Raw genomic sequence first — 57,671 nt, forward strand, 5'->3', positions numbered from 1 at the left:
GCCGCCGGACATAACTCCCAGGACGGGGTCACAGCTACGGCTGTGGCCCCGTTCCTGCATTTCCGGGCCGGCATCGCGAGCGACGTTCAGCGGTGCACGAACCGGCCCCACCATGTCGTTCTCGGTGTCGGTGGAGCAGCGGGACTGCCGCACCAGGACCAGCCGAGCCCCGCACCCGTGTGCGGGTCGCCGAGCGCGGACGCCACGTCACGTGACGCTACTGGTCAACGACGACGATCGGCCGGTGTGCTGGTGGCCCCGACGTTCTCATCGAGCCACCGGTTCAGCGGCGAGAAGGCGCGCCACGCATCGCGGACCCGCTCGAGCGCCGCACGGGTGTGCAGCCAGTCCGCCGGCGTCCACTGCTGGGACCCGTGCAGGGACTTGTGCCGGAGCAACTCGACCCGCGGGTGGTCCGCCGGCCAGCCCCGTGGTGTGCGGATCAGTTGGTCCCCTTCGACCTCGTAGCCCGCGTCGCGCAGCCGGCGAACCACGTCCGCCAGCCGGGCTCCCTGCACGTCGTCGCCGACGGCCCGGCGGTACCGCTCCACCTGGTCCGGCTGGAGGCGCCAGCAGCCACCGGCGACGCGGAGCCCGTCTGCGGACACCTGCACGTAGACCGAGCCCAGGCCGGCGCCGTCCGGATGGAACACGGCCCCCTGGTGGGTCTTGTAGGGCGTCTTGTCCGTGCTGAAGCGCACGTCCCGGTACGGCCGGAAGAGCTTCGGTGTGCCGAACTCCGGCGAGAGCTCGTCGGCCAGCGCCTGGAGCGGCGCCCGGACGTGGTCGTCGTAGCTCGCCCGGTGCTGGGTCCAGTAGGTCTTGCTGTTGTCGGCCTCGAGGCCCTCGTAGAAGACGAGTGCTTCGTCGGGGAAGCCGGAGAACGTCACGGTGTTGCCCGCTCCTCGTCGTGGGCGTCGTCGTCCAGCAGCGCCGTCCAGCGGAGCTGGGACAGCGGGGCGGCGCCGGTGTCCAGCGTCCGTGTCCAGCCGTCCGTTGCCCAACCCGCCGACCCCAGGAACCGTCCGGTCACCACGTCGTCCTCGGGGACCCACGTCTGCAGGGAGTGGACCCCGCGCTCGGTGGCCAGGTCGGCGACCGCGGCGAGCAGTCGGCTCCCGTGGCCACGCCGTCCCCAGCGGGGCTCGACGAGCAGGGTGGCGAGCTCGGCGGCGCCGGGGTCGTCCGTCGGGCCGTAGGCGGCGAACCCGACCGCGGTGCCCGACTCCACGGCGACCAGCACGCCGTGCCCGGACGTCGGGGGCGCGGCCACTGCCGTCCGCCAGCTCGTCGCGGCGGCATCGTCGTCCCACTCGTCGAGCACCTGTGCCGGGAGGAGCGAGCGGTAGGCGGTCCGCCAGGTGACCACCTGGACGCGGGCGATCGCCTCCGCGTCCGCGATCGTCGCCGGTCGTACGGACACGTCGGCGCGGCCGGTCAGGCCGCGTCCCCTCGGCAGCTCCACCGGGGCAGCGTAGGCGGTGGGGTCGCTGTCGTCGGCGTCCCGTTCGGGCACGCCCGGCCGCAGTGGGTGGCCCCGCCCAGCGTGGACGGGGGGGGCACGCGTGGCACCCCTGAGTCGGTCGGGTGGCAGTGTCGGACCGGCAGGGCAGGATCGACCGGGTGACGTCCTCCGTCGAGCGGCTGCCCGCCGGGCTGGCCCGCCGCATCGCCCTGGCCGCCCAGGGGTTCGCCGAGCCGCGGCCCACCGGCGGCGTCGGCACCCGGCAGCTGCGCCGGACCGCCGAGCGGCTGGCCGTGGTGCAGATCGACTCGGTCAACGTGCTCTCCCGGTCGCACTACCTCCCCTTCTTCAGCCGGCTCGGGCCCTACCCGCGCAGCGACCTCGACGCCGTCTCGAACCGGCGGCACGACGTCTTCGAGTACTGGGCGCACGAGGCGTCGTTCCTGCCCGTCCGGCTGCACCCGCACCTGCGCTGGCGGATGGCCGCCGCCGACCGAGAGGCCTGGGGCTCGATGACCCGGGTGCAGCAGGAGCGTCCGGAGTACGTGGCGTCGCTGCTGGCGCGGGTGCGCACCGACGGGCCGATCCGGGCCAGCCAGCTGCAGGAGGAACGGCCCAACCGGCCGGGCAGCATGTGGAACTGGCACGCCGGCAAGGCCGCGCTGGAGTACCTGTTCTTCACCGGTGCGCTCACCGCGCGGGGGCGCACGGCCGGCTTCGAGCGGGTCTACGACCTCCCGGAGCGGGTGCTGTCGCACGCCGTCTTCCAGGCGCCGACCCCGGAGCGGCCGGATGCCATCCGGGAGCTGGTCCGGACGGCGGCCCGGGCTCTGGGGGTGGCCACCGAGACCGACCTGCGCGACTACTTCCGGCTCGCCCCGGTCGACGCCCGGACGGCGATCGCCGAGCTGGCCGACGCCGGCGAGCTGCAACCGGTCGAGGTGGTGGGCTGGAACCGGCCGGCCTGGCTGGACCCGCAGGCGCGACGGCCACGGTGGATCCGGGCCCGCGCGCTGCTGTCCCCGTTCGACTCCCTGGTGTGGGAGCGGCCGCGGGTCGAGCGCATCTTCGGGTTCCGGTACCGGCTGGAGATCTACACGCCGGCCGCGAAGCGGGTGCACGGCTACTACGTGCTGCCGTTCCTGCTCGGCGACCGGCTCGTCGCCCGCGTCGACCTGAAGGCCGACCGGAAGGCCGGAGTGCTGCGGGTCCAGGGCGCCTTCGCCGAGCCGGGTGTCGATGCCGTAGAGGTCGCCGCGGCACTGGCCGACGAGCTCCGGCTGATGGCCGGCTGGCTGGCCCTGGACCAGGTCGTCGTCAACGGGCGCGGTGACCTGGCCGACGCCCTGGGTCTCGCCGTCGCCGGAGGGGACGACCGGGGCTGACGGACCGCCCCGGTCAGTGTGCCGGGGAGGACGGCGCAGCGCGGCGCAGGCGCAGGTCGCCGGAGACCGAGGTGAGCAGGAGCGAGAGGGGCGCCCCCGGGTCGCCGGTCGCGCCGGGCACCTCGTCGTCCAGGTCCGACGTCAGTCGGCCGGAGACGCTCTGCACGTCGAGCCACACCCGCAGGCCCGGCTCCACGGCGACGGTCGTGTCGCCGGAGACCGTGGCGACCCGGACCGTCCCGGCGACCGCCCGCTCGATCCGGACGTCGCCCGACGCGGTCTTGGCGGACACGTCGGTGGCGGCCCGGCCCAGCACCACGTCGCCCGAGGCGGTGCGCACGTCGACCGGGCCACGGGTGTCGTCCAGCTGCAGGTCGCCGGAGGCGGTGGCTGCCGTCGACGGACCGTCGACCCGGCTGCTCCGCACGTTGCCGCTGGCCGACCGCACCTGGAGCGCGGCGGCGTGCTCGACCGAGACGTCCCCGCTGGCCGTGGTGACGGTGACGTGGCCGAGCCGGCCGCGCACCGTGGCGTCGGCCGAGGCGACCGCGATGGTGACGGGCACGTCGGGCGGGGTGGTCACCTCGATCCCGTACCGCGGGGTGCGGCCGATGCGCCGCTCGGGCACGCCGATCCGCAGCGCGGTGTCGGTGGTCGAGACCTCGACCCGGTCCAGCAACTGCTCGGCGGTGCCGTCCAGGGCCTCGATGGCGACCACGATCTCGGTGGCGCCGTCCACCGCCTGGACCAGGACGGAGCCGGCAGGGTCGCGCACCTCGAGGGTGCGGGGGGAGCTCCCGAGTGGGAAGCGGTGGAGGCGGACGGTCATGGGTGCTCCAGGGGGTCAGCTCCGGGCGAAGCCGGAGTAGCGGCGCGGGCCGCGCGCAGAGCGCGGTGGGTCGGTCGGTTCCCGCAGGCCGTCGGCGACGGCGCGGACCAGCCAGGCGTTGAGCGAGAGGCCGGCCGCGGCGGCGGCCGTCTCGGCGCGGGACTTCAGTGCCTCGGGGAGCCGGAGGCTGATCCGGGCGACCGCTCCGTCGTCCTCGGGGTCGGCCTCCTCCACGGGTGGACCGGGGGCCGGGTCGAACTCGGGGCCGGACTCGGGCGCATGGACGACGACGACCTCGGGGTCGCGGCCGCGGACCCGGATGTCGACCAGCCCGCCGTCCCAGGCGGCGGTGACCTCGGCGGCCATCGCCGAGAGGGCCTCGGTGACGGTGAGCCGGACGGCGGGTTCCAGCGCCTCGGCGAGCAGCCGGGCGGTCTCCTGCGCCTGCTCGGTGCCGGCTGCCGCGGTCGCGGTCAGTGAGCGGCGGAGGGCGTCGACGTAGTCGGTCAGGTCCATGGCCGCCATCGTGACGTCAGCTGCAGCCGGGCGGTCGCCGGGGTCGGCGGCGCCGGCGGTGGCCCGGGGGAGGGGTGGCTCACTGCGACCCGCCACCGAGCCAGCGTGGACGGCGACCGTGGCGGTGCCGGGTACGCGGCTGTGCGTCCGGCGGCCTCTTCGGCAGGCGTGGCGCCACGGCCTTCTGCAGGTCCTCGAGGTGTGTCCAGTTCTCCATGACGCCAGGATGACACCATAATGACGTCACAGCAAGGGCACGGCGACGTCACGCGTGAGATCGCAGCCGGGTGAGGCGGGTGGTGCTGCGGTCGCCCTCCGGGTCCAGGAGATCCCCGCTGGTGCAGGGACGGCGGCCTCTCCCCGTACCCTCGACGGGTGCCCGCCATCGCCCCCCTGAAGGTGCAGGTCGTCGCGCAGACGCAGTTCACCCCGCCGGCGGACGTGCCCTGGGAGACCGACGCCGACGGCGGGCAGGCGCTGGCGGAGTTCGCCGGGCGGGCCTGCTACCAGTCCTGGACCAAGCCGAACCCGACCACGGCGACCAACGAGGGCTACCTGCGGCACATCCTCGAGGTCGGTCACCTGTCGGTGCTCGAGCACGGCACCGTGACCATGTACCTCTCCGGCGTCTCGCGGTCGCTGACCCACGAGCTGATCCGGCACCGGCACTTCTCCTACAGTCAGCTGTCCCAGCGCTACGTGCCCGAGCGGGACGCCGCGGTCGTCGAGCCGGCGGTGATCGCCGAGGACCCCGAGCTGCACGAGAAGTTCCTCGCCGCCACCGATGCCGCACTGGCCGCCTACGCCGAGCTGCTCGAGGGGCTGGAGAAGCGCTTCGCCGACGTCCCGAACGCGACGCTGCGCCGCAAGCAGGCCCGGCAGGCAGCCCGTTCGGTGCTGCCGAACGCCACCGAGACCCGCATCGTCGTCACCGGCAACTACCGGGCCTGGCGGCACTTCGTGGCCATGCGGGCCAGCGAGCACGCCGACGTCGAGATCCGCGAGCTGGCCATCGCCTGCCTGCGCGAGCTGCAGGACGCCGCCCCGCACGTCTTCGGTGACTTCCGGATCAGCGAGCTCTCCGACGGAACCGCCGTCGCCGCGAGCCCGCTGGTCGCCGAGGGCTGACCCGCCACCGTCCCATCCCCACCCACGATCGCGACGAGGAGTCGACATGGCCGAGGTGGCCGTCCAGCAGCAGGTCGACACGCAGTACGAGGACCTGCTCCGTCGGGTCCTGGAGACCGGGACGCCGAAGGACGACCGCACCGGCACCGGCACGCTGAGCCTGTTCGGGGAGCGGCTGCGCTACGACCTGTCCAGCTCCTTCCCGCTGGTGACGACGAAGTCGGTGCACTTCAAGTCGATCGCCTACGAGCTGCTGTGGTTCCTGCGCGGCGAGGGCAACGTCGGCTGGCTGAAGGAGCACGGCGTCTCGATCTGGGACGAGTGGGCGGCCGAGGACGGCAGCCTGGGCCCGGTCTACGGCGTCCAGTGGCGGTCCTGGCCCACGCCGGACGGCGGGTCGATCGACCAGCTCTCCGCCGTCCTGGACACGCTGCGCACCGACCCGGACTCCCGGCGGATGGTGGTCTCGGCGTGGAACGTGGCCGCCCTGCCGGAGATGGCGCTGGCTCCCTGCCACGCGCTGTTCCAGTTCCACGTCGCCGACGGCAAGCTCTCCTGCCAGCTCTACCAGCGCAGCGCCGACCTGTTCCTCGGCGTCCCCTTCAACATCGCCAGCTACGCGCTGCTGACCCGGATGGTCGCCCAGCAGGTCGGCCTCGAGCCGGGCGACTTCATCTGGGTCGGCGGGGACTGCCACATCTACCGCAACCACCTGCCCCAGGTGCGCGAGCAGCTCTCCCGGGAGGTGCTGCCCTTCCCGCAGCTGGAGATCGATCCGGCGCCGTCGCTGTTCGACCACCGCTACGAGGACTTCCACGTCGTCGACTACCGGCACCACCCGGCCATCCGGGGTGCGGTGGCGGTGTGACCGAGCCGACGACCCCGCGACGCACGGTGCGGATGGTCTGGGCCCAGACCACCGACGGCGGCGTCATCGGCGCGGACGGCGCGCTGCCCTGGCAGCTGCCCGAGGACCTCCGGCTGTTCAAGGCGCTGACCGTGGGCGGCACCGTGGTCATGGGCCGCCGCACCTGGGAGTCGCTGCCGGCGAGGTACCGGCCGCTGCCGGGCCGCCGCAACGTGGTGCTCAGCTCGACGCTGGACGCGGCCGAGCCGGGGGCCGAGGTGGTCCGGTCGGTGACCGAGGCGCTTGCGCTGGACGGCGACCTGTGGGTGATCGGCGGCGGGGCGGTCTACGGCACGTTCCTCCCGTACGCCGACGAGCTGGTGGTGACCGAGGTCGACGTGCAGCTGCCGGGTGACACGTGGGCGCCCCGCCCGGGCCCGGACTGGGCGCCGGGTACGCGGGTGCCCGACCCCGGTTGGTCGGAGTCGACGACCGGGCTCCGATTCCGGGTCACCCAGTGGGGACGGGGGACGGCCGCTCCGGACCCCGTGGCCCGCGTCCTCGCCGAGCACGAGCAGACCTGGGCCGCCGCAGGGCGGTCCGGCGGTGTCGGGGCGGGCCGGTAGATTCCAGGCCATGACCCCGGCCACGACCACGGACCCCGCCCGACCGTTCGGGCGCGTGCTCACGGCGATGGTCACCCCGCTCGCCGAGGACGGCACGATCGACCTCTCCGGCGCCCAGGAGCTCGCCGCGCACCTCGTCGACCGGCAGTCGCACGACGGCCTGGTCGTCTTCGGGACCACGGGTGAGTCGCCGACCATCAGCGACGGCGAGCAGCACGCGGTGCTCGAGGCCGTGCTGGACGCCGTCGGTGACCGGGCCATGGTGGTCGCCGGCGTCGGCACGAACGACACCGCGCACTCCATCGAGAAGGCCCAGTCGGCGGCCCGGCTCGGCGTGCACGGCCTGCTCGTCGTCACCCCTTACTACAACAAGCCCCCGCAGGCCGGCCTGCTGCGGCACTTCACCGCGGTCGCCGACTCCACAGACCTGCCGGTGATGCTCTACGACATCCCGCCGCGCTCGGTGGTCCCCATCGAGGTGGAGACGCTGGTCCGCGCCGCGGAACACCCGAACATCGTCGCGGTCAAGGACGCCAAGGGCGACTTCGGCGCCCTCATGCAGACCCTGGCCCGCACCGACCTCGCCTACTACTCCGGCGAGGACATGCTGAACCTGCCGCTGCTCGCGGTCGGCGCCGTCGGTGTGGTGAGCGTCGTCGGGCACCTGGTCGGCACCCGGCTGGCCGAGCTGATCGCCGCCGTCGAGGCCGGCGACCTGGCCCGGGCGCGGGAGGTCAACGACGAGCTGCTGCCGGTGTACACCGGCATCTTCCGCACCCAGGGCACGATCATGGTCAAGGCGGCGCTGCGCGAGCTCGGGCTCCCGTCCGGCCCGGTGCGCCCGCCGCTCGTGGACGCCACCGAGGAGCAGGTGGCGCAGCTGCGCGTGGACCTCGCCGCCGGAGGTGTCGTGCTGTGACGACGTCGAACTCCCCGCAGCCCCACCTGGACCTGAAGGCCCCGCCGCCCCTCCCGGCCGGTGGCCTGCGGGTGATGGCGCTGGGCGGGCTGGGGGAGATCGGCCGGAACATGGCCGTGCTCGAGTTCGACGGCCAGCTGCTGGTCATCGACTGCGGGGTGCTCTTCCCCGAGGCGGAGCAGCCCGGCGTCGACCTGATCCTGCCCGACTTCGGGGTCATCGAGCACCGGCTGGAGGACATCGCCGCCGTCGTCCTCACCCACGGGCACGAGGACCACATCGGCGCCGTCCCCTACCTGCTCCGGCTGCGCGCCGACATCCCGCTGGTCGGCTCCCGGTTCACCCTCGCGCTGGTCAAGGCCAAGCTGCGCGAGCACCGGATCGACCCGGTGCTGGTCGAGGTGGCGGCCGGGGACGACCACCTGGCCGGGCCGTTCCACTGCGAGTTCATCAGCGTCAACCACTCCATCCCCGACGCGCTGGCCGTCGCGGTGCACACCCCGGCGGGCACCCTCGTGCACACCGGCGACTTCAAGATGGACCAGCTGCCCCTCGACGGCGTGCTGACCGACCTCGGTGCCTTCGCCCGGCTCGGGTTCGAGGGCATCGACCTGCTGCTGAGCGACTCCACCAACGCCGAGGTGCCCGGGTTCGTCACCTCCGAGCGCACCATCGGCCCGGTGCTGGACTCGGTCTTCGAGCGCGCCTCCCAGCGGCTGATCGTCTCCAGCTTCGCCAGTCACGTGCACCGGATCCAGCAGGTGCTCGACTGCGCGGCCGAGCACGGCCGCAAGGTGGCGCTGGTGGGCCGCTCGATGGTCCGCAACATGGGGGTCGCCCAGGACCTCGGCCTCCTGCGGGTCGCACCCGGCCTGATGGTCAAGCTCGACGAGGCCACCGCGATGCCCCCGGAGCAGGTGGTGCTGGTCAGCACCGGCTCGCAGGGTGAGCCGCTGTCCGCGCTGGGCCGGATGGCCCGCGGCGAGCACCACCAGGTCACCATCGAGGCCGGCGACACGATCATCCTGGCGTCCTCGCTGGTGCCCGGGAACGAGACCGCCGTCTACAAGGTGATCAACGGCCTCGCCCGGCTCGGCGCGACCGTGGTGCACAAGGAGACGGCCCGCGTGCACGTCTCCGGGCACGCCCCGGCCGGGGAGCTGCGCACCCTGCTCAACGTGGCCAAGCCGCGGTACCTGATGCCGGTGCACGGGGAGTGGCGGCACCTGCGGGCGCACGCCGCGCTGGCCCAGGAGACCGGGATGAGCCGAGACCGCATCCTGCTGGCCGAGGACGGCGTCGTCGTCGACCTGGTCGACGGCAAGGCGTCGATCGTGGGCAGCGTGCCGATCGGCAACGTCTATGTCGACGGGCTCAACGTCGGCGACGTCGGCGAGGAGTCGCTGCAGGCCCGACGCATCCTCGGTGACGAGGGCTTCGTCGCGCTGACCGTGGTCATCGAGCCCTCGACCCGCACCATCGTCCGGCCGGTGCACCTGTCGACCCGGGGTTTCTCCGACGACCCGGCCGCCTTCACCGAGGCGCTCGTCCTGGTGGAGGCCGAGCTGAAGCGGGCCCTGGCCGCCGACGACCAGATCGACGCCCACCGGCTGTCCCAGGTGATCCGCCGGACGGTCGGCAAGTGGGTGTCGGACACCTACCGCCGCCGCCCGATGATCATCCCCACCGTCCTCGAGGTCTGATCCGTTCGCTGAGCCGCTGTCCCCAGGGCGGACCCTGACGGGCTGTGGTGCACATCTCATCAAACCGTCAGGCCACGCCGGGGCGCGAGGCTGTCGGAGCCCGCGGCGACAGATCCTCAGCTCTCCGATCGAACGGGTGCCCGCGCCCTGCGTACCCACCGGTGTCCGGTGTTCGTCCGCCGGCCACACCGATCGACGAGGAGACGACAGATGCGCACCAGATCACTGGCGGGTGCTGCGGCGTCAGCGCTGGCAATCAGCCTGCTGGCCGGCAGTCCAGCTCTGGCCCACGACGCATGGGCCGCGGGCGAGGGGCAAGAGAGTGCCCGGGACCAGAGCGACCGGCACCAGGGCAACCGGGGGGACGACGACCGGTACCACGGCAAGCAGAAGGACCGGGACCGGCAGCAGGGCATCCGGGTCACCACCACGGCCGACACCGTCGACGCCGGCCCCGGGGACGGTCGCTGCGCCGACGTCCACGAGGAGTGCTCGCTCCGTGCCGCGGTACAGGAGGCCAACGCGTCGGGTGGTGGCACGATCGAGCTGAGCAAGGGCACCTACCTGCTCACCCTCAGGAACGGCGATGCGGCCGGCGAGGACGACTCGGCGACGGGTGACCTCGACATCAGGGCCGAGATCACCATCAAGGGCAACGGGGGCACGGTCGATGCCCAGGGCATCGACCGTGGCTTCGACGTGCTCGTCGGCGGTTGGCTGTCAGTGCGCGACCTCACGGTCACGGGTGGGGTGGCGGCGGGGACGGGGCTGCCCGCTTCCGGCGGCGGCCTGCGGAATGCCGGCACCCTGGAGGTCCAGCGCAGCGCGATCACCGGGAACAGCGCGGTGCGGGCCGGCGGGGGGATCGAGGCGAGCGACGGGTCGACGACGACCGTCTCCTGGTCGAGGCTGTCGGGGAACTCCACCGGCGACGGTCCCGGCAACGGCGGTGGCCTGCACCTCACCGGCGCCGGCACCGTGGACGTCGAGCGCAGCGCGGTGACCGGCAACACGGCTGCGTCCGAGGGCGGCGGGCTGTGGAACTCCGGTCTCGGCACCATGACCGTGGACCGCAGCATCGTCGTCGGGAACACCGCCAGCGGTGCCGAGGCCACCATGGGCGGCGGCGGCCTGTTCCAGGAGGCGGGGGAGTCCGGGACGCTGGTCGTCACCCGCTCCGCGATCAAGGACAACGTCGCCGATGGCGCGTCCGGCTCCGGTGGCGGCATCCTCAACGACCAGGGCACCCTCCTGGTCGACCGCTCCTTGATCAGCGGCAACTCCGCGACGCGTGCCGGTGGCGGCATCGAGGCCAACGTCGGCACGACGACGCTCGAGCGCAGTCTCCTCACCGGCAACTCCACCGGTGACAGTCCCGGCAACGGCGGCGGCCTGCACCTGACCGGCGCCGGAACGGTGGACATCGACCGGAGCCGGGTGACGAGCAACACCGCTGCAGCCGAGGGCGGAGGGCTCTGGAACTCCGCGACCGGGACGATGACCGTGACCCGCACGGCTGTCCGCGGCAACTCTGCACCGGTCGGCCCGAACGTCTTCCAGGACGGCCCCGGCTCGGGCCTCACCGTGGACGGGGAGACGGTGCCGGCGACTCCCTGACCGACCGACGGCCGACACGAGCGGCCGACAGCACGATCTCCGGCCGCGTCGGGGGCAGTCCCTGCCACCCGACGCGGCCGGAGCGCGTGGCCCGGACGTGCTCAGCGCCGGCCGGGACGATGCTCAGAAGGTCGAGCGCAGCACGACCGCGCCGCTGGCGTCGACCACCTGGAAGCCCTCGGCGTCGCCGCGCAGGACCGGGGAGTTGAGGTTGCAGAACAGCTCCGCCGGACCGGTGCCGAGGAAGGCCCCGGCGGGCGCCGCGTCCCCGTCGTCCTCGAGGACGGTGACCCGGTAGACCTCCCCGGAGGTGAAGCCGGCTCCGGCGAGCTTCACCTCCACCCCCCAGGTGTGCGGCACCACGTCGGCGGTCGCGGTGATGTCCGGGTCGGTGACCTCGACGGCCACGCTCTCCAGCGGCGGTGGGGGCGGGACCGGCCGGACCAGCCAGCCGACGGCGAAGGCCGCGGCAGCCGTGGCCAGCACCAGCGAACCGGCGGCGAGCCGGGTCCGTCGACGGCGCCCGGCCGGGTCGGCCCGGGGGAGTGCGCCCTCGGCGGCGATCCGGGCCAGGACGGCGTCGGCCAGCCCGGGCGGGGGCGCCGGGTCCTCGTCGAGCCGGTCGGGGTCGGCGTCGGCGAGCCGGGCGGCGATCGGGGCCAGCTCGGCCAGTTCGGCGCGGCAGGCGGCACACCCCTCCAGGTGCGCCCGCACCACGGCGCGCTCGTCGGGGCTGCCCGCCCCCAGGGCGTACACGCCGAGCTCCTCGCGCAGTGCGCGGTGCGCCTGATCCTCGTTCACGGTTCCACCCCCATCTCCTCCATCGCCAGCCGCAGTGCCTTCAGGCCGTAGAACACCCTGCTGCGCAGTGTGCCCACCGGTACGCCGAGCTCCGCCGCGACCTCGGCGTGCGGCCGGCCGCGCAGGTGGGTCTCCACGATCGCGGCCCGGTGTTCGGCCCCGATCCGACGCAGCGCCTCCTCGACCACCCAGGCGTCGACCAGGCGCTCGTCCAGGGCAGGTCCGGGCGGGCTGTGGTCGTCGTGCCGGGTGCCGTCGGTGAGCTGGCGCTGCCACGGGCGGGCCGCACCGCGTCGCGCCTCGTCGACCAGCAGGTTGCGGGCGATGGCGAACAGCCAGGTGCGCAGGCTGGCCAGTCCGGGGTCGAAGGACCCCGCGGACCGCCAGGCCCGCAGGAACACCTCCTGCACGACGTCCTGGGCGGCGCCCTGGTCACCGAGGTGGCGCAGGGCGAAGCGGTAGAGCTCCGGCCCGTGCGCGGCGTAGGCGGCCGGGACGTCGAGGTGGCCGGTCCCGGCCGGTCGCAGCTGCCGCACCATGTCCCACCTCCCGATCGCCGGATGCCCTACGGGTGTGTACGGCGCTGGGACCGGATCGGTTCACCGGGTCTCGTGCCGCCGTTACGGACCCACGACCTCGATCGGGGTGATCCCCTCCGCCTCGGGCAGGCCGAAGCCGAGCACCTGGGCGTAGAAGGACAGCTCGCCGTCCAGGGCGGTGCGGATGTTCTCCGCCTTGCGGAAGCCGTGCTGCTCTCCGGCGAAGAGGGCGTAGGCGTGCGACACGCCCTTGGCGCGGAGGGCCGCGACCATCAGCTCCGCCTGCTCGGGCGGCACCACCCGGTCCTCGTCGCCCTGGAACACCGCCAGCGGGGTGCCCAGTGCGTCGGTCGCGTTGATCGGCGAGCGCTCGGCGTAGACGTCGGCGCCGGCGGGCCACGGTGCGATCAGCCCGTCGAGGTAGCGGGACTCGAACTTGTGCGTGTCGGCGGCCAGCGCGGCCAGGTCGGCGACGCCGTAGTGGCTGGCCCCGGCAGCGAAGACGCCCGGGCGGAAGGTCAGCGCGGCCAGCGTGGTGTACCCGCCGGCCGAGCCGCCGCGGATCGCCAGCCGCGCCTGGTCGACGCGCAGCCCGGCGGGGCCGTCGCCGGAGGAGAGGTACCGGGCGCAGGCGACGACGTCGTCCAGGTCGGCGACGCCCCACTGCCCCTTCAGCGCCTCCCGGTAGCGCCGGCCGTAGCCGGTGGAGCCGCGGTAGTCGACGTCGGCGACGGCGAACCCGCGGGAGGTCCAGTACTGGACGCCGAGGTCCAGCACCGACCGGGCGGCGGCGGTGGGCCCGCCGTGCACGAGCACCAGGAGCGGCGGCAGCTCGTCGTCCGGGCCGGTGACCTGCGGGTTGGCCGGCGGGTACACCAGCGCGTGGGCCTCGGCGACCCCGCTGGGCCCGGGCTCGGTGGGGAAGGTGACGTGCTGGGGGCGGGAGAACCAGGCCGGGTCGAGGCCGAGGTCGCGGGCCGGGCGGAGCACCTCGGGGGCACCGTCGAGACCGACCCGGAGGACGACCGCCTCGGACGCCGGGCCGCCGGCCACGCACACCACGCCGTCCGTGGTGCCGCGCACCTGGCCGAAGGCGGAGTACGGCAGGTCGAACTCGCGCGCCGTGCCGTCGGTGTCGAGCACGGCGAGCCGGTCGGCGCCGTCCCGGCCGTAGGCGAGGGCGACCCGGCCGTCGTCCAGCAGGTCGAACCGGCTCTGCCCGAAGACCCACTGCGGCCCGGCGATGTCGCTGCCGGCGTCGAACACCAGCTCGACCTCGCCGTGCGGCCGGCGCCGGTACAGCGACCAGACGTCGGTGCGGTCGCAGAGCCACCACAGCGCGCCGTCCGCGCCCCACACCGGCTGGACGACCGACTCACCGTGCCCGCCGGCGATGACGTGCTCATCGCCCGCGCCGTCACGGACCACCAGCTGGGCAGCGTCCCACGGCATGTCCGGGTGGTTCCACCGCAGGAAGGCCAGCGCGGGGCCGTCGGGCTCCCGCCGCGGGTCGGAGACGAAGTCCGGCCCGCTGACCAGCACCTCCACGGTGCCGTCGGCGTCGACCCGGACCACCTCGTTGACGACCTCGGCGGCCAGGCCGGCGGCGGTGTGGGTCTCCCGGACCGCCAGGACGCCGTCGCCGTCGGCGTGCAGGTCGGCGAACCGGACGCCGGCGGGGACCTCCGGCTCAGGGGTCACCGCGACCGGTTCGCTGCTGCCCGGCGCCACCCGGTACAGCCGCTGGTCGGCGAAGTCGGTGAACCACACGGTGCCGGCGGCCACGGTCCAGGCGCCGCCGCCGTACTCGTGCACCCGGGTGCGGGCGTTCCAGGGGGAGGGGAGCAGGTCGGTCGTCGTCCCGTCCGGCGTGCGGCGGACCAGCACGGTGCGGCCGCCCTCGCTGGGCCGGCCCTCGGCCCACCAGACGTCAGCGTCGTCCCCGGAGCCGTCCACGACGACCTCGCCGAGCCTGGCCGCGGCGCGCACCACCAGCTCGGAGGTGATCGGCGTCGGCCAGCTGCCGTGGGGGAGGGTCTGCTCGGGGGCGGTCACCCCGGTCACGCTAGCCAGCCGGGCGGCTGGGTGTCAGCTGAGCCCGAGCCGGACACGCGGCGCTGAATGGACCCCGGCCACCGGCATCCCGATTACCGTCTGACGCATGCCTGCTCGCGCGTCGACGTCGAACCGGGCGCCTGCACGCGGCAGCGCCCCTGCTCGCCCGCGCTCGGGCAGCACCGCAGCCAAGAAGCGCCCCCCGGCCAAGCGCGGGTCCACCGCGGCCCGCCGGCCGCCGCCGAAGAAGAAGCAGGGCACGCTCGCCGGCAGTCTCTGGCGCTGCGCGTCCGGCGCCTGGGGCCTGCTGGCCCGCAGCGCCGGCGGTGTGGCGCGCTCGGTCGCCCGGCCGGAGGAGGCCGAGCCGCTGGGCCCCGAGCACCGCCGGGACGGCGTCGGCCTCGCGGTGCTGGGCCTGGCGATCGTGCTGGGCGCGGCGGTCTGGACCGACGGGATCGGCCCGGTCGGCGCCGGCCTCGCCACCGGCGTCGAGTGGACGATCGGCGCGCTCACCGTCGCCCTGCCGGTCGTTCTGCTGCTGGTCGCGCTTCGGCTGCTGCGGCACCCCCCGCACCCGGAGTCGCGCGGGCGGCTGATGATCGGCTGGCTCAGCGTGATCGCCGCCGTCGTCGGCGTCGCCCACGTCGTCGGACCGGACGCCGACCCGGCGGACCGGACCGGCGCCGGTGGCCTGCTCGGGTGGGCGGTCGGCATGCCGCTGACCGCCGGCGTCGGCCCGATCGTCACCGTGCTGCTGCTGGTCCTGCTCGCGTTCTTCGGCGTGCTCGTCGTCACGGCCACGCCGGTGCACCAGGTGCCCGAACGCCTGCGGGAGTGGGCCGACCGGCAGTTGGGCCGGGACGGCGACGAGGAGTACGGCGACTACGACGAGTACCAGGACGAGGAGCCGGCGACCGAGCCGGTCCCGCGGGTCCGCAAGGGACGCAAGGCCGCGGCCCCGGCGGTCGAGGACACCCTGGACACCGGGTCGATCGACCTCGGTGCGCTGGACGAGGCCCCGGAGGCGGTCGTCCACGAGCCGGCCCCCGAGCCCGTGCCGGTCCGCCGTCCGGCGATCATCGACCGCACGGCTCCGCCGGAGGACCTCCCGCCGATCGAGGAGCCCGAGCAGCTCCGGATCCAGCCGGTCGAGGGCGCCTACACCCTGCCCTCGGTCAGCGTGCTGCGCGCGGGCACCCCGCCGCGGGCCAAGTCCAAGGCCAACGACGTCGCCATCGAGGCGATCACCGGGGTGCTCGAGCAGTTCAACATCGACGCCGCGGTCACCAGCTTCACCCGCGGCCCGACGGTGACCCGCTACGAGATCGAGCTGGGCAACGCGGTCAAGGTCGAGAAGATCACCGCGCTGACCAAGAACCTCGCCTACGCCGTCGCCAACGACAACATCCGGATCCTGGCGCCCATCCCGGGCAAGTCCGCGGTGGGCGTCGAGGTGCCCAACACCGACCGCGAGACGGTGAGCCTGGGCGACGTCATGCGCTCGCAGGTCGCCAAGCAGGACCCGCACCCGATGCTGGTGGGCCTGGGCAAGGACATCGAGGGCGGCTTCGTCTGCGCCAACCTGGCGAAGATGCCGCACCTGCTCGTGGCCGGTGCCACCGGTGCCGGTAAGTCCAGCTGCATCAACTCGCTGCTGACCTCGCTGCTGCTGCGGGCCACCCCCGAGCAGCTGCGGATGATCCTGATCGACCCGAAGATGGTCGAGCTGACCCCGTACGACGGCATCCCGCACCTGATCACGCCGATCATCACCGACCCCAAGAAGGCCGCGACCGCGCTGGCCTGGCTGGTGGAGGAGATGGAGCAGCGGTACCAGGACATGCGCGCCACCGGGGTGCGGCACATCGACGACTTCAACAAGAAGGTCGAGCGCGGGGAGATCACCGCCCCGCCCGGCAGCGAGCGGGTGTACCAGCCCTACCCGTACATCCTCACGATCGTCGACGAGCTCGCCGACCTGATGATGGTGGCGCCGCGGGACGTCGAGGAGTCGATCGTCCGGATCACCCAGAAGGCCCGTGCTGCCGGGATCCACCTGGTGCTGGCCACCCAGCGGCCGTCGGTCGACGTCGTCACCGGCCTGATCAAGGCCAACGTGCCCTCCCGGCTGGCCTTCTCCACCTCCAGCCTCACCGACAGCCGGGTCATCCTCGACCAGCCGGGTGCGGAGAAGCTGATCGGCATGGGCGACGCGCTCTTCCTGCCGATCGGGGCGGGCAAGCCGATCCGGGTGCAGGGGGCCTACGTCTCGGACACCGAGATCGAGGCGGTCGTCGAGTTCACCAAGCGGCAGGCCGAGCCGGAGTACCGCGAGGAGGTCTTCACCGCCGCTGCGGGGGAGAAGAAGGAGATCGACGAGGACATCGGCAGCGACCTGGAGCTGCTGGTCCAGGCGGTCGAGCTCGTCGTCACCAGCCAGTTCGGCTCCACCTCGATGCTGCAGCGCAAGCTGCGGGTGGGCTTCGCCAAGGCGGGCCGGCTGATGGACCTGATGGAGAGCCGGGGCATCGTCGGGCCGTCCGAGGGCTCGAAGGCCCGGGACGTGCTCATCAAGCCCGACGAGCTGGAGTCGGTCATGTTCACGCTGCGCGGGAGCCAGTAGCAGGGCGATCCGGTGGCGCCGGGCGGGATGTGGGACGGCGCCTACGATGGTGCGGTGCCAGCCCTGCCCAGACCCATGACATCCCCCGAAGGGCAGCCCGCCGGTCCCGCTCCGCGGCGCGTCGCCGTCGTCACCCTCGGCTGCGCCCGCAACGAGGTCGACTCCGAGGAGCTCGCCGGCCGGCTGGCCGGCGACGGGTACGAACTGGTGGCCGACGGCGAGGCCGCCGACGCCGTGCTGGTGAACACCTGCGGCTTCATCGAGAGCGCGAAGAAGGACTCGGTGGACGCGATCCTCGCCGCCACCGACTCCGGCGCCGAGGTGATCGCCGTCGGCTGCATGGCCGAGCGGTACGGCGCGGAGCTCGCCGGGGCGCTGCCCGAGGCCACCGTGCTCGGCTTCGACGACTACGGCGCCATCGGCGACCGGCTGGACGACGTCCTCACCGGCCGGCCGCTGGTCCCGCACACCCCGCAGGACCGGCGCACCCTGCTGCCGATCAGCCCGGTGCAGCGCAGCGCGGCGACCCAGGCCCCCGACGCGCCGAGCATCCCCGGCCACGACTGGCTGCGGCGCAAGCGGCTGGCGAGCGGCCCGTCGGCGGCGTTGAAGATCGCCTCCGGCTGCGACCGGCGCTGCTCCTTCTGCGCGATCCCCACCTTCCGCGGGTCGTTCGTCTCCCGGCCGGCCGGTGAGGTGCTCGGCGAGGCGCAGTGGCTGGCCTCCCAGGGCGTCACCGAGATCGTCCTGGTCAGCGAGAACTCCACCTCCTACGGCAAGGACACCGGCGACCTGCGCTCGCTGGAGAAGCTGCTGCCCCAGCTGGCCGCGATCGACGGCGTCGTCCGGGTGCGGGTGGCCTACCTGCAGCCGGCGGAGCTGCGGCCGGGCCTGCTCGAGGTGATCGCCGCGACCCCGGGCATCGCCCCCTACTTCGACCTGTCGTTCCAGCACTCCTCACCGACGCTGCTGCGCCGGATGCGGCGCTTCGGCGGCACCGAGGACTTCCTCGGCATCATCGAGCGGGCCCGGGCGCTGGCCCCGGGCGCGGGCTTCCGGACCAACGTCATCCTCGGGTTCCCCGGGGAGACCGAGGACGACGTCGCCGAGCTGGAGCGGTTCCTCACCGAGGGGCGGCTGGACGCCGTCGGCGTGTTCGGCTACTCCGACGAGGACGGCACCGAGGCGCTCGGCCTGCCCGGCAAGCTGGACCAGGACGAGATCGACGCCCGGGTGCGGCGGATCACCGACCTGGTCGAGGAGCTCACCGCCCAGCGCGCCGAGGAGCGGATCGGCAGCACCGCGGAGGTGCTGCTGACCGAGGACCTGTCGGTCGACGACGAGCCCGGCACCTGGGCCGGCCACGCCGCCCACCAGGACCCGGACGCCGATGGCACGACGACGGTCTCCGGGGTGCCCGGCGACGCGCTCGCCGGACAGGTGGTGCGGGCGGAGGTGGTCGACACCGAGGGCGTCGACCTGGTCGCCCGCGCGCTGCTGCCCGCGCCTGCCGCGACGGCTGTCGCTGAGACGGCCGGGGTCTGACCGGATGAGCACGGGTGTACCGGCCGACCCGGCGGCGACGCCGCCGGAGAGCACCCGCCTGCTCAACCTGCCCAACGCGCTGACCATGCTCCGGCTGGCGGTCGTGCCGCTGTTCGCGGTGCTGCTGCTGTCCGAGGGTGGGGCGGACGACGGGCGTCGTGCCTGGGCCACCCTCTTCTTCGTCGTCGCGATCATCACCGACCAGCTGGACGGCATGATCGCCCGCCGGACCAACCAGGTGACCGAGTTCGGGAAGCTCGCCGACCCGATCGCCGACAAGGCGCTCACCGGTACGGCGCTCATCGGCCTGTCGGTGCTGGACCTGCTGCCGTGGTGGGTGACGCTCACCATCCTGGTCCGCGAGGTGGGGGTCACCCTGCTGCGGTTCTGGGTCATCCGGCACGGGGTGATCGCCGCCAGCCGCGGCGGCAAGGCCAAGACCGTGCTCCAGTCGCTGGCCATCGGGATGTACATCCTGCCGATCGACGGGCTCTTCGGGTCGGCCCGCTGGTGGGTGATGGCCGCGGCCTTCGTGCTGACCGTCGCCACCGGCATCGACTACGTCTACCGGGCGGTGAAGCTGCGCCGCACCAGCGCGCGCGCCATGCGGGCCGCGGCGACCAGGCGGGCAGGCGCGGGCGACGAGCCCGGCGCCGCTGGTGGCCGCCGGGGCACCGTGGCGTGAGCTCGCCGGGCGCTGCGGGGACCGCGCAGCGGGTGCACGCAGCCCTGCTGGCCCGCGGTGAGACGGTCGCGGCCGCCGAGTCGCTGACCGCCGGCCTGTTCTGCGCGACCCTCGCCGCGGTGCCCGGCGCCAGCGCCACCCTGCGCGGGGGAGCGGTCGTGTACGCCACCGACCTGAAGACGACGCTGGCCGGGGTCGCCCCGGAGCTGCTGGCCGCCTCCGGCCCGGTGAGTGAGCCCACCGCGGCCGCGCTCGCCGAGGGCATCCGCAGCCGCTGTGCCGCCACCTGGGGCGTCGGGATCACCGGGGTGGCCGGTCCCGACCCGGTCGACGAGCACGGGCCGGGGCGGGTCTACGTGGGTCTCAGTGACGGGCTGGTCACCGTCGTCCACGAGCTGGACCTCCCCGGCGACCGGGCCGCGGTGCGTGCCGGGGCGGTGCAGGAGGCGATGGCGCGGCTGCTGGGCCGGCTCGCCGAGCACGCGCTCCCCGGGAAGGCGGAGGACGGCGGGGGTGTTACGCCATGAGCGGACGGACCTCCACCGGCACGGTGACCCGGGTCATGGCCGCGTACGGTGAGCACACGGCGTCTCCCGGCCGATCCGGTCGGTGGCGTTGCTCGTTCGACCTGCTCGTCAGAGTGGACAGGAGACGGCCATGACGCTGCTGCGCACCCAGCTGGGGAACACCCTGCGGGGCCACCGGCTGCGCCAGCGGCGGACGCTGCGCGACGTCTCCGGCGCGGCCCGGGTGAGCCTGGGGTACCTCTCGGAGGTCGAGCGTGGCCAGAAGGAGGCGTCCTCCGAGCTGCTGGCCTCCATCTGCGACGCCCTGGACGTGGAGCTGGCCGACCTGCTGGCCGAGGTGAGCCTGGAGATGCGGCTCGCCGACCCGGCCGGGCACCCGGTCCGCCCGGTCGCGGTCGCCCGCCCGGGAGCCGGCGACGACGACGCGGCCGCGGCCGCGACGGACGTGCCCGCGGAGCAGGAGGCTGCCGCGGCGCCGGTCGCCGAGCCGGCCCTGGCCCTCGTGGGCAGTGGCCAGTCGGCCCGTGCGGCCGCCCGCCCCCGTGGGGCCGTCTCGCTCGCTGCCTGAGGAAGGACCCCGTCCTCCTCACCCCGCGCAGGCTCGGTGCGAGCCTGCGGACGGGATGGGGGTCGCGGCCTCCTGCGCCGGGCCGGTCGCTGTCGGTCTGATTCGTCCAGCGCGGGCGGGTGGGCGCGACACGAACTGCGCTCAGGGTCCACCTCCTTGACCCAGTGCGACGGAACGGGCACAAAGTGTCCATGTCTTCCCCAGGATCCCGCCCCCCGCTGCCGCAGCACCCCTCGCTCCCGGTGCCGACCGTCACCGGCCGGGGCGGGGTCACCGTGCTGGAGGCCGACGCCGCCGAGTCCGCGGCCGCCGAGGCCGCGGCTGCGGGCGGGCAGCACCTGACGACCCCGGTCCCGGCCGGCGCCGCGTTCCTGCAGCCGCCGGCACCCGGCCACCACGTGACCGCGCCGGTGCCCTCGCTGACCGTCGCCGTCCCCGCCCCGCGCCCGACCGCCCCGCGTCAGGACACCCGCCGCCCCGGGCGGGCCGGTGTGCCGATGAGCCGCACCCGGCGCGGCCTGCTCAACGGGGCACGCACGGCCTTCGCCGAGCGTGGGGTCCGCAAGACCACGATGCAGCACGTCGCCGCCGCCGCCGGCGTCGCCAAGGCCACCTTGTACAACCACTTCCGGACCAAGGACGACGTGGCGCACGCGCTGATCGCCTTCGAGCTGGACCGGCTGGCCGCGCTCGCCGCCGAGCTGCCGCTGACCGTCGCCGTCCCCGCGCTCGCCGAGGAGGTCGGCGGGCACCCGGTGCTGCGCCGGCTGGCCGAGACCGAGCCGGAGACCCTCGTGCAGATGATGGGGCTGGACGCCGACCGCTGGGGCGACGTCGTCGTCACCCTCGGCTCGGCGCTGCGGATCTCCCGCCCGGAGGCCGAGCTGGTGTGCCGCTGGCTGCTCGGCCTGGTGCTGCAGCCGGGCACGGTGCAGGAGCGGGCCGCGCAGGCCGCCGTCGTCACCGGACAGCTCGTCGGCTGACCCACCCGCGCCGCTCCCTCGGCCGTCCCGGTCCCCGTGGACCGGGACGGCCGAGCGCCGTCCAGCCGGCACAGCGGGCCGTCGACCCGGTGACGTGACATCGTGTCGGGCGGCGCCCAGAGCCGGACCCGTGCCAGACCACCAGCGGAGCGCGTGATGCGGTACCTGTTCCGGCCCCCGGCCACCGAGGCCGCCGGCCTGCTGTCCCTGCCGTGGCACCAGCCGCTGGAGGAGTGGGACGAGGCCCTGCTGCTCGAGGTGCCGCAACGGGGCATCTCGCGGCACGTCGTCCGCTTCACCGCCTCCGAGGGGCGGGTCTTCGCGCTCAAGGAGATCGCCGAGCCGCTGGCCCGGCACGAGTACGCGCTGCTGGCCGAGTTCGAGGGCGAGGGGCTGCCCTCGGTGTCGGTGCTGGGGATCTGCGTCGACCGGCCCGACGACCAGCAGGCCATCCTGGTCACCCGGTACCTCGAGTACTCGATGTCCTACCGGTACCTGTTCTCCGGCCCACGTGCCGCGGACGACCCGATGAAGCTGCTGGACACGCTGGTGGAGCTGCTGGTGCGGCTGCACCTGGCCGGCGTCTACTGGGGCGACTGCTCCCTGTCGAACACGCTCTTCCGGCTGGACGCCGGCACCTTCACCGCCTACATGGTCGACGCGGAGACCGCGGAGCGGCACCCCACGCTGTCGGCCCGCAAGCGCGCCTACGACGTCGACCTGGCGCGGGAACGGGTCGGGGCCGAGCTGATGGACCTGCAGGCCGGCGAGCTGCTGTCACCGGAGATCGACCCGATCGAGATCGCCGAGAGCCTGCCGATCCGGTACGAGGCGCTCTGGGAGGAGGTGACCCGGGAGGAGGTCTTCCGCGCCGACGAGCAGGCGATCCGGGTCGCCGAGCGACTCCAGCGGATCAACGACCTGGGCTTCGACGTCGGCGAGATCGAGCTGGTGACCTCGGGGGACGGCGCGCGGCTGCGGGTGGAGACCCGGGTCGCCGAGCCCGGACAGCACCGGCGTGAGCTGCTCCGGCTGACCGGCCTGGAGGTGCAGGAGAACCAGGCACAGCGGCTGCTCAACGACCTGCGTTCCTACCGGGCCTACCTGGAGCAGCGCGGCGGCAGCCCGGTGCCGGAGGCCGTCGCCGGCCACCGCTGGGTGACCGAGGTGTACCTGCCGGTGGTGGGCGCGGTCCCCGACGAGCTGGCCGGCCGGCTCGAGCCCGCGGAGGTCTTCCACGAGGTGCTGGAGCACCGCTGGTTCCTCTCCGAGCAGGCCGGGTTCGACGTCGGCACCTGGGTCGCGGTGCGCTCCTACGTCCAGAACGTGCTGCCCCGGATGCCCGCTCAGCTCACCACGCCGTCGGTGATCGCGCACCGCTCCGAAGCCCGCTGAGGGCGTTCGCCGGGACCACTCGGCGAGAGGAAACGGTGAGGTCTCGCTCCGGTTGACAGTCGTTGTGAGCAAGGCCACTCTCCGAGTTCCACGGTGACACGAGGTCACCTGGCGCCAACGGAGGCGGTGGTCCGGTGCCGGACGTCAGCAAGGTCGGAAGCGACAGGGTGCAGACCGGTCGGGCCGGTCCGTTCCACTCCCGCAGGTGGCGCAGGGCGTTGTCCGGTGCCGCGGCGGCTGGTCTCCTGAGCTCCGCGCTCGCGGCCTGTGGCAGCGACGAGGGGGGTGTGCCGACCCTCACCTGGTACACCAACCCCGACTCCGGGGGGCAGGCCGAGATCGCCGCCCGGTGCACGGAAGCCGCGGACGGCCAGTACGCGATCGAGACCGCCGTGCTGCCCCGTGAGGCCTCCCAGCAGCGGGAGCAGCTGATCCGGCGGCTGGCCGCGAACGACGCCTCGATCGACATCATGAGCCTGGACCCGCCGTTCATCCCGGAGTTCGCCGAGGCGGGCTTCCTCGCGCCGGTGCCCTCCGACGTCGCCGAGCGGGTCACCGAGGACGTGGTGGAGAGCGCGGTCGAGGGCTCGACCTGGAACGACGAACTGGTCGCCGTCCCGTTCTGGGCCAACACCCAGCTGCTCTGGTACCGCGAGTCGGTCGTCGAGCAGGCCGGGCTGGACATGAGCCAGCCGGTCACCTGGGACCAGATCGTGGAGGCAGCCCAGGCCGCCGACGTGCAGGTCGGCGTGCAGGGCATCCGTGCCGAGGCGCTGACCGTCTGGTTCAACGCGCTGATCGAGTCCGCCGGCGGGTCGATCATCGAGGAGAACTCCACCGACCCGTCGGAGATCGAGCTGGGGCTCACGTCCGAGGCCGGCATCCGTGCCGCTGAGGTGATGCGGATGATCGGCACCAGCGGGACGGTCGGCCCGGCGCTGTCGACGGCGAACGAGGACTCCACCGCGACGGCGTTCGAGGGCCCCAACGGCGGGTTCAACGTGAACTACCCGTTCGTCTACCCCCGGGCACTGTCCGCCGTGGAGGCCGGGACCATGGACGCCTCGGTGCCCGAGGACTACGGCTGGGCGATCTACCCGCGGGTGGACGCCGACACCCCGGCCGCGCCGCCCTACGGCGGGATCAACCTCGGCGTCGGTGCCTTCAGCCAGTACCCCGAGCTCGCCTACGAGGCGACCGAGTGCATCACCTCGACGGAGAACCAGGCCTACTACTTCGTCACCAACGGCAACCCGGCCTCCGACACCGCGGTCTACGACGACCCGGAGGTGCTCGAGCAGTTCCCGATGGCCCCCACCATCCGGGACTCCCTGGAGCTGGCGGCGCCCCGACCGCAGACCCCGTACTACAGCGAGGTCTCCGGCGGGATCCAGCGGGTCTACCACCCGCCGTCGTCGGTCGAGCCGGAGCAGACCCCCGAGGCGGCCGCCGAGCTCATCAACGCCGTGCTGCGGAAGGAGCAGCTGCTGTGACGCAGACCACGCTCCCCCCGGTGGAGAAGACCCAACCGGTCTCCGCCCCCGGCGGGACGACCAGTGACCGGGCCAAGAGCGAGCGGAAGCTCGGCTGGCTGCTGGCCGGCCCCGCCCTGGCGGTGATGCTGCTGGTGACCGCCTACCCGATCGCCCAGGCGGTCTACGACTCGCTCTTCGACTTCCGGCTGACCGACCCGGACAACCGGTCCTTCACCGGGCTGTCGAACTACGCGGTGATCCTGAGCGACTGGCTGTGGTGGCGGTCCCTGCTGGTCACCGGGTTCATCACCCTGGTGACCGTGGCCGTGGAGCTGGTCCTGGGCTTCGCCCTCGCCATGGTGATGGCCAAGGCCCTGAGCACGATCCGGCCGGTGCTGCGGGCCGCGATCCTCATCCCCTACGCGGTCATCACCGTGGTGTCGGCCTTCGCCTGGCAGTTCGCGTTCGACATCCAGACCGGCTTCGTCAACACCTGGTTCGGCTGGGTGCCGGGCATCAGTGGGGACACCGACTGGTTCGGCGGCACCTGGACCTCGCTGCTGGTCATCTGTCTCGCCGAGATCTGGAAGACCACGCCGTTCATCTCGCTGCTCCTGCTGGCCGGGCTCGCCCAGGTGCCGGAGGTGCTGCAGGAGGCGGCGAAGGTCGACGGTGCGAGCTGGTGGCAGCGGATGCGCAAGGTCACCCTGCCGAACATGAAGGCCGCGATCATGGTGGCCCTGCTGTTCCGCACCCTGGACGCGTTCCGGGTCTTCGACAGCATCTTCATCATGACCGGCGGGGCGAACGCGACCGAGTCGGTCTCCTTCCTCGCCTACCGGCAGACCATCTCGCGGCTGGAGATCGGGCTGGGGTCGGCGGTCTCGGTGCTGCTGTTCCTGGCGGTCGTGTTCATCGCCATGAGCTTCATCAAGGGCTTCAAGGTCGACCTGTCCCAGTCGAGGGGGGAAGGCTGATGTCCACCAAGGAGAAGACCTGGTGGGGCGTCGCCGGAGTGGCGATCGTCATCTACGCGCTGTTCCCGATCGCCTGGATCGTGTCACTGTCGTTCAAGGCGCCCAGCGCCCTGAACAACGGCAACTTCCTCCCCGGCGCCCCGACGTGGGAGAACTACTCCCTGATCCTCACCGGCGGGGCCAGCGACCTGTTCCTGCCGGCGTTGCGCAACTCGTTCGGCATCTGCCTGATCGCCACGGCGATCTCGTGCCTGCTGGCCATGTTCGCCGCCTATGCGATCGCCCGGCTGGACTTCCCGGGGAAGAAGTTCATCCTCGGGACGGCGCTGGCGGTGGCGATCTTCCCGGTGATCTCGATCGTCACGCCGCTGTTCAACCTGTGGCGCAACATCGGCCTCTACGACACCTGGCCCGGGTTGATCATCCCGTACCTGTCCCTCACGCTGCCGATCTCGATCTGGACGATGTCGGCGTTCTTCCGGGAGATCCCCTGGGAGATGGAGCAGGCCGCGCAGGTCGACGGCGCGACCACCTGGCAGGCGTTCCGCAAGGTGATCGTCCCGCTGGCTGCGCCGGGCGTCTTCACCACGGCGATCATCGCCTTCTTCATCGCCTGGAACGACTTCGTCTACGGCATCTCGCTCACCTCCACCGAGGCGGCGCGACCCGTGCCCGCGGCGCTGGGCCTGTTCTCCGGCGCCTCCCAGTTCGAGGACCCGACCGGTGCGATCGCGGCTGCCGCGGTCATCGTCACCATCCCGGTCATCGTGCTGGTCCTGCTGTTCCAGCGGCGCATCGTCGCCGGCCTCACCAACGGCGCCGTCAAGGGCTGACGCCCTCCCGCCGACCCATGCTGATCGTGAAAGGGACGAACTGATGGCCTCGATCGAGATGAAGAACATCGTCAAGAAGTACGGCGACGGCTTCCCGGCGGTGAACGACGTGAGCCTGGACATCGACGAGGGGGAGTTCATGATCCTCGTCGGCCCGTCCGGCTGCGGGAAGTCCACGTTGCTGCGGATGATCGTCGGGCTGGAGGACATCACCAGCGGCGACATGGTCATCGGCGGCACCCGGGTCAACGACAAGGCACCGCGGGAGCGCAACCTGTCGATGGTCTTCCAGAACTACGCGCTGTACCCGCACCTGAGCGTGTTCGAGAACATCGCCTTCCCGTTGCGGCTGGCCAAGGTGGACGACGCCGAGGTGCAGCGGCGGGTGAACGAGGCTGCCGACGTCCTGGAGCTGCACGAGCACCTGGAGCGCAAGCCGGCCAACCTCTCCGGTGGTCAGCGGCAGCGGGTGGCGATGGGCCGGGCGATCGTGCGCCAGGCCGAGGCGTTCCTCTTCGACGAGCCGCTGTCGAACCTGGACGCCAAGCTCCGCGGCCAGATGCGCACCGAGATCTCCCGGCTGCAGCGCCGCCTGGGCATCACCACCGTCTACGTCACCCACGACCAGACGGAGGCGATGACGCTCGGCGACCGGGTCTGCGTCCTGCGCAAGGGCAAGATCCAGCAGGTCGCCTCGCCGCGGGAGCTGTACGAGCAGCCGGTCAACCTCTTCGTCGCCGGCTTCATCGGCTCGCCGCCGATGAACTTCCTGCCGGCCCAGCTCGAGGGCTCCCGGCTGACCACGCCCTTCGGGGACATCGAGCTCGACGAGCGCCGGGCGGCCGCGGTCGCCGGCCGCGACCTCCTGCTGGTCGGCATCCGGCCGGAGTACTTCGAGGACGCCTCCCTGGTCGACGAGGCGAAGCGACCGCTCGGTTCGGTCTTCACCGCTCGTGTGGACGTCACCGAGTGGCTCGGTGACTCCCAGTTCGCCTACATCCCCTACGAGGCGCCCGACGAGATCCGCACCCAGCTGCGGGAACTGTCCAAGGAGCTGGACTCCGAGGAGCTGCGCACCCAGGCGATCGTGTCCATCGACGCGACCAGCCGCATCAGGGAGGGCCGGGACGCAGAGTTCTGGCTGGACAGCCGCAAGGTGCACGTCTTCGACCCGACGACGGGGGACAACCTGACCCGGGACGCCGATGCCGGTGCCGAGCTGACCCGGATGGCGGCCGAGGACCGGGTCGAGCAGGTCCAGTCGGCGGAGGGCGAGGGGATCAGCGCCGCCTGACGGCGCCCCGGGGGGCGGCCACGGGTGGCTGTCGCCCACGCTGCCCGGCGCAGGAGGGCCTGCGCCGGGCAGCTGCCCGGCGCAGGCATGATCATGCCCGGGGTTTGTGCTGCGGCGTCGCTGCGCACCTGTCCCCGCAGAGACCTGGCCGGACACTGGAGGCAGCACAGCATGGACATCACCGCGACCGACGAGTGGGCAGCCCTTGCCGAGCACCACCGCGCGGTCGGCGCCCGGACGCTGCGCGAGCTGTTCGCCGAGGACCCCGAGCGCGCGGCCCGGCTGACCGGCACCGCCGGCGACCTGCACGTCGATCTCGCCAAGCACCGGGTCACCGACGAGACGCTGCAGCTGTTGGTCGCGCTGGCCGAGCGGGCCGGCGTCCCGGAGCGGATCGCGGCGATGTTCCGCGGCGAGCACATCAACACCACCGAGGACCGCGCTGTCCTGCACGTGGCGCTGCGCGCACCGGAGTCGGTGCCGCTCACCGTCGACGGCCAGGACGTCAGCGCCGACGTGCACGCGGTGCTGGCCAAGATGCGCGCCTTCGCCGACCGGGTGCGGTCGGGGGAGTGGAAGGGGCACACCGGCGAGCGCATCCGGGCCGTGGTGAACATCGGCATCGGCGGCTCCGACCTCGGCCCGGCGATGGCGTACACCGCCCTGGCCGACTACAGCGACCGCGACCTCACCGCCCGGTTCGTCTCCAACATCGACCCGACCGACTTCGCCGAGAAGACCCGCGACCTCGACCCGGCGACCACCCTCTTCGTCGTCTGCTCCAAGACGTTCACCACCCTGGAGACGCTGACCAACGCGACCGTCGCCCGGGACTGGCTGCTGGCCTCGGGTGCCGACGAGTCGGCGGTGGCGGAGCACTTCGTCGCGGTCTCCACCAACACCGACGCGGTGGCCGAGTTCGGCATCGACACCGCCAACATGTTCGAGTTCTGGGACTGGGTGGGCGGCCGCTACTCCTTCACCTCGGCGATCGGGCTCTCGCTCATGGTCGCGATCGGGCCGGACGCCTACGCCGAGATGCTCGCCGGCTTCCACGCCGTCGACGAGCACTTCCGGACCGCGCCCCTCGCGGAGAACATGCCTGTGGTCCAGGGGCTGCTGAACGTCTGGTACACCGACTTCTTCGGTGCCCAGAGCCACGCCGTCCTGCCCTACAGCCAGTACCTGTCCCGGCTGCCGGCCTACCTGCAGCAGCTGACGATGGAGAGCAACGGCAAGTCCGTGCAGGCCGACGGGCAGCCGATGACGACGGCGACCGGCGAGGTCTACTGGGGTGAGCCGGGCACCAACGGCCAGCACGCCTTCCACCAGCTGCTGCACCAGGGCACCTCGCTCCTCCCGGCCGACTTCATCGGGTTCGGGGAGCCCAACCACGACATCGGCGAGATGCACGACCTGCTGATGGCGAACATGTTCGCGCAGAGCGCCGCGCTCGCGTTCGGCAAGTCCGCGGAGGAGGTCTCCGCCGACGGCACGCCGGCCGACGTCGTCCCGCACAAGGTGATGCCGGGCAACCGGCCCTCGACCACGATCCTGGCGCCGAAGCTGACCCCGGCCACGCTCGGGCAGCTGATCGCCTTCTACGAGCACACCGTCTTCACCCAGGGCGCGATCTGGCAGATCGACTCCTTCGACCAGTGGGGGGTCGAGCTCGGCAAGGTGATGGCCCGGCAGCTGGCCCCGGCGCTGACCAGCGAGACCGCGCCGGACATGGACAGCCCCGAGATCGACGCGGACCCCTCCACCGCCGCCCTCGTCGCGCACTACCGGCGGCTGCGCGGCCGCCCGGCCTGACGACCCCCGCCGTCCCCAGCGTGGATCAGGTGACCTGATCGAAGGCTGTCCCCCCGCACCAGCGTTGGTGCGGGGGGACAGTCGTCGGTGCAGGAGGACGCGGGCGGAGACGGCGCGAACGGGTCATCGGGACGTGTGCGGTGGCTGGCCGGGGGCGCCGCCTGGGACGATGATCGGGACAGCGTCATCCGTGTCGCACCGCCCGCCGTCCGGCGGGGCTGGAGCACCGGACCAGGAGGAGCCATGCCGAACCCGTTCGTGAAGCTGTGGAAGTACCTGACGGCCTCGGCCAACAACCAGATCGACCAGCGCGCCGATCCCAAGATCCAGATCCAGCAGGCGATCGAGGCGGAGCAGCAGCGGCACCAGGCGCTGGCCAACCAGGCCGCCGCGGTGCTGGGCAACCAGCGTCAGCTGGAGATGCGGCTCAGCCGGCAGCTCGGTGACATCGAGAAGCTGCAGGCCTCGGCCCGGCAGGCGCTGACCCTCGCCGACCAGACCCGGGCCGCCGGGAACGCCGGGAAGGCCGCCGAGTACGAGCAGGCCGCGCAGGCCTTCGCCACCCAGCTGGTCAGCGGCGAGCAGGCGGTCGAGGACCTCAAGCGCAGCCACGACGAGGCCCTGCAGGCCGCCGAGCAGGCCAAGGGCGCGGTCGAGCAGAGCCGGATGCGGCTGCAGTCGACGCTGGCCGAGCGCACCAAGCTGATGTCGCAGCTGGAGCAGGCCAAGATGCAGGAGCAGGTCTCCGCCTCGCTCAAGTCGGTCAACGAGCTGTCCGCACCGGGCAACACCCCCAACCTCGGTGAGGTCCGCGACAAGATCGAGGCCCGCTACGCCAACGCGCTCGGCCAGGCCGAGCTCGCGCAGAACTCGGTCGAGGGCCGGATGCTCGAGGTCGAGAAGGCGACCATCGACGTCGCCGGCGCCTCCCGGCTGGCCGAGCTCCGCGCGTCGATGGGCGGTGGCACCCAGGCCATCAGCGGCACCCAGGCCGCCGGCGCGATCGAGCAGGGCACCCCGCAGGTGACCGAGCTCGGCGCCGAGACCCCGGTTGCCCAGCCGGCGGAGCGGCCCGAGCAGTAGGAGCACTGCTGCCTCGCACGTCAGAGGCGAGCCCCCCCGGAGCCCCGTCGTCCTGCTGGACGGCGGGGCTCCTTCGGTCAGGTGGCGACCATCGACGCCGGGTGGCCGGGCTCTCCCGTGCAGGCCAGCGGGTCGATCGGGCTGCGTGCGGCCTGGCACGCCGGGCACCAGTAGGTCACCCGCTCCTGGGTGTCCGGCCCCTGGTCGCCCAGCAGGATCGCGGTGCGGCAGCGACGGCACGGCCGGCCGCGGCGGCCGAACACCCAGTGGTCCTCCCCGCGCCGGGTGGAGCCGGTGGTGCTCTGCTCGGGGTGGTCGCGATTGGCCAGCATCAGCGTGCGGGCGCGTTCGACCAGCCCGGGCAGGTCGGGGACGTCGGCGACCCGCGTCCACGGGTGGGTGCGGGTCATGAACAGCGTCTCGACCTTGTAGAGGTTGCCGATGCCGGCGAGGTTGCGCTGGTCCAGGATCGCTACGCCGATCTGCTCGTCCGGGTGGGAGCGGAGTCGGCGCAGCGCCTCGTCGAGGTCCCAGTCGGGGCCGAGCACGTCGGGTCCCAGATGGCCGACCAGCTCGCCCTCACCGCTGGTCGGCACGATCCGCAGGTCGTGCAGCCGGTAGCCGACGCAGTCCCACGCGTCGGTGGCCAGGATCGCCCGGATGCTGTGCGCGGGCCCGCCCTTCCACGGGGTTCCCTTCCGGTAGATGTGCCAGCTGCCGTCCATCCGGTAGTGCGTGCGCAGCGTGCGTCCGTCGGCGAAGCGGGTGAGCATGTGCTTGCCGCGGGGGACGACCTCGGTGACGGTGGCGCCGGTGAGGTCGACGGTGGCCAGCTGGGGCACGCGCAACTCGCCCTTCGTGAGCGTGGCGCCGGCCAGCGCCGTGTTCATCCGCTGGGCGGCCAGCCAGACTGTGTCTCCCTCGGGCATCCCGCCATGATCCCCGCCCGCACGCGCTCCTGCCGGACCTGGCAGCCGTCGCGTCGGGCGCTGCGGGCGGCTCCGTCGTCACTGGTACCTGGCGCGGCGCGCCTCGGTGCCGGGCTCCCCGGTGCGCGCCCGCGGATCCACCGGTGCGGGCGTGGCCTGGCAGTGCGGGCACCACCAGGTGACGCGCTCCTGCAGGTCGGGGCCCTGGTCGCCGAGCCGGATCGGCGTCCGGCAGCGCCGGCAGGGGCGGCCCTTTCGACCAGCGACCCAGTGGTCCTGCCCGCGGCGGGTCTCGCCGGTGGTGCTCTGCTCGGGGTGGTGCCGGTTGGCCAGCATCAGCGTGCGGGCTCGTTCGACCAGCGCGCGCAGGTCGGGGACGTCGGCGACCCGAGCCCAGGGGTGCACGCCGGTCAGGAAGAGCGACTCGACCTTGTAGAGGTTGCCGATCCCGGCGAGGTTGCGCTGGTCCAGGATCGCCACGCCGATCTGCTCGTCCGGCTGCGAGCAGAGCCGGCGCAGGGCCTCCTCGACGTCCCAGTCCGGGTCCAGCACGTCGGGCCCGAGGTGCCCGACCAGCTCGGCCTCCTGGCTGGTGGGCACGACCCGCATGTCGTGCAGCCGGTAGCCGACGCACTCCCACTCGTCGGTGGCGAGCACCGCGCGGATGCTGCGCCCGGGGCCGCCCCGCCACCGGGTGCCCCGCCGGTAGATGTGCCAGCTGCCGTCCATCCGGTAGTGCGTGCGCAGCGTCCGGCCGTCGGCCAGCCGGGTGAGCATGTGCTTGCCGCGGGGGACGACCTCGGTGACGGTGGCGCCGGCGAGGTCGACCGCTGCCAGCTGCGGCACCCGGAGCTCGCCGCGGCGGAGGATGGCGCCGGCCAATGCCGTGTTCATCCGCTGGGCGGCCAGCCAGACGGTGTCTCCCTCGGGCACGCCGACCATGGTCCCCGCGCGGGCTGGCCGGCCGCTCGGTGGCGGTGAGCCTGTCCCGGCCGACGGTCCGGCTCCCTCGGTCGGGTGGCCTCGTGTGAGTGGGGCGACAGCCGGGAAGAGCCGGGCTTCCTTCAGCGCTGAGGAACTCTGTGACCGTGTCGACCCGCCTGCGCAGCCTGCCGGACCGCCTGACCGGCAGCATCGCGACCCGGCAGCCGACCCCGGCGCCGGAGCCGGTCACCGTCACCGTCGCCCGGGTGGTGCGCCCGGACCAGCAGAACGCCTTCGAGCGCTGGGCGACCGAGGTGCAGGAGGTGGCCGCGGGCTTCCCCGGTCACCTGGGTTCCTCCCTGCTGCGCCCCGGAGCGGGCAGCGACGAGTACCACCTGGTCTACCGCTTCCGGGACGACGAGTCCCTCGCCGCCTGGGAGCGCTCGCCGGAACGGCGCGAGGCGCTCGACCGGGTGCACCAGCTGGTGGAGGACGAGCGGGTGGCCCGGGCCGTCGGCCTGCAGACCTTCTTCGCGGTGCCGGCCCGGCCGGGGCCGGCGTGGCGCAGCTGGCTGCTCACCGTCGCCGTCGTGCTGCTGTTCACCTCGACGTTCCAAGTCCTCGTCGTGCCCTTCGTCGGCGACTGGCCCTGGCCGGCGCGGCTCCTGCTGTCGGCGGCCTACGTGGTGACGGCGCTGCGGCTGTCCATGCCGCGGCTCAGCCGCTGGCTCGGCCCCTGGCTGCAGGGCTCCCGCCGCCGCTGACCCCTGCGCGCACCCGCGGGTGCGCTGAGCGGCGCTCTCCGCGCACCCGCTGTGCGCTCAGCGGCACTCCACGCGACAGAGCGCCGGTGAGCGCACAACGGCGGGGTCGCGGGTCTAGTTGCGCAGGCGCAGGCCGCGCGGGGTGGCCGCGAAGCCGGCTGCTTGCAGCGCCGTGGTGAGCGGGCCGGACTCGTGCACCGACGCGCCGTCGGCCTTCTGCACGATCATCCGGCCCAGCGCCCCGGAGGCGACCGCGCCGGACAGCGCGGTGGCGGCCTCCTTGAGCACGGTCTCCTCCTCGGTCCAGGACAGCAGGGTCTTCCCGCCGCGCTCGACGTAGAGCACCAGCTCGCCGTCGACCAGCACCACCAGGGCACCCGCCTTCCGCCCGGCCCGGTGCCCGGTCCTCCGGCTGCCGGTGCCCTCACCGAGGTCGACGGCGGGGCCGTCGACCGGGCCGTCGGCGGAGGCGACCGCGCGCTCCGGCCAGGGGAGTGCGGCGCCGTAGACGTTGGCCGGGTCGGTGGCGGCGAGCACGACCGGGCCGGCGGGCGTGCGGTCGGGGCTGGCGAAGCTGCGCAGCCGGTCGACCGAGCCCGGGGTACCGAACTGGGCCGCGCCGAGGGTCTCGACGAAGTAGCCCCGGCGGGCCCGGCCGTTCTCCTCGAACGCCCGCAGCACCGGGTAGACCGCCGAGAACCCCCCGGTCACCTGCTCGGCCTGCACCGCGCCGCGGGTCAGCACGCCGTGCCGCTCCAGCAGTGCCTCCGCCCGCGCGGTGGTGCGCTTGGTGGCGTTGCCCTCCAGCTCGGGCAACCGCGACCAGCGCCCGGCCATCGACGGCGGACCGGTGCGGCTGGGCATCGACGGGCGGCCGAGCCGGGTGCGGCCGTACCGGCTGCGGTCCAGCCGGGCGCGGGGAGCGGCCGCCTGCTTCTTGTGCGTCCCGCCGCCGGACAACCGGGTGCGGAGCGGTGCGAGGGTGTCGTTGGTCAGGGCCCCGGCCCAGACCAGGTCCCAGACCTCCTCGGCCAGCGCGGTGTCGTCGGTGGCGCCCACCCGGTCGGACAGCGCTCGGAAGAACAGCGCCTGCCCGCCGGCGAGCTCGTCGAGCAGGAGCTGCCCGATGCCGCCCTCGGTCGTCGCACCCCCGGGCGGCTCGGGCAGCAGCAGCGGGGCCAGGTCGGCCGGCACCAGGGTCACCCAGCCGTCACCACCGGAGAGCCCGCCCGCGCCGGCCCACAGCACCTCACCGGCGCTGGTCAGCTCGTCGAGCATCGCGGGCGAGTAGTCCTGCACCCGGGAGGGCAGCACCAGCGACTCCAGCGCCGAGGCGGGCACCAGCGCGCCGGCCAGCTGCTCGACCACCGCCAGGACGCCGTCGACCCCGCGCATCCGGCCGCCCACCGACTGCCAGGACGGCGTGAACCGGGCCAGCGTGTCGATCGGGACGGGCTCGACCTCCTGCCGCAGCTTGGCCAGCGACCGGCGCCGGATCGAGCGCAGCACCTCGGCGTCGCACCACTCCTGGCCGATGCCGCCGGGCCGGAACTCACCGGTGACCAGCCGGCCGGTGCCGACCAGCCGCTGCACGGTGGCGGTGACGACGGCGACGCCGAGGCCCAGCCGGGTGGCGACCTCTGGCGGGGCGAAGGGGCCGTGGGTGCGGGCGTAGCGGCCGATCAGGTCACCGAGCGGGTCGGCCACCGGCTCGGTGAACACCTCGGGCACCCCGACCGGCAGCGCGGTGCCCAGGGCGTCACGGAGCCGGCCGGCGTCCTCGATGGCGACGTACCGTTCCTCCCCGGCGATCCGCACCACGAGCGCCCGCCGGGCGGCGACGAGCTCCGAGAGCCAGTCGGCCGGCACGCCGCGGGCACCCGCCTCGGCCACGGTCAGGTCACCGACCCCGCGGAGGAGGTCGCTGGCGCCGTCGACGTCGCGCGGGTGCCGCTGCTCAGGCAGCCGCTGCAGCTCCGCCTCGACCTCGGCCATGGCGTCGCCGTCGAGCAGTTCGCGCAACTCGGAGCGGCCCAGCAGCTCGGCGAGCAGCCCGGTGTCCAGGGCGAGCGCCTGGGCGCGGCGCTCGGCCAGCGGGGCGTCGCCCTCGTAGATGAACTGGCCGACGTAGCCGAACAGCAGCGACTGGGCGAACGGCGAGGCCGTCTGGGTCTGCACGTCGACCAGCCGCACCCGGCGGGCGCGCGCGTCGCTCATCAGCTCGACCAGCCCGGGCACGTCGTAGACGTCCTGCAGCACCTCCCGGACCGCCTCCAGGGTGATCGGGAACGAGGAGAACTCGCTGGCCACCGAGAGCAGCTGGGCCGCTCGCTGCCGCTGCTGCCACAGCGGGGTGCGCCGCCGCGGGTCGCGACGGGGGAGCAGCAGCGCACGGGCGGCGCACTCGCGGAACCGGCTGGCGAACAGCGCGGAGTTGCCGACCTCGGCGGTGACCTCCCGCTCGACGTCGTCCGGGTCCAGCAGCGCGAGGTCGGCCTCCGGCGCCTCCCCGGTGGTGTCCGGGAGCCGCAGCACGATGCCGTCGTCGGAGTGCATCGACGCGACGTCGACGCCGTAGCGCTCACGCAGCCGGGCGGCGAGCACCAGCGCCCAGGGGGCGTTGACCTGGGCGCCGAAGGGGGAGTGGACGACCAGCCGCCAGTCGCCGAGCTCGTCGCGGAACCGCTCGACCAGCAGCGTGCGGTCGTCGGGCAGGTGGCCGGTGGCCGCCTTCTGCTCGGCCAGGTAGGCGAACAGGTTGCTCGCGCCCCAGGCGTCCAGGCCGGCAGCGCGGGCCCGGTCCATGCCCGCCTCCGGCGTGGCCGAGCCGACCTCGCGCAGGAAGGCGCCCAGCGCCCGGCCCAGCTCCAGCGGGCGGCCCAGGGTGTCGCCGTGCCAGAACGGCATCTTGCCGGGCTGGCCGGGCGCCGGGCTGACCAGGACCCGGTCGTGGGTGATCTCCTCGATCCGCCACGAGGAGGACCCGAGCAGGAAGACGTCGCCCACGCGGGACTCGTAGACCATCTCCTCGTCCAGCTCACCGACCCGGCGACCACCGTTCGCCCCCGCACCGGAGACGAGGAAGACGCCGAACAGCCCGCGGTCGGGGATCGTGCCGCCGCTGGTGACCGCCAGCCGCTGGGCGCCGGCGCGGGCGGTGAGGGTGTCGGTGACCCGGTCCCAGGTCAGCCGGGGCCGCAGCTCGGCGAAGGCGTCGGAGGGGTAGCGGCCGGCCAGCATGTCCAGCACCGCGTGCAGGGCGGAGTCGGGCAGCGAGGCGAAGGCGGCCGAGCGGCGCAGCACGGCGGCGACCTCGTCGACGGTGCGCGGCCGCTCGGAGACCATCGCGACGATCTGCTGGGCCAGCACGTCGAGCGGGTTGCGCAGGTAGCGGGTCGACTCGATGGCGCCGGCCCGCATCCGCTCGGCGACGACGGCGCTCTGCACCAGGTCGCCGCGGAACTTCGGGAAGATGACGCCCTCGCTGACCGCGCCCACCTGGTGGCCGGCCCGGCCCACCCGCTGCAGCCCGGCCGCCACGTTCGGCGGCGACTCGACCTGGACCACCAGGTCGACCGCGCCCATGTCGATGCCGAGCTCCAGGGAGGAGGTGGCGACCACGGCCGGCAGCTGCCCGGACTTGAGCGCCTCCTCGACGACCGCGCGCTGTTCCCGGGAGACCGAGCCGTGGTGCGCGGAGGCGACCGGCTTCACGTCCGCCGGCAGCCCACCGCCGGAGCCGGCCTGGGCCATCAGCTCGGCCGGGTTGGCGCCGTGCGGCATCGGCTCACCGGTGGCGCGCTCGTAGGCCAGCTCGTTCAGCCGGCTGGTCAGCCGCTCGGCCAGGCGGCGGGAGTTGGCGAACACGATGGTGGTGCGGTGGCTCTCGATCAGGTCGAGCACCCGCTCCTCGACCGCCGGCCAGATCGACGTCCGCGGCTGGTTGCCGGCGGCGGAGCCCTCCAGCTCCCCGGTGGGCTGCCCCAGCTGGCTCATGTCCTCGACCGGGACGACGACCGACAGGTCCCACTGCTTGGTCGACGGCGGGGCGACCACCTGGACCGGGCGGCCGCCGGCGAGGAAGGTCGACACCTCCTCGATCGGGCGCACCGTCGCCGACAACCCGATCCGCTGGGCCGGCCGGTCCAGCAGCTCGTCGAGCCGGTCGAGGGAGACCGCCAGGTGCGCGCCGCGCTTGCTGCCGCAGACGGCGTGCACCTCGTCGAGGATCACCGTCTCCACCCCGCGCAGCGACTCCCGGGCCTGGCTGGTGAGCAGCAGGAACAGCGACTCGGGGGTGGTGATCAGGATGTCCGGCGGGCGCTTGGCGAACAGCCGCCGCTCGTCGGCCGGGGTGTCACCGGAGCGGATGCCGACGCTGATCTCCGGCCGTTCCTGACCCAGCCGGGCAGCGGCCTGGCCGATCCCGGTCAGCGGTGCGCGCAGGTTGCGCTCGACGTCGACGGCCAGCGCCTTGAGCGGGGAGACGTAGAGGACGCGGCAGCGGGCCAGCGGGTCCTCCGGCGGGGGCGTGGCGGCCAGCCGGTCGAGCGACCAGAGGAAGGCCGCCAGCGTCTTGCCCGACCCGGTGGGGGCGACGACGAGGGCGTGCTCGCCGCTGCTGATCGCCGTCCAGGCGCCCTCCTGGGCTGCGGTGGGCTGCTCGAACGCGCCGGTGAACCACGCCTGGGTGGGCGCAGAGAAACGCTCGAGAGCGGACACGCGACCAGTGTCCACGCGGGTACGACAGTCCGCCGGGGCCGGCGGTTCAGCTCGGACGGCGGGCCTCGATCAGGTAGCGCTGTGACCACGACACGAATGCGCCCTCCCGCTCGATCCGGCGGTGCACCTCGGCGAGCTGCGGGCGGTACCGCTCCACCGAGAAGTCCGGCACCGTCCAGACCACCTTGCGCAGGAAGTGCACGACCGCGCCGACGTCGTGGAACTCCACCCGGCAGCGCCAGGCCCGGAGGTCGACCACCTGCAGGCCGGCCGTCCGGGCGGCCTCGGCGGCCAGGGCGCCGGTGGGCTCGTCGGCGCCGGGCAGGGGCCCCAGCAGCGCTTCGGCCAGCACCCGGTGGGTGCCCGACCCGATGCCCTGGCAGAGGTGGCTGCCGCCGGGCGCGAGGACGCGGGCGATCTCGTCCCAGCGCTGGACGGTGGGGTGCCGGCTGCTCACCAGGTCGAAGGTGGCGTCGGGGAAGGGGAGGGGGCCGTCGTCCGCCACCTCGGCCACCTCGCCACCCCACTCCGCCAGGCGCCGCCGGGCGAGGGCGAGGTTCGGCGGCCACGACTCGGTGGCGGCCACCCGCCCGGGCTGCCGCTCGGCCCGGGTCAGTGCCTCGGCGTACACCTCGCCGCCGCCGGTCTGCAGGTCCAGCGACCCGAGGGCGCTCCCGAGCCGGTCGGCCAGCAGCCCGCGCCAGCCCCAGGGAGGCCGTTCCTCCGTCGCCCGGCCGACGAGCCAGGAGAAGTCCCATCCCTCGGTCGGTACGGCCGCGCCCTCGGCGACGAGCTCCTCGAACGTGCGCACGGCGGCAGCCTGTCGACCCGTCGCCGGGTCGACAAGCGGATTCGTCGACATGTGGCCCCGGGCGGATCACACTGGTGTCATTTCCAGCCGTCGTCCCCCAGGGGAGGCAGCCATGCTGCGAGCAGCGGTGCAGTCCTCCAGCATCGCGACCGTCGGCTACGACGAGGAGCAGCAGGTCCTCGAGATCGTGTTCAACGACGGACGCGTCTACCACTTCCTCGAGGTGCCGCCGGAGCGGGTGCTGTCGCTGTTGCGGGCCGAGAGCAAGGGTCGCTTCCTCAACGCCGAGATCAAGCCGGACTTCGACTACCGGGCTGTCGGCCGTCGCTGGGGCTGAGCCACACTGCGTGGCATGCGTCACAGCCTGTACGAGGCCGACCACGAGGACTTCCGGAGCAGCGTCCGGGCCTTCTGCGAGAAGGAGGTCGCGCCCTTCCACGACGACTGGGAACGCGCCGGCATCGTGCCGCGGGAGCTGTGGACGGCGGCCGGCGCGCAGGGTCTGCTGGGCATCGGGGTGGACGAGCGGTACGGCGGCGGTGGGGTGCGCGACTTCCGCTGGTCCTGCGTGCTGAGCGAGGAGCTCGTCCGGATCGGCGCCAGCGGGGTGGGCTTCGGGCTGCACAACGACGTCGTCGGCCCCTACCTGCAGGACCTGGCCACCGAGGAGCAGAAGCAGCGCTGGCTGCCCGGCTTCTGCACCGGTGAGCTGATCACCGCGATCGCGATGACCGAGCCGGCCGCCGGGAGCGACCTGCAGGGCATCGGCACCACCGCCCGCCGGGACGGCGAGCACTGGGTGCTCAACGGCTCGAAGACCTTCATCACCAACGGCATCAACGCCGACCTGGTCATCGTCGTGGCGCGCACCGATCCGGAGGCGCCCGGCTCCCGCGGCCTCAGCCTGCTCGTCGTCGAGCGCGACATGGCCGGCTTCTCCCGCGGCCGCAACCTGGACAAGGTCGGGCTGAAGGCGCAGGACACCGCTGAGCTGTTCTTCGACGACGTCCGCGTGCCCGCCGCCAACCTGCTGGGCACCGAGGGGCGCGGCTTCGCCCACCTGATGCAGAACCTGCCGCAGGAGCGCCTGCACATCGCGGTCTCCGCGGTGGCCGCCGCCGAGACCGTGCTCGCGCTGACCGTCGAGTACGTCACCACCCGGACGGCGTTCGGCCGGCCGGTCGGTTCCTTCCAGAACTCCCGGTTCGTCCTCGCCGAGCTGCAGACGGAGGTGACGATCGCGCGGACCTTCGTCGACGAGTGCGTGCGCCAGCTCGACAGCGGCGACCTCACCGCAACCGATGCCGCGATGGCCAAGTGGTGGACGACGGAGCTGCAGAACAAGGTCGCCGACCGGTGCCTGCAGCTGCACGGCGGCTACGGCTACATGAGCGAGTACCGGGTCTCCAAGGCCTGGCGGGACGCCCGGGTGCAGTCCATCTACGGCGGGACCAACGAGATCATGAAGGAGATCGTGGGGCGCTCGATGGGTCTGTGACGACGTTGCCACCCACCGGAACCCTGGTTGTGTGGCCGCTCAGCCGGTCCTTAGGTTCGGGCCCGTCTCGGGGGACATCGGGGTCACCCCGGGCGCGACACAGGAGTCGCTCATGAGACCGCACCGCACTCGACGCCTGCGTGCCGGCGTCGCCCTCGTCGCCGCGGCGGCGGTCGTCACCGGCGGGGCCACCCCGGCGCTCGCCTCGCCGGGCACCGACCGGTACGCAGACGGCAACGGCAACGGCAACGGCAACGGCAACGGCAACGGCAACGGCAACGGCAACGGCCACCGCAACGGCCACGGCCACGGCCACGGCCACGGCCACGACCGTGGCGACCACGACCGGATCGCGCAGCAGGTGGCCGCCCTGGTGGCCCAGCTGACCGTCCCGGAGAAGTTCGGGCTGCTCGGGGGGACCACCGGCAGCAACGGTGCCGCCGGCGCCCTGGGCGGGGTCCCGCGACTGGGCATCCCGACCCTCGACATGGCCGACGGCCCCTCGGGGGTCCGGGCCGCCGAGCCGGCGACCGCGCTGCCGGCCCCGGTGGCCCTCGGGGCGACGTTCTCCCCGGAGCTGGCCGCCGCGTACGGCGGGGTGCTCGGCCAGGAGGCCGATGCGCTGGGCATGGAGGTGCTGCTCGGCCCGATGATGAACCTGGTCCGCACCCCCTACGCCGGCCGGAACTTCGAGACGCTGAGCGAGGACCCGCTCCTCACCGCCTCCCTCGCGGCCCCGCAGGTCTCCGGGATCCAGGACCACGGCGTCATCGCCACGGCCAAGCACTTCGCGGCGAACAACCAGGAACTCGGCCGCGCCGGCCTGGACGTCCTGGTCGACGAGAAGACCCTGCACGAGACGGAGCTGGCCGGCTTCGAGGCGGTCGTCGACGCCGGGATCGGTGCGGTCATGTGCGCCTACAACCAGGTCGAGTCCGTCCAGGCGTGCCAGAACTCCGAGCTCCTCACCGAGGTGCTGCGCGAGCAGTGGGGCTTCGACGGCTTCGTCATGACCGACTGGTTCGCCATCCACGGTCCCGAGGCCCTGGTGGCCGGGCTGGACGTCGAGATGCCCCGGCCGATGGCGTTCCCCGAGCTGGCCCAGGACGTCGACGGCGACGGGCAGGTGACCGAGCGCGACCTGTCCGAGCCGGTCGCGGCCTCGCTGGACCGGGCGGTCAGCGGCGTGCTGACCGCGATGGCCGAGGTCGGACTGCTCGACGGCGTGGGGGAGGAGCCCGAGCGTGCGGTCGAGGAGAACGCCGCGGTGGCCCGGCAGGTGGCGACGGAGGGCGCCGTCCTGCTGCGCAACGAGCAGGGCGCGCTCCCGCTGTCCGACGAGGCGCTGGGCAGTCTCGCGGTGGTCGGGCCCACGGCGGCCACCCCGTTGATCGGCGGCGGTGGCAGCGCCCGGGTCAACCCCGATGCCGGCGCGGTCGACAGCACCGTCGAGGTGCTCGAGGCCGGCGGCGCCGGCGTCACCTGGGCGACCGGCGAGGACCTCGAGGGCGAGTTGGTGCCCGGCGCCGTGCTGGGCAGCGGCAGCCCCCTGGAGCTCACCGGCGAGGCCGCCCCCACCGGGGAGTTCAGCGAGGCCGTCACCGTCACCGCCCCCGAGGACGGCACGTACACGTTCCACCTGCAGACCACCGGGCCCGGCGCCGAGGTGACCCTGGGCGAGGAGCAGGTGGCCTCCACCCAGAACCGGTTCGGTGCGCTGGGCGGCAGCCTCATCCCCACCGCCGACGGCTTCATCAACGACAGCTGGACCGTCGAGCTGGCGGCCGGCGAGCAGGTCGCCTTCACGGTGAGCGGCACCGGCACGGTCGAGGCGCCGATGCAGCTCCGCCTGCACTGGACGACCCCGCAGCTGCGTCAGCAGCGGATCGACGAGGCCGTCTCCGCAGCCGAGGCGGCGCACACCGCGGTGGTCTTCGGCTACAACGAGGGCACCGAGGGGGAGGACCGGGCGTCGCTGGCGCTGCCCGGCTTCCAGGACGAGGTCATCGCCGCCGTGGCGGCGGCGAACCCGCGCACGGTGGTCGTGCTGAACACCGGTGACCCGGTGCTCATGCCGTGGCTGGACGACGTCTCGGCCGTGCTGCAGATGTGGTACCCGGGCCAGGAGGGCGCCGAGGCCACCGTCGACCTGCTCACCGGTGCGGCCGGCCCGGCCGGCAAGCTCCCGCAGACGTACCCGGCCGACCCGGCCCGGACGCCGGTCAGCGACCCGGCGAACTACCCGGGCGTCGACCTCGACGGTGACGGGGTGCCCGACCAGCAGACCTACACCGAGGGCACGGACGTCGGGTACCGCTGGTACGCGGCCACCGACACCGACCCGTTGTTCGCCTTCGGGCACGGGCTGTCGTACACGTCGTTCGACTACTCCCGGCTGCGCACCCGTACCGGCAAGGACGGCGTGGAGGTGTCCTTCGTGCTCACCAACACCGGGTCGCGGACCGGCACCGAGGTGCCGCAGGTCTACCTGGGCGCCGGCACCGCGGCCGGCACGCCGACGCTCCAGCTGGCCGGCTTCGACCGGGTGACGCTGGAGCCGGGCGAGCGGCAGCGGGTGACGATCGAGGTCGACGAGCGCCAGCTCTCGGTGTGGGACGCCGAGGACGACCGGTGGGAGCGCGCCTGCGGCGTCCGTCCGGTGCTCGTCGGCGCAGCCTCGGACGACGTGCGGCTGACGGACTCGGTGCGCGTCCGCTGAGCCGATCGGCCCGCCGGTGAGACCACACCGGCGGGCCGTCGACCGGCCGGTCAGCGGCGGCGGTCGGGCACACTCACCCGGTGACCCGACCGTCGCTGTCCCACCCCGACCAGGCCGTCGTCCAGCGCCGCACGCTGGGGGTGCTCTCGGCGGGGGTGGCCCTCGGCGGTCTCGGCGTGACGATCGGGATCACGGTCGGGGGCCTGCTCGCCCGGGACGTCGCCGGGAGCGACGCCGCCGCCGGGCTGGGGCAGACGGCGAGCGTCCTGGGCGCTGCCCTGATCGCCGTCCCGCTGGCCCAGGTCAGCGACCGGTACGGCCGGCGCGTCGGCCTGTCCGTCGGCTACGGGGTCGCGGGCGCGGGTTCCCTGGTCGTCGTCGCGGCCGCGGCGGTGTCGTCCCTGCTGCTCCTGCTCGTCGGCCTCTTCCTGTTCGGCGCCGCCACCACCAGCGGCCTGCAGGCCCGGTACGCCGCGGCCGACCTGGCCGCTCCCGAACACCGTGGCCGCTCGTTGTCCCTGGTGGTCTGGGCGACCACGATCGGCTCGGTGCTCGGGCCCAACCTGGCCGGCCCGGCCGACGACCTGGGGCGCGCCCTCGGGCTGCCTGCGCTGGGCGGGGCGTTCGTGCTGTCCATCGCGGTGTTCGCGGTGGTCGTCCTCGGGGTGCTCCTGCTGCTCCGCCCGGACCCCCTGCTGCTGGCCCGGCAGCTCACCGCGGCCAACCGCCCGGCCGGGCCGGCGCCGCTGCGATCGGGCTCGGCGGCGGCGCTGTGCGCGGTGTGGGCCACCCCCGGTGGACGGCTGGGGCTGACCGCCGTCGTCGTCTCGCACGCGGTGATGGTCGGGCTGATGGTGATGACCCCGGTGCACATGGGCGCCGGCCACTCGGGGGCCGACGGGACGACGTTGCGGGTGATCGGCCTGGTCATCAGCGTGCACGTGGCCGGGATGTACCTGTTCTCCCCGGTGGTCGGCTGGCTCGCCGACCGGGCCGGGCGGGCGGCGACGGTCGCGCTGGGTGGGGTCCTGCTCCTGCTGGCCGCCGTGGTCGCGGGCACGGCGCCCCCGGGGGCCGCCCTCCAGCTCGGCGTCGGGCTGTTCCTGCTCGGGCTGGGCTGGTCCTGCGGGCTGGTGGCCGGGTCGACCCTGGTCACCGAGGCCGTGTCCGCCGAGGTCCGCCCGTCGGCGCAGGGCGCGACCGACCTGCTCATGGGGCTGGGGGCAGCCGTGGCCGGCGCGGTGGGCGGACCGTTGCTGGCGCTCGGCGGTTTCGGCCTGGTGGCGGCGGTGTCCGCAGCGCTCATAGGCCCGCTGCTCGTGGTCTGGGTGCGGGCCCGCCCCCGGCTCAGCGCCGGTTGAGGTAGTCGCGGGCCAGCAGGACCAGGAGCGCGATCAAGGCGCCGACGAGGGCGATCTGCAGGATCAGGTCCCAGGTGGGGGAGCCGGTGCTGGGGACCATGCGACGAGGGTAGAGCCCGCTGCCCGGGGCCGGTGGTGCCCGGCGCGCGGGCTCCCGGCGGGTGGGTACCGTCGTGGCGTGCGGCTGCAGGAGTTCCGGTCCCGGATGGAGCGCCAGTTCGGTGCGATCCGTGCGCAGAGCGTCGCCAGCGACCACGTCTTCGGTCCCCTGGGCGGGCGCACCGCCGCTGAGGCGATCGAGGCGGGCGTGCCGGTGCGCACGGTCTGGCTGGAGATCTGCAAGGAGTACGACGTCCCGCCGAAGGAACGCTGAGCCGTCCCGCCGGAGGGATGCTGAGCCTCCGGCGGGATCCGGACTCAGCCCGCGAGGACCGAACGGACGTGCTCGGCGAGCGGGGTGGTCGGCCGGCCGATGAGCGCCGACAGCGCGGTGCTCCCGGTCTCCAGGGCGCCCTGGGCGATCGACTGGTCGAGGCCGACGACGAACTCGGCGGTCTCCTGCGGCAGGCCCTGCCCGAGCAGGAACTGCACGTGCTCCTCGGCCGACAGGTCGCGGTAGGTGACCTCCCGGCCCGTCTCGGCGGCGACGGCAGCGGCCAGGTCGGCGAGCGTGAACGGCTGGTCCCCGCCCAGCTCCACGATGCCCGGCTCCGGCTCCGCCGCGGTCAGGACGGCGACCGCGCCGGCCGCGAAGTCGGCGCGCGTCGCCGCCGCGATCCGGCCCGCCCCCGAGCTGCCGACGACCTCGCCGGTCGCAGCAGCCGTCGTGATCGGCTGGTCGTAGTTCTCCAGGTACCAGTTGTTGCGCAGCACGACGGCCGGGAGCCCGGCCTCGGCGATCAGCCGCTCGGTGGCGGCGTGCTCGGGGGCCAGCGGGAGCGGGGTGTCGTCGACCTTGGGCGCGCTGGTGTAGACGACCAGTCCCACGCCTGCGGCCCGGGCCGCGTCCAGCACGTTGCCGTGCTGGACCACCCGCTGGCCGACCTCGCTGCCGGAGACCAGCAGCAGCCGGTGGGTGCCCTCCAGGGCGGTCTGCAGGCTCGCCGGGTCGCCGTACTCGGCCTGGCGGACCTGCACGCCACGGGCGGCCAGGTCGCTGGCCTTCCCCGGGGTGCGGACGACGGCGACGACCTCGCCGGCGGGCACGCCGGCGTCGAGCAGTCCGGTGACGACGAGCCGGCCGAGGTGGCCGCTGGCTCCGGTGACGGTGATCAAGGGGGACTCCCTCCGAGTGCTTCCTGCACGGTGGGCACTTACGAACAGTTAGTACCAGCTCGTCGGACGGTACTCTGGTGGCGTGCGCGAGGTGGCTGGGGGTGCGGGAGAGCAGACGGTCGAGGAGCTGGTGGCCGACGTCTTCCGGCGCGCCTGCACCTCCCGCGAGGCGCTGGAGCACGTGACCGGCAAGTGGTCGCTGCTGGCACTGTCGGCGCTGGCCGAGTCCCCGCACCGGTTCGGCGAGCTGCGCCGCCGGATCGAGGGCGTGAGCGAGCGGATGCTGGCGCAGAGCCTGCAGACCCTCGAGCGGGACGGCTGGGTGCACCGCGAGGTGCGGTCGGCGATCCCCCCGCACGTGGAGTACCGGCTGACCGAGGACGGCGCCGCCCTCGTGCCCCACCTGCTGGCGCTCATCTCCTTCGTCGAGGGCCGGATGCCGGCCGTGCACGCGGCCCGGGCCCTCGCCGACGAGGTCCGTCCGCCGCGCTGACCGCGCTGTCCCGGTGGACGCCGAGGGTGCTGGACGGCACGACGCACCGATCCCGGCGTGTCACTGGATTCGAACAGGTGTTCGGCCTACGGTGGCGTCCACAGGTCCGGTGTCCGTCCACAGATGCACCCGGTCCGCGGAAAGTGTCAGACCCCCGCCCTAGCGTCGGCGACGACCCGCTACAGCGACATCCGAAGGTGGCCACCATGGCAACGCTCGACCGCGACAAGGCCCTCGACATGGCCCTCGCCCAGATCGACAAGCAGTTCGGCAAGGGCTCCGTCATGCGCCTGGGCGACTCGCCCGAGGTCGCCATGAAGGTCATCCCGACCGGCTCCGTCGCCCTCGACATCGCCCTCGGCGTCGGCGGCCTGCCCCGTGGCCGCGTCGTCGAGGTGTACGGCCCCGAGGCCTCCGGCAAGACGACGGTCGCCCTGCACGCGGTGGCCAACGCCCAGGCGGCCGGCGGCATCGTCGCCTTCATCGACGCCGAGCACGCCCTCGACCCGGACTACGCCCGGGCGATCGGGGTCGACACCGACGCACTGCTGATCAGCCAGCCCGACACCGGTGAGCAGGCGCTGGAGATCGCCGACATGCTGATCCGTTCCGGTGCGCTCGACCTCATCGTCGTCGACTCGGTGGCGGCTCTGGTGCCCCGCGCCGAGATCGAGGGCGAGATGGGCGACAGTCACGTCGGTCTGCAGGCCCGACTGATGAGCCAGGCGCTGCGCAAGATCACCGGTGCGCTCAGCAACTCCGGCACGACCTGCATCTTCATCAACCAGCTGCGCGAGAAGGTCGGCGTGGTCTACGGCTCCCCGGAGGTCACCACCGGTGGTCGTGCGCTGAAGTTCTACGCCTCGGTGCGGCTCGACATCCGCCGGATCGAGACCCTGAAGCAGGGCACCGACGCGGTCGGCAGCCGGGTGCGGGTCAAGGTCGTCAAGAACAAGGTGGCCGCTCCGTTCAAGCAGGCCGAGCTCGACCTCATCTGGGGTCAGGGCTTCAGCCGCGAGGGGGGGCTCATCGACATGGGTGTGGAGCAGGGCTTCGTCCGCAAGTCCGGCGCTTGGTACACCTACGAGGGCGACCAGCTCGGCCAGGGCAAGGAGAACGCCCGCAACTTCCTGCGGGACAACCCCGACCTCGCCGACGAGATCGAGCGGAAGATCAAGGAGAAGCTCGGCATCGGGGTCGTGGCGGCGGCCGAGGCCCCGGCGGCCGCATCGGCTGACTTCTGACCCCGCCGGTGTCGGACGCACCGTTCGACGGCGGGCCGGGCAGTGAGGGCTCCGGGGACGACGTCGTGCCGGCCGGTGACAGTGGTCGCCGGTCCGGTCGGCGGCGCCCCGGGGCCAGCAGTGCCCGCCGCGGTCCCGACTCGTCCGATCCGACCGGGTCGGGCGGGCGTCGGGAGCGCAGCGGTCGCAGTTCGGGGCCCCAGTGGAGTCGCCGCGCTGCCGACCCGGACGAGTCCGGTGACCCGGCCGAGATGGAGGACCCCGAGGCGGTCGCCCGGGGGATCTGCCTGCGGGCGCTGACCGGCACGCCCAAGACCCGTAAGCAACTGGCCGATCTGCTGGCCAAGAAGGACGTGCCGGACGAGGCCGCGGCCGCGGTGCTCGACCGGTTCACCGAGGTCGGGCTCATCGACGACGCCGCCTTCGCAGCCGCCTGGGTCTCCACCCGGCAGTCCGGTCGTGGGCTGGCCCGGCGGGCGCTCAGCGCAGAGCTGCGGGCCAAGGGGGTCGATGGGGAGGTGGCTGCGGCTGCCGTCGCGGAGGTCGACCCGCAGGACGAGTGGGACTCCGCCCGGCGGCTGGTCGAGCGGAAGCTCCCCTCGATGCGCCGGCTCGACCGGGTCACCGCGGAGCGGCGCCTGATCGGCATGCTGGCCCGCAAGGGCTACGGCGGCGGGCTGGCCGGCTACGTGGTGCGCGAGGCCCTCGACGGCCGCGACGACGACGAGTTCGCCGACGGCTCGGCCAGTACAGCGGCTGCTGGGCCTGCTGGGCCGGGAGACCAGTCCCCGCTCATCGAGGCGTCCAGTGATCCGGACCCGGAGCTCGTCGCACCGGTGCCGTGGTCACGCGAGCGCTCGGCGGCCCGTGCTGCTGCCCGCGCTCGCGCCGCCGGTGGCGAGGCGGACATGGGCGGTGAGGTGGGGGAGGGGCTCGCCCGGCCGATCGGCCGGTTGCGGCCGTCACCGGGCTCTGTGTCGGTCGACGACCTGCCCTGAGCACTGGGCGAGGTGCTCACCCGCCCGCTCTCGGAGAACGCCGATCAGCCGATGCGAGAAGTCTCGCATCGGCTGATCTGCGTTATCCGACCCTTGGTCCCGCCGGGGGCAGGGTGGACCGGTCGGCGACCCGCGGGCAGGCGGGACGACGATCAGCGGCCCGGGCGGCCGCTCAGCGGTTCAACCAGGCGGAGATGTCGATGGCCACGCCGTCGGCGGCCTCCTCGTCCGGCATCAGCCAACGCCGGCTGCGCTCCTGCCCGGCCCGCAGCCACAGCTCGATCGCGGTGTCGAACTGGGACATGGTGACCTCCTTGCCCGCCACCGAGCTGGACGGCCCCAGGAAGGTCACGTCGGACTCCTGGCCACCGGCGTACAGCAGCACCACCCGGCAGCGCGAGCGACGGTGCCGGGCCGGGGGCACGGCCTCTCGGACGATCGCCGAGTCCGCTCCGGAGGCGGCGGCGAACCGGCGGGCGCTGGCACGCAGCTTGCTCACGAAGATCTGGGTGGTGGTGGCCAGGTCGTCGTCCTCGTCGAGTTCCAGGTGCATGTGGCGCGGAGCGGCGGCAGTCGAGGTCACACCTCCACTCTCGGCAGGGAGCAACGGCACCGTCACCGGCTGAAAGTGCCAAGTCGCGCCCCGGACTCCGGCAGTCGGCCCGGCAGCCGGGGGTGCTGGGGCGGATGTGACGGCCTGGAGCGGGCGGGTTCCCACTCGCCCCACAGGGCCGAGGTCCCAGGCGCACGCGGGCCGGCTGCTGCGGGTGTCCTCAGCACTCGGCCCCGGCGTCCAGGGTGGACGCCGGGGCCGAGTGCGGACCAGCGGGCTGCGCGGTCCCTCGTCGAGCCGCCTAGCTCAGGCCGCGCCGCCTCCGCCGCCCATCTGGTCGGCAGGCGCAGCGGTCACCGCCTTGCGGCCGGCGCGGTTGGTACGGCGCTCGGTGTACCGGGCCAGCATGGAGAGCAGCACGTTGATCAGGATGTAGATCAGGCCGGCCGCCACGTAGAGCTGGAAGGTGTACCGGTCGCCGAAGAGGGAGTTGAAGTACTCCACGAGCCCGCGCGCCTGCCGGAGCAGCTCCAGGTAGCTGATGATGAAGCCCAGCGACGTGTCCTTCAGCAGCACCACGAGCTGGGCGACCAGCACGGGGAGCATCCGCCGGGTCGCCTGCGGCAACAGGATCAGTGTCATGACCTGCGACTTGCGCAGCCCGAGGCCGAACCCGGCCTCGTGCTGGCCTCTGTCGATGGACAGGATGCCGGCGCGGAAGATCTCGGCCAGCACGGCCATGTTGTAGAGGACGAGGCCGCCGGTCAGTGCGGTGAACGTGCTCAGCCGCACGCCGTACTTCGGGAGGACGAAGTACAGCGCGAAGATCACGACCAGCAGCGGGATCGCACGGAAGAACTCGATGACCGCGGACACCGGGACGCGGATGAAGCGGTGGTCGGACAACCGCCCCACCGCCAGCAGCAGCCCCAGCAGCGTGGCGAGGACCATGGCGACCGCCGCGACCTGCAGGGTGCGCACCAGGGCGCGGCCCAGCGCTTGCGGGACCCCGCTGGCGGGGTCGAACAGGATCGCCCAGCGCTCGGGCTCCAGCTGGCCGTTCCCACCCAGCCGGAGCAGCACGAAGCCGATGATCGCGAGGACGAGCACTGCACCGATCGCGCTGCCGACCCGTGCGCGGGCGCGGGCACGGGGCCCCTGGACGTCGAAGAGCACTGGTGTGGTCATCGGAGGATCGCCACCCGTCGTTCGATGCGGTGCACGGCCAGCGCCGACGGCAGCGTGATCAGCATGTAGCCCACCACGACCCCGACGAGGATGGCAGTCAGGTCACCGGCGCTGGCGTTGACCAGCCGTGGGAGCAGGGAGCTCAGTTCGCTCACCGAGAAGCCGGCCGCGATCGAGGTGTTCTTCACCATCGCGATCAGCACGTTGCCCAACGGCGGGACGACGGTGCGGAACGCCTGGGGGAGGACCACCTCGCGCAGTGACTGACCGAAGGTCAGGCCCAGGGCGCGGGCCGCCTCGGCCTGGCCGGGCGAGACGGAGTTGATCCCCGAGCGCAGCGCCTCGCAGACGAAGGCAGCGGTGTAGAGGCCGACCGAGAGCACCGCACCCGTGAAGAAGTCGATCACGAAGTCGATCTGCGGCAGCCCGAAGATCATGAAGAAGAAGACCACCGTGAGCGGGGTGTTCCGGAAGGTCTCCACGTAGAACGTGGCCAGTCCGCGCAGCGGAGCGATCGGGCTGACCCGCATCGCGGCCAGCACCGTGCCGAGGACCAGGGCCACCAGGCAGGCGAGCAAGGACAGGCTCAGCGTCGTGAGGAAGGCGTCCCAGAACAGGTCGAAGTTGTCGATCAGGAACTGCACCACGCCTCCTCTCAGGGCGAGCGGCGGCGAGGCGCCGGCGAGCGGGGTGGACCCGCCGCCGGCGCCTCGCCGGGGTCAACAGGGTCAGTAACGGTCGACCGAGGGCGGCTCGGGAGCGTCCGTGCCGGTGATGGCGCCGGCGGTGCGGTCCCAGGCCTCGGCCCACGAGCCGTCCTCGAAGGACGCCTCGAGGGTGTCGTTGATGAAGCTGCGGAACTCGTCGTCGCCCTTGGTGATGCCGATGCCGTAGGGCTCCTCGGTGAACGGGTTGCCCACCAGCTCGAACTCGTCGGGCGCGCCGGCGACCAGGCCGGTGAGGATGACGTTGTCAGTGGTGACCGCGTCGACCTGGCCGTTGCGCAGCGCGTCGGCGCACTTGGAGTACACGTCGAACAGCGTCAGCGTCGCCTCGGGGTAGTTGGTGCGGATCTCCTCCGCGGGCGTCGAGCCCTCGACCGAGCACACGTTCTGTCCGGCGAGGTCGTCCGGGCCCTCGATGCCGAGCGGGTTGCCGGCGGCGACCATGATGTCCTGGCCGGCCTCGTAGTACGGGCCGGCGAAGTCGATGAGCTCCTTGCGCGCGTCGTTGATCGTGTAGGTGGCCACGACCATGTCGACATCGCCGTTCTGGATGAACGACTCACGGTTGGCCGAGACCGTCTCCACCCACTCGATGTCGTCGGTGGCGATGCCCAGCTCGGCGGCGATCAGCTCGGCGATCTCGACGTCGAAGCCCTCGGGGACGCCGTCGGGCCCGGCCAGGCCGAACCCGGGCTGGTCGAACTTCGTGCCGACGGTGATCGTCCCGGACTCCGCGAGCTCGGCCATCGTCGTGCCCTCGTCGAAGGAGACGTCCTCGGCGACCTCGGCGCCGCCACCGGCGGCGTCCTCGGTGGTCTCGCCGGCGTCGCTGGAACAACCGGCCAGGACGACGCCGGTGGCCGCGATCGCGGCGGCGTAGCGGGTGATGCGCATGGAGGGTCCTCTCGTGGATGTGCGGGTGGTCAGTGGTTCAAGATCTTGGAGAGGAAGTCCTTGGCCCGGTCGGAGCTCGGGTTGGTGAAGAACTCCTCCGGGGTCGCGGACTCGACGATGCGGCCGCCGTCCATGAAGACGACGCGGTTGGCCGCCCGGCGGGCGAAGCCCATCTCGTGGGTGACCACGATCATGGTCATCCCGTCCTGGGCGAGCCCGACCATCACCTCGAGGACCTCGTTGATCATCTCCGGGTCCAGGGCCGAGGTCGGCTCGTCGAAGAGCATGACCTTCGGGTCCATCGCCAGCGCCCGGGCGATCGCCACGCGCTGCTGCTGGCCGCCGGAGAGCTGAGCGGGCACCTTGTCGGCCTGGGCCCCGACGCCGACCCGGTCGAGCAGCTCACGGGCCCGCTTCTCGGCGTCGGCCTTGGACTGCTTGCGGACCTTGATCGGCCCCAGCGTCACGTTCTCCAGCACCGTCTTGTGGGCGAAGAGGTTGAAGCTCTGGAACACCATGCCGACGTCGGCGCGCAGCCGGGCCAGCTCCTTGCCCTCCTCGGGCAGGCGCTCGCCGTCGATGGTGATCTCACCGTTCTCGATCGACTCGAGGCGGTTGATCGTGCGGCACAGCGTCGACTTGCCCGAACCCGACGGTCCGATGACGACGACCACCTCGCCGCGGTCGACCGTCAGGTCGATGTCCTGCAGGACGTGCAGTTCGCCGAACCACTTGTCGACGCCGGACATGCGGACGAGAGGGTCTCCGGTCGGGCGTTCGGTCACAGCGGGTGACCCTAGGTGGCTCGCACCCCAGGAACGTCGCGAAGGCATCACGAAGCTGTAACGAAGCTCCGGAGGAGCCCGCAGTTCACCCGGTCGGGGTCCGGCCGGTCACCAACCGGAGTCGTCGCCGTGCACCGGGTACGGCGCCCGTCCCCGTACGATCCCGGTGGTGAACGGCAAGACCTACCTCGTGCGCACCTACGGCTGTCAGATGAACGTGCACGACTCCGAGCGCCTCTCCGGCCTGCTCGAGTCGGCCGGGTACACGGCAGCCCCCGACGGCACCGACGCAGACGTCGTCGTCCTCAACACCTGCGCCGTCCGGGAGAACGCCGACAACCGGCTCTACGGCAACCTCGGGCACCTGCGCCCGGTCAAGGACGCCCGCCCCGGCATGCAGATCGCCGTCGGCGGCTGCCTGGCGCAGAAGGACCGCGGCGAGATCGTCAAGCGCGCGCCCTGGGTCGACGTCGTCTTCGGCACCCACAACGTCGGCTCGCTGCCGGTGCTGCTGGAGCGGGCGCGGCACAACGCCGAGGCGCAGGTGGAGATCGTCGAGTCGCTGGAGGTCTTCCCCTCCACCCTGCCGGCCAAGCGGGACTCCGCGTACTCCGGCTGGGTGTCGATCAGCGTCGGGTGCAACAACACCTGCACGTTCTGCATCGTCCCGGCGCTGCGCGGCAAGGAGAAGGACCGCCGTCCGGGCGAGATCCTGGCCGAGGTGCAGGCCCTGGTCGACCAGGGCGTGCTCGAGGTGACCCTGCTCGGGCAGAACGTGAACGCCTACGGTGTCGAGTTCCGCGAGCGCGGCGCCTTCGCCGACCTGCTGCGCGCGACGGGGCGGATCGAGGGCCTGGAGCGGGTCCGCTTCACCAGCCCGCACCCGCGGGAGTTCACCGACGACGTCATCGCCGCGATGGCCGAGACGCCGGTGGTCTGCCACCAGCTGCACATGCCGCTGCAGAGCGGGTCGGACGACGTGCTGCGCCGGATGCGCCGCGGCTACCGGCAGGACCGCTACCTCGGGATCATCGACCGGGTGCGGGCCGCGATGCCCGACGCCGCGATCACCACGGACATCATCGTCGGCTTCCCGGGTGAGACCGAGGCGGACTTCCAGCAGACCCTCGACGTCGTCCGGCAGGCCCGCTTCTCCAGCGCCTTCACCTTCCAGTACTCCAAGCGGCCGGGCACCCCGGCCGCGGAGATGGACGGGCAGCTGCCCAAGGAGGTCGTCCAGGAGCGCTACCTGCGACTGACCGCCCTGCAGGAGGAGATCAGCTGGGCCGAGAACCGGGCGCTCGTCGGCCGGCCGGTCGAGCTGCTGGTCGCGGCAGGCGAGGGGAGCAAGGACGCCGCCCGCGGCCGGCTCTCCGGTCGGGCCCGTGACGGCCGGCTGGTGCACTTCACCGCCCTCGACGGCGTCCGGGCCGGGGATGTCGTGGAGACGGTCGTGACCGCTGCGAAGCCGCACTTCCTGGTCGCCGACGGCGAGCTGGTCTCCCACCGGCGCACCCGGGCCGGGGACGCCAGCGAGGCCGGCACCCGCCCGACCACCCCGGGCGTGCTGCTCGGCATGCCGCAGATCGGCCTGCCCCCCGTCGTGCCGGACCCCGCGCCCGCCTGCGCCCCGGCCTGACGACAGCGAGGGCCCGCCACCCACCGGGGTGACGGGCCCACGCTGGGCCCCCCTTGAGAGGCTGATCCCGAGCGTCCGGGGGATGAGGAGGACGGAGTCCTTCCTCAGGCTCGGTGAGAGCTGTTGAACGCCCGGGTGAAGTGCTCGGCGGCGTCGCGCTGCGCCCGCTCGGCCTTGTCGAGCACGGCGGCGGCGCCGAAGAACTCGTGCATCACGCCCTCGACGTGCCGGTGCGTGGTGGACACCCCCGCGGACTCCAGGTCCTGGGCGAACTGCTGCCCCTGGCTGCGCAGCACGTCCCGCTCGGCGGTGACGACCAGGGTGGGCGGCATGCTGGCCCGCTGCGCGGGGGTCCAGTCCAGCAGTGCGATGCGTGGGTCGGTCGCCGCCTCCGGCGTGCCCTGGAAGGCGTGCATCGCCATCCAGGACAGCAGTGGGCGGTCCAGTGGACGGGCGTCGGCGGCGTCGGTCATCGACTCGCCGAACTGCTCGGCCGTGGTCAGCGGGTAGACGCAGACCTGGGCCAGCGGCACGGGCTGGTCGTTGGCGGCCAGGGTGAGCGAGGTGGCCGCAGCCATGGTGCCGCCGACGGACTCACCGCCGATGGCCATCCGGGTCGGGTCCCCACCCAGCTGCTGGGCGTTCTCCCGCACCCAGGTCCACGCGGTCAGGACGTCGTCGTGCGACGCCGGGAAGACCGCCTCCGGTGCCCGGCGGTAGTCAGGCGAGACGATGATCGCGTTCGTCTTGTTCGACAGCCCGCGGCACGATGCGTCGTAGGTGTCGATGTCGAACAGCACCCAGCCGCCGCCGTGCAGCCACATGATGATCGGCACCGGGCCGACCCCCGGGTCGCTCGGGGTGTAGACCCGCAGGGTCTGCTCGCCGCCGGCGCCGTCCGGGATCCTCAGGTCCTCCACCGAACCGACCGGCTCCGGGCCCTCGATCCCGCGGTCGGCCATCACCTTCCGGACGGCGGCGTCCGGGCCGGGCTGCTTGCGGGCCTCGCCGGGCGTGAGGATCTCGAACGGCAGCGGGCCGAGGGACGAGTGCGCGTCGACGATCGCCTGCGCCTGCGGGTCGAGCAGGCCACTGGCGTCGGTGACCAGCTCCTTCTGCCGGCCGGACAGCACGTCGCGGACGTGGTCCAGCGGCTTGGCCAGCATCCCGGCGATCTTCTCCGCGATCCCCTCGGCGGGGGCGTGCGGATGCGGCCGGGTGGGCGCCATCCGCTTGTTGGTGAGGAACTGCTCCCCGAGCTCGGCCATCCGCTGCGGCCCGGCCTTGGCCCGGAACTCCGGCAGCTCCTCGTCCTCCTCGTCGTGGACGTGGTGCCGGACGACCTCCATCAGGTCGGTGAGCGCCTGCTCGAACTCCGGCTGGCCCGGCTCGGTGCGCCCGAGGGTGACCAGGAGTTCCTTGATCTGCTGGTGCTCGTGCTCGGCGTCGTCGTGCTCGTCGGTCATCCCGATCTCCGGCCAGATCGGGTACAGCACGACCTCCTCGGAGAAGGCGTGCGCGGCCAGTTCGAAGGAGATCTGGTCGACCAGCACCCGGCGGTTGCCGCGGCCGGCCTCCAGGTGCTGGAACTGCCGCTCGACGACCGCGTGGTCGTCGGCGATCAGGTGGTCGATGTCGCCGGGCTGGGTGCGGTAGGACAAGGCCACGCGGGCCTCCTCACGAGGTGGGGGTGCCGACGAGTCGGACGCCGGCCTCGGCTCTCCACCACCTACCCGCGGGCCCCGCTGGTACACGATCGGCGGCCGGGAGAACGTCGAGGGCCCGTCCGGTGACGGACGGGCCCTCGATGGTGCGTTCCCCGGTGGCTCAGCGGCGGCCGGCGGACTTCTCGGCCTCGGCCAGCCACTCGCGGCGGGTGGCCAGGTTGGCCTCGGCCTCGCCGATCCGCTTGGCGTTGCCGGCGGCCTGCGCCTTGGCCAGCTGGTCCTCGGCCTTGGTCACCGCCGCCCGCATCGAGGTCAGCAGCGGGTTCTCCGGCTGGACCCGGGGGCGGGCGAACTCGCTCGCGCCGCGGAACTTCTCCTCGACGGTGCGCATCCGGTCCTCGAGGTCGCGCATGGCGCCGCGGGGCACGTGCCCGATGGCGTCGTAGCGCTCCTGGATCTTGCGCAGTGCGTTCTGGTTGCCCTTGTTGGCCGGGTCGAGCTTCTCCGCCTCGGCGAGCAGCTCCTCCTTGGCCTTCTGGTTGGCCAGCTCGTCACTGCTGCGCGCCTGGTCGTTGGCGGTGCGGGCGGCGAAGAACACGTCCTGGGCGGCGCGGAACTTCTTCCACAGGTCGTCGTCGGTGTCCCGGCCGACCCGCGGCACCGCCTTCCAGCGGTCCATCAGCCCGCGCATCGCCGCGCTGGTGGGGCCCCACTCGGTGGAGGTGGACAGCCGCTCGGCCTCGGCGATCAGCTCGCTCTTGGCCGCCCGCGACTCACCCCGCTGCTTGTCCAGCTCGGCGAAGTGGGCGCCACGGCGGCGGCCGAAGGCGTCCCGCGCGGCCGCGAAGCGCTGCCACAGCGCCTCGTCGGTCTTGCGGTCGATGCCCTTGATCGTCTTCCACTCCTCGACGATCGCCTTGAGCCGGTCACCGGCGGCCTTCCACTGCGTGGAGTCCGCGGCGATCTGCTCCGCCTCGGCGGCGAGCGCCTCCTTGCGCTGGACCTGCACGGCTCGCTGTGCCGCCTTCTCGGCGCGGTTCGCCGCGACGGCGGTGTCGGCCATGCTGACCATCGCCCGGGCGCGGGCGGAGAGGCTGTCGAGGTCGCCGACCGCCTGGGCGAGCGGGATGGAGTCGGCGAGCTCCTGGGCCTTGGTGCGGATCTCGCCCGGGTTGCCGGTGTGCGCGGCCAGCCGCGCCTCGAGCAGGGTGACCTCGGTGGCCAGGTCGTCGAAGCGGCGGCCGTAGTGGGCCAGGCCCTCGGCCGGCGCGCCGGCCTGCCAGGAGCCGACGGTGCGCTCGCCGGTGGCGGTGCGCACGTAGACCGTGCCCTCCTCGTCGACCCGGCCCCAGGCGGACGGGTCGGAGGCGGGCATGGCCGGGACCACGGTCGGGACGTCGGCGGGCGCCGGGCTGCTGGTGGTGCTGGACGGCGCGGGGGACGGGGTCGGCCGGGGGGTGGCCGCAGAGTCGTCGCCGGTCGGTGCGTCGGTGGCGGCGAGGTCGGTGGGGACGTCGGCAGTGGCGACGTCGGTGGTCGGGTCGGCGACCGCGGCATCGGCCGGGGCGGCGGCGGCCGGGGTGCCCGCCTCGGGGGTGACGGCCGCGGAGGCGGTGTCATCGGGCTGCGGAGCCGGGGGCTCTGCAGCTCCGGGTCCGTCGACGACGGGGCCGCTGCCGTCGGGCTGCGCGTCCGCCGGGACGGCGGCGCCCGGGGTCGCGGCCAGTGGCCCCTCGTCGGCCGACGTCACCTCGACGACCGCATCCTCAGGGCGCTCCTCGGGGGCGGCGGTGGCCTGCTGGGTCCGGTCTCCGGTGTTCTCCGTGCTCGACACGTGAGCAGTCTCCCACGATGCATCCGCGACACTCCCTGGCGTGAGACCTCCTCCTCCGGTGACCGTGGCCTTCTGTCCGCAGTCACCGCTGTTGCTCACCGCGGTCGCCGGTGCCCCGAGCTACGCGCTGTCGGTGTTGCGCGCCGCCGTCTCCACCGCCGTGCAGACCGTCCTGGAGCACCAGCCGGAGGTGGTGGTGGTCGTGGGGGAGGGCGCCGACGGCCTCCGGTTCGGTCCCGGGGACGCCGGTGACCTGCGTGGGTTCGGCATCGACCTGGAGGTCCCGTTCGCCGGCCGGGTGCGCCCCGGCGGGCACCGCGTCCCGCTGCCGCACCTGGTGGCCGCCTGGCTGCTGGACCGCGCAGGGCACACCGGCGGCCGGCTCGGGGTGGGGCCGGCCGACCTCGCCGCTGCG

The 57,671-nt window shown here is 73.3% G+C and carries 50 protein-coding genes (1 of these 50 running past the window's edge); 31 read left to right on the forward strand and 19 right to left on the reverse strand.

Features of this window, described 5'->3' with window-relative positions; all coding sequences use genetic code 11:
* Positions 1–224 precede the first annotated feature (224 nt).
* Positions 225–890: a DUF2461 domain-containing protein gene (locus tag IN07_RS04940; protein ID WP_036334036.1), complete on the reverse strand. Its 666-nt coding sequence runs from the start codon at positions 888–890 to the stop codon at positions 225–227.
* On the reverse strand, positions 887–1,516 hold the full coding sequence (locus IN07_RS04945) for a GNAT family N-acetyltransferase (RefSeq protein ID WP_231557996.1): 630 nt from the start codon (positions 1,514–1,516) through the stop codon (positions 887–889). The genes IN07_RS04940 and IN07_RS04945 overlap by 4 nt, the downstream gene beginning before the upstream one ends.
* Positions 1,517–1,623: 107 nt before the next feature.
* On the opposite strand from IN07_RS04945, the gene IN07_RS04950 reads away from it, so the two are divergent.
* The gene (locus IN07_RS04950; RefSeq protein ID WP_052090852.1) at positions 1,624–2,850 is read left to right on the forward strand and encodes a winged helix-turn-helix domain-containing protein; all 1,227 of its coding nucleotides are present in this window, start codon (positions 1,624–1,626) and stop codon (positions 2,848–2,850) included.
* Positions 2,851–2,863: 13 nt separating this feature from the next.
* Here IN07_RS04950 and IN07_RS04955 read toward each other — a convergent pair whose 3' ends face one another.
* Complete coding sequence (locus IN07_RS04955; protein ID WP_036334038.1) at positions 2,864–3,679, reverse strand: DUF4097 family beta strand repeat-containing protein; 816 nt, start codon at positions 3,677–3,679, stop codon at positions 2,864–2,866.
* Between the two features lie 15 nt (positions 3,680–3,694).
* Positions 3,695–4,291, reverse strand: a complete 597-nt coding sequence (locus IN07_RS04960; protein WP_197058360.1) for a toxin-antitoxin system HicB family antitoxin — start codon at positions 4,289–4,291, stop codon at positions 3,695–3,697.
* A 279-nt stretch (positions 4,292–4,570) separates the two neighbouring features.
* Here IN07_RS04960 and thyX point away from each other — a divergent pair, with 279 nt between their 5' ends.
* The 6 genes from thyX to IN07_RS04990 all read left to right on the forward strand — a co-directional run bounded on the left by thyX (position 4,571) and on the right by IN07_RS04990 (position 11,035).
* A complete protein-coding gene (gene thyX / locus IN07_RS04965) occupies positions 4,571–5,323 on the forward strand; it encodes an FAD-dependent thymidylate synthase (protein ID WP_036334039.1) in 753 nt (250 codons plus the stop codon).
* Between the two features lie 46 nt (positions 5,324–5,369).
* Positions 5,370–6,191, forward strand: coding sequence for a thymidylate synthase (locus IN07_RS04970; protein ID WP_036334040.1), 822 nt, complete (start codon positions 5,370–5,372; stop codon positions 6,189–6,191).
* Positions 6,188–6,796: a dihydrofolate reductase gene (locus tag IN07_RS04975; protein WP_269429946.1), complete on the forward strand. Its 609-nt coding sequence runs from the start codon at positions 6,188–6,190 to the stop codon at positions 6,794–6,796. Before IN07_RS04970 ends, IN07_RS04975 begins: the two co-directional genes overlap by 4 nt.
* Positions 6,797–6,806: 10 nt before the next feature.
* The gene (dapA, locus tag IN07_RS04980) at positions 6,807–7,715 is read left to right on the forward strand and encodes a 4-hydroxy-tetrahydrodipicolinate synthase (protein ID WP_036334041.1); all 909 of its coding nucleotides are present in this window, start codon (positions 6,807–6,809) and stop codon (positions 7,713–7,715) included.
* The gene (locus IN07_RS04985; RefSeq protein WP_036334042.1) at positions 7,712–9,418 is read left to right on the forward strand and encodes a ribonuclease J; all 1,707 of its coding nucleotides are present in this window, start codon (positions 7,712–7,714) and stop codon (positions 9,416–9,418) included. Before dapA ends, IN07_RS04985 begins: the two co-directional genes overlap by 4 nt.
* 210 nt (positions 9,419–9,628) lie before the next feature.
* Positions 9,629–11,035, forward strand: coding sequence for a CSLREA domain-containing protein (locus IN07_RS04990; protein ID WP_052090840.1), 1,407 nt, complete (start codon positions 9,629–9,631; stop codon positions 11,033–11,035).
* Between the two features lie 123 nt (positions 11,036–11,158).
* Here the strand turns inward: IN07_RS04990 and IN07_RS04995 are convergent, their stop codons facing one another.
* The 3 genes from IN07_RS04995 to IN07_RS05005 all read right to left on the reverse strand — a co-directional run bounded on the left by IN07_RS04995 (position 11,159) and on the right by IN07_RS05005 (position 14,430).
* On the reverse strand, positions 11,159–11,836 hold the full coding sequence (locus tag IN07_RS04995; RefSeq protein WP_036334043.1) for an anti-sigma factor family protein: 678 nt from the start codon (positions 11,834–11,836) through the stop codon (positions 11,159–11,161).
* On the reverse strand, positions 11,833–12,375 hold the full coding sequence (locus IN07_RS05000; RefSeq protein ID WP_052090842.1) for a sigma-70 family RNA polymerase sigma factor: 543 nt from the start codon (positions 12,373–12,375) through the stop codon (positions 11,833–11,835). Before IN07_RS05000 ends, IN07_RS04995 begins: the two co-directional genes overlap by 4 nt.
* Before the next feature lie 81 nt (positions 12,376–12,456).
* Positions 12,457–14,430 carry a S9 family peptidase gene (locus IN07_RS05005; protein WP_036334108.1) on the reverse strand — a complete coding sequence of 658 codons (1,974 nt, stop codon included), beginning with the start codon at positions 14,428–14,430 and terminating at the stop codon, positions 12,457–12,459.
* A 106-nt stretch (positions 14,431–14,536) separates the two neighbouring features.
* Between IN07_RS05005 and IN07_RS05010 the strand changes: the two genes are divergently transcribed.
* The 13 genes from IN07_RS05010 to IN07_RS05070 all read left to right on the forward strand — a co-directional run bounded on the left by IN07_RS05010 (position 14,537) and on the right by IN07_RS05070 (position 30,233).
* Positions 14,537–17,053, forward strand: coding sequence for a DNA translocase FtsK (locus IN07_RS05010; RefSeq protein WP_036334044.1), 2,517 nt, complete (start codon positions 14,537–14,539; stop codon positions 17,051–17,053).
* 75 nt (positions 17,054–17,128) lie between these two features.
* Positions 17,129–18,598, forward strand: coding sequence for a 30S ribosomal protein S12 methylthiotransferase RimO (gene rimO, locus IN07_RS05015; RefSeq protein ID WP_036334045.1), 1,470 nt, complete (start codon positions 17,129–17,131; stop codon positions 18,596–18,598).
* A gap of 4 nt (positions 18,599–18,602) precedes the next feature.
* Positions 18,603–19,283, forward strand: a complete 681-nt coding sequence (pgsA, locus tag IN07_RS05020; protein WP_036334046.1) for a CDP-diacylglycerol--glycerol-3-phosphate 3-phosphatidyltransferase — start codon at positions 18,603–18,605, stop codon at positions 19,281–19,283.
* Positions 19,280–19,810: a CinA family protein gene (locus tag IN07_RS05025; protein WP_036334047.1), complete on the forward strand. Its 531-nt coding sequence runs from the start codon at positions 19,280–19,282 to the stop codon at positions 19,808–19,810. Before pgsA ends, IN07_RS05025 begins: the two co-directional genes overlap by 4 nt.
* 130 nt (positions 19,811–19,940) lie before the next feature.
* On the forward strand, positions 19,941–20,378 hold the full coding sequence (locus IN07_RS05030; protein WP_036334048.1) for a helix-turn-helix domain-containing protein: 438 nt from the start codon (positions 19,941–19,943) through the stop codon (positions 20,376–20,378).
* A 191-nt stretch (positions 20,379–20,569) separates the two neighbouring features.
* Positions 20,570–21,361, forward strand: a complete 792-nt coding sequence (locus IN07_RS26195) for a TetR/AcrR family transcriptional regulator (protein ID WP_231557997.1) — start codon at positions 20,570–20,572, stop codon at positions 21,359–21,361.
* 156 nt (positions 21,362–21,517) lie between these two features.
* Positions 21,518–22,756: a DUF4032 domain-containing protein gene (locus IN07_RS05040; protein WP_036334050.1), complete on the forward strand. Its 1,239-nt coding sequence runs from the start codon at positions 21,518–21,520 to the stop codon at positions 22,754–22,756.
* A gap of 287 nt (positions 22,757–23,043) precedes the next feature.
* Positions 23,044–24,249: an extracellular solute-binding protein gene (locus IN07_RS05045; RefSeq protein ID WP_231557998.1), complete on the forward strand. Its 1,206-nt coding sequence runs from the start codon at positions 23,044–23,046 to the stop codon at positions 24,247–24,249.
* A gap of 20 nt (positions 24,250–24,269) precedes the next feature.
* Positions 24,270–25,208 carry a carbohydrate ABC transporter permease gene (locus IN07_RS05050; protein WP_231557999.1) on the forward strand — a complete coding sequence of 313 codons (939 nt, stop codon included), beginning with the start codon at positions 24,270–24,272 and terminating at the stop codon, positions 25,206–25,208.
* A complete protein-coding gene (locus IN07_RS05055; RefSeq protein ID WP_036334056.1) occupies positions 25,208–26,041 on the forward strand; it encodes a carbohydrate ABC transporter permease in 834 nt (277 codons plus the stop codon). The genes IN07_RS05050 and IN07_RS05055 overlap by 1 nt, the downstream gene beginning before the upstream one ends.
* A gap of 43 nt (positions 26,042–26,084) precedes the next feature.
* A complete protein-coding gene (locus IN07_RS05060) occupies positions 26,085–27,335 on the forward strand; it encodes an ABC transporter ATP-binding protein (protein ID WP_036334057.1) in 1,251 nt (416 codons plus the stop codon).
* 171 nt (positions 27,336–27,506) lie between these two features.
* On the forward strand, positions 27,507–29,150 hold the full coding sequence (pgi, locus tag IN07_RS05065) for a glucose-6-phosphate isomerase (RefSeq protein ID WP_036334058.1): 1,644 nt from the start codon (positions 27,507–27,509) through the stop codon (positions 29,148–29,150).
* A 243-nt stretch (positions 29,151–29,393) separates the two neighbouring features.
* A complete protein-coding gene (locus IN07_RS05070; RefSeq protein ID WP_036334059.1) occupies positions 29,394–30,233 on the forward strand; it encodes a PspA/IM30 family protein in 840 nt (279 codons plus the stop codon).
* Between the two features lie 77 nt (positions 30,234–30,310).
* Here IN07_RS05070 and IN07_RS05075 read toward each other — a convergent pair whose 3' ends face one another.
* Positions 30,311–31,162: a DNA-formamidopyrimidine glycosylase family protein gene (locus tag IN07_RS05075; RefSeq protein WP_036334060.1), complete on the reverse strand. Its 852-nt coding sequence runs from the start codon at positions 31,160–31,162 to the stop codon at positions 30,311–30,313.
* Positions 31,163–31,240: 78 nt separating this feature from the next.
* Entirely contained in the window at positions 31,241–32,095 is an 855-nt protein-coding gene (locus tag IN07_RS05080) for a DNA-formamidopyrimidine glycosylase family protein (protein WP_036334123.1), read from the reverse strand.
* A gap of 149 nt (positions 32,096–32,244) precedes the next feature.
* On the opposite strand from IN07_RS05080, the gene IN07_RS05085 reads away from it, so the two are divergent.
* Positions 32,245–32,850: an antibiotic biosynthesis monooxygenase gene (locus IN07_RS05085; RefSeq protein WP_231558000.1), complete on the forward strand. Its 606-nt coding sequence runs from the start codon at positions 32,245–32,247 to the stop codon at positions 32,848–32,850.
* A gap of 114 nt (positions 32,851–32,964) precedes the next feature.
* On the opposite strand, the gene IN07_RS05090 is transcribed toward IN07_RS05085, so the two are convergent.
* Positions 32,965–37,572, reverse strand: coding sequence for an ATP-dependent helicase (locus IN07_RS05090; protein ID WP_036334061.1), 4,608 nt, complete (start codon positions 37,570–37,572; stop codon positions 32,965–32,967).
* Positions 37,573–37,618: 46 nt separating this feature from the next.
* Positions 37,619–38,383: a class I SAM-dependent methyltransferase gene (locus IN07_RS05095; protein WP_036334066.1), complete on the reverse strand. Its 765-nt coding sequence runs from the start codon at positions 38,381–38,383 to the stop codon at positions 37,619–37,621.
* A 112-nt stretch (positions 38,384–38,495) separates the two neighbouring features.
* Here IN07_RS05095 and IN07_RS05100 point away from each other — a divergent pair, with 112 nt between their 5' ends.
* From IN07_RS05100 to IN07_RS05125, 5 genes are all read left to right on the forward strand, one after another.
* Positions 38,496–38,720: a KTSC domain-containing protein gene (locus IN07_RS05100; protein ID WP_036334067.1), complete on the forward strand. Its 225-nt coding sequence runs from the start codon at positions 38,496–38,498 to the stop codon at positions 38,718–38,720.
* Positions 38,721–38,735: 15 nt separating this feature from the next.
* Positions 38,736–39,881, forward strand: coding sequence for an acyl-CoA dehydrogenase family protein (locus tag IN07_RS05105; RefSeq protein WP_036334069.1), 1,146 nt, complete (start codon positions 38,736–38,738; stop codon positions 39,879–39,881).
* 112 nt (positions 39,882–39,993) lie between these two features.
* Positions 39,994–42,600, forward strand: coding sequence for a beta-glucosidase family protein (locus tag IN07_RS05115; RefSeq protein WP_052090844.1), 2,607 nt, complete (start codon positions 39,994–39,996; stop codon positions 42,598–42,600).
* An 80-nt stretch (positions 42,601–42,680) separates the two neighbouring features.
* Complete coding sequence (locus IN07_RS05120) at positions 42,681–43,961, forward strand: MFS transporter (protein ID WP_036334072.1); 1,281 nt, start codon at positions 42,681–42,683, stop codon at positions 43,959–43,961.
* A gap of 178 nt (positions 43,962–44,139) precedes the next feature.
* Positions 44,140–44,334 carry a DUF3046 domain-containing protein gene (locus tag IN07_RS05125; protein WP_036334075.1) on the forward strand — a complete coding sequence of 65 codons (195 nt, stop codon included), beginning with the start codon at positions 44,140–44,142 and terminating at the stop codon, positions 44,332–44,334.
* A gap of 44 nt (positions 44,335–44,378) precedes the next feature.
* Here the strand turns inward: IN07_RS05125 and IN07_RS05130 are convergent, their stop codons facing one another.
* Entirely contained in the window at positions 44,379–45,236 is an 858-nt protein-coding gene (locus IN07_RS05130; protein WP_036334076.1) for an NAD(P)H-binding protein, read from the reverse strand.
* Positions 45,237–45,318: 82 nt separating this feature from the next.
* Between IN07_RS05130 and IN07_RS05135 the strand changes: the two genes are divergently transcribed.
* The 3 genes from IN07_RS05135 to IN07_RS26200 all read left to right on the forward strand — a co-directional run bounded on the left by IN07_RS05135 (position 45,319) and on the right by IN07_RS26200 (position 47,971).
* Positions 45,319–45,729 carry a winged helix-turn-helix transcriptional regulator gene (locus tag IN07_RS05135; RefSeq protein ID WP_231558001.1) on the forward strand — a complete coding sequence of 137 codons (411 nt, stop codon included), beginning with the start codon at positions 45,319–45,321 and terminating at the stop codon, positions 45,727–45,729.
* A 206-nt stretch (positions 45,730–45,935) separates the two neighbouring features.
* A complete protein-coding gene (recA, locus tag IN07_RS05140) occupies positions 45,936–46,973 on the forward strand; it encodes a recombinase RecA (RefSeq protein WP_052090854.1) in 1,038 nt (345 codons plus the stop codon).
* Positions 46,974–47,224: 251 nt separating this feature from the next.
* Entirely contained in the window at positions 47,225–47,971 is a 747-nt protein-coding gene (locus IN07_RS26200; RefSeq protein WP_231558002.1) for a regulatory protein RecX, read from the forward strand.
* 172 nt (positions 47,972–48,143) lie between these two features.
* Here IN07_RS26200 and IN07_RS05150 read toward each other — a convergent pair whose 3' ends face one another.
* The 5 genes from IN07_RS05150 to IN07_RS05170 form a co-directional block, all read right to left on the reverse strand.
* On the reverse strand, positions 48,144–48,554 hold the full coding sequence (locus IN07_RS05150) for a hypothetical protein (protein ID WP_036334081.1): 411 nt from the start codon (positions 48,552–48,554) through the stop codon (positions 48,144–48,146).
* Positions 48,555–48,830: 276 nt separating this feature from the next.
* Positions 48,831–49,712 (reverse strand): amino acid ABC transporter permease, encoded by an 882-nt coding sequence (locus IN07_RS05155; protein ID WP_036334082.1) that lies wholly within the window; start codon positions 49,710–49,712, stop codon positions 48,831–48,833.
* On the reverse strand, positions 49,709–50,356 hold the full coding sequence (locus IN07_RS05160; protein ID WP_036334129.1) for an amino acid ABC transporter permease: 648 nt from the start codon (positions 50,354–50,356) through the stop codon (positions 49,709–49,711). Before IN07_RS05160 ends, IN07_RS05155 begins: the two co-directional genes overlap by 4 nt.
* Before the next feature lie 84 nt (positions 50,357–50,440).
* Positions 50,441–51,331 carry a glutamate ABC transporter substrate-binding protein gene (locus IN07_RS05165; RefSeq protein WP_036334083.1) on the reverse strand — a complete coding sequence of 297 codons (891 nt, stop codon included), beginning with the start codon at positions 51,329–51,331 and terminating at the stop codon, positions 50,441–50,443.
* A 29-nt stretch (positions 51,332–51,360) separates the two neighbouring features.
* A complete protein-coding gene (locus IN07_RS05170; protein WP_197058363.1) occupies positions 51,361–52,080 on the reverse strand; it encodes an amino acid ABC transporter ATP-binding protein in 720 nt (239 codons plus the stop codon).
* 205 nt (positions 52,081–52,285) lie between these two features.
* On the opposite strand from IN07_RS05170, the gene miaB reads away from it, so the two are divergent.
* On the forward strand, positions 52,286–53,755 hold the full coding sequence (gene miaB, locus IN07_RS05175; RefSeq protein WP_081975209.1) for a tRNA (N6-isopentenyl adenosine(37)-C2)-methylthiotransferase MiaB: 1,470 nt from the start codon (positions 52,286–52,288) through the stop codon (positions 53,753–53,755).
* Positions 53,756–53,859: 104 nt separating this feature from the next.
* On the opposite strand, the gene IN07_RS24555 is transcribed toward miaB, so the two are convergent.
* Both IN07_RS24555 and IN07_RS05185 read right to left on the reverse strand, forming a co-directional pair.
* Positions 53,860–55,422, reverse strand: a complete 1,563-nt coding sequence (locus IN07_RS24555; RefSeq protein WP_052090846.1) for an alpha/beta hydrolase fold domain-containing protein — start codon at positions 55,420–55,422, stop codon at positions 53,860–53,862.
* A 160-nt stretch (positions 55,423–55,582) separates the two neighbouring features.
* Positions 55,583–57,256: a DUF349 domain-containing protein gene (locus IN07_RS05185; RefSeq protein ID WP_036334086.1), complete on the reverse strand. Its 1,674-nt coding sequence runs from the start codon at positions 57,254–57,256 to the stop codon at positions 55,583–55,585.
* 40 nt (positions 57,257–57,296) lie between these two features.
* Between IN07_RS05185 and IN07_RS05190 the strand changes: the two genes are divergently transcribed.
* On the forward strand, positions 57,297–57,671 hold the 5' portion of the coding sequence (locus tag IN07_RS05190; protein WP_036334087.1) for a class III extradiol ring-cleavage dioxygenase family protein. The gene runs 318 nt beyond the window's last position; the window shows 375 of its 693 coding nt (coding positions 1–375); it begins with the start codon at positions 57,297–57,299; its stop codon lies off the right edge, out of view.

Origin of the sequence: Modestobacter caceresii (assembly GCF_000761485.1) — a bacterium.
Lineage (GTDB): Bacteria > Actinomycetota > Actinomycetes > Mycobacteriales > Geodermatophilaceae > Modestobacter > Modestobacter caceresii.

Bases quoted from the DNA above. Each gene is read 5' to 3' on its own strand.
- IN07_RS05070 (WP_036334059.1), top strand. From the start codon at position 29,394: ATGCCGAACCCGTTCGTGAAGCTGTGGAAGTACCTGACGGCCTCGGCC.
- IN07_RS04955 (WP_036334038.1), bottom strand. From the start codon at position 3,679: ATGACCGTCCGCCTCCACCGCTTCCCACTCGGGAGCTCCCCCCGCACC.
- IN07_RS05100 (WP_036334067.1), top strand. From the start codon at position 38,496: ATGCTGCGAGCAGCGGTGCAGTCCTCCAGCATCGCGACCGTCGGCTAC.
- IN07_RS05060 (WP_036334057.1), top strand. From the start codon at position 26,085: ATGGCCTCGATCGAGATGAAGAACATCGTCAAGAAGTACGGCGACGGC.
- IN07_RS05170 (WP_197058363.1), bottom strand. From the start codon at position 52,080: ATGTCCGGCGTCGACAAGTGGTTCGGCGAACTGCACGTCCTGCAGGAC.
- IN07_RS04970 (WP_036334040.1), top strand. From the start codon at position 5,370: ATGGCCGAGGTGGCCGTCCAGCAGCAGGTCGACACGCAGTACGAGGAC.
- IN07_RS05105 (WP_036334069.1), top strand. From the start codon at position 38,736: ATGCGTCACAGCCTGTACGAGGCCGACCACGAGGACTTCCGGAGCAGC.
- IN07_RS05075 (WP_036334060.1), bottom strand. From the start codon at position 31,162: ATGCCCGAGGGAGACACAGTCTGGCTGGCCGCCCAGCGGATGAACACG.
- pgsA (WP_036334046.1), top strand. From the start codon at position 18,603: ATGAGCACGGGTGTACCGGCCGACCCGGCGGCGACGCCGCCGGAGAGC.
- pgi (WP_036334058.1), top strand. From the start codon at position 27,507: ATGGACATCACCGCGACCGACGAGTGGGCAGCCCTTGCCGAGCACCAC.
- IN07_RS04990 (WP_052090840.1), top strand. From the start codon at position 9,629: ATGCGCACCAGATCACTGGCGGGTGCTGCGGCGTCAGCGCTGGCAATC.
- IN07_RS05000 (WP_052090842.1), bottom strand. From the start codon at position 12,375: ATGGTGCGGCAGCTGCGACCGGCCGGGACCGGCCACCTCGACGTCCCG.
- IN07_RS26195 (WP_231557997.1), top strand. From the start codon at position 20,570: ATGTCTTCCCCAGGATCCCGCCCCCCGCTGCCGCAGCACCCCTCGCTC.
- IN07_RS05155 (WP_036334082.1), bottom strand. From the start codon at position 49,712: ATGACCACACCAGTGCTCTTCGACGTCCAGGGGCCCCGTGCCCGCGCC.
- IN07_RS05115 (WP_052090844.1), top strand. From the start codon at position 39,994: ATGAGACCGCACCGCACTCGACGCCTGCGTGCCGGCGTCGCCCTCGTC.
- IN07_RS05010 (WP_036334044.1), top strand. From the start codon at position 14,537: ATGCCTGCTCGCGCGTCGACGTCGAACCGGGCGCCTGCACGCGGCAGC.
- dapA (WP_036334041.1), top strand. From the start codon at position 6,807: ATGACCCCGGCCACGACCACGGACCCCGCCCGACCGTTCGGGCGCGTG.
- IN07_RS05055 (WP_036334056.1), top strand. From the start codon at position 25,208: ATGTCCACCAAGGAGAAGACCTGGTGGGGCGTCGCCGGAGTGGCGATC.
- IN07_RS05030 (WP_036334048.1), top strand. From the start codon at position 19,941: ATGACGCTGCTGCGCACCCAGCTGGGGAACACCCTGCGGGGCCACCGG.
- IN07_RS05040 (WP_036334050.1), top strand. From the start codon at position 21,518: ATGCGGTACCTGTTCCGGCCCCCGGCCACCGAGGCCGCCGGCCTGCTG.
- IN07_RS05165 (WP_036334083.1), bottom strand. From the start codon at position 51,331: ATGCGCATCACCCGCTACGCCGCCGCGATCGCGGCCACCGGCGTCGTC.
- IN07_RS26200 (WP_231558002.1), top strand. From the start codon at position 47,225: ATGGAGGACCCCGAGGCGGTCGCCCGGGGGATCTGCCTGCGGGCGCTG.
- recA (WP_052090854.1), top strand. From the start codon at position 45,936: ATGGCAACGCTCGACCGCGACAAGGCCCTCGACATGGCCCTCGCCCAG.
- rimO (WP_036334045.1), top strand. From the start codon at position 17,129: ATGACATCCCCCGAAGGGCAGCCCGCCGGTCCCGCTCCGCGGCGCGTC.